The organism is Gloeomargarita sp. (genome assembly GCF_053491055.1).
Genome location: NZ_JBRCEP010000091.1, coordinates 1 through 54,748 on the forward strand (window position 1 = coordinate 1; position 54,748 = coordinate 54,748).

The following is a 54,748-nucleotide window of genomic DNA, read 5'->3' on the forward strand; positions in this document are numbered from 1 at the left end:
AGACCTCAATGCTATTGAGCATGACTTTAGCGCATTAAAAAGATTGTGGATGTATGCTCCTCCTGGCACCACCATTGATGAAATCATTCGTAATTATTGCACAAGTTAGTGTCGCATTCTAAACCGAAATGACTATAAATAGCAATCTCAAAATCTTAAGATTCAACGCCTCTGAGAACCGTGAGGTTAAAAATCAACGTAACTCTGTTTGGGCCTTGTTGCTGTAGTTATGGGGTACAGTTCAAATGCCACCGGCCGCAGGGCAATCGTGCGCAATCTTCAGCGCCTTTTCCGACGGCGGTTAGCCACCTTTTTCTCTTTCGCCAGACCTACAAGAACGAGCGCACACCGGCAACCATCATCCATCGCCGTCCATCGCTGCCGTCAGCAGTGCGCCCAGGCTAAAGGCTCCCACCAATGGCAGCGGACAATGGCTGTACCAACTGCCCAAAAATGCCACCACCGCCGTCACTCCCAGCACAGCAAGGCCCCACCGCTCCTGGGGCGATAACCCATAGGTGGCCTTGAGTTGCCGCAGCACCTCCGGCGGAATGGGAACCGGCATGACCGCCTGCGGCGGAAAGGCCCAGTACGTGCCGCCTGCAACCACCCAGTCGGTCCAACCCTGCTCTTGACACCACCGCGCAATCCAAGCATCCGCCAATCGTTTCACGGCTGACTCTAACCCCCTAACCTCGCCCTTTCAACCTAACAAAGCCATGCCCCCCTTGTCCGGTCTTCCCCAACCACAGCAATAATTTTTATCAACCCCGGCCCAATGCTTAACGTTTTCTGTTTCATTGCCTTACAAAACTTGACAAACAGACGTCACACTTCTGTCTGGGGCATGCCCCCCAAGCCATTTCACTTCCCTAAAAAGAGCAGGTGCAACGAGAGTTTTATCTCCCAGAACCTTCTTTTTGCTTATAGGTGATCACGGCATAAAACGGGTCACCGACCGCAACACCTGCCAAGGCCAACACAGGGTTGACGGATAGATTTTTGTGGGCGATGACTTCGGGGGGGCTAAATCCAGGAACCGCTTGCACATAGCGTTTGACCAGTTGGAGGCGACCGGCTTCGGTGTTGTCGCGCCAGGCTTGAATGGCTTTTTGGTAAAACATACGGTTGGAAAAGCTGACAATCAAAATGCCGCCGGGTTTGAGAATGCGATGAATTTCCTGAAAGACGGCTTCGGGATACTGAAGATATTGGACGGAAACGGTATTTAATACGGCGTCAAAGGTGTTATCGGCTAAGGGGAGTTTTTGGTCTTGGTTGAGATTTTGGGTGAAATAACGGGTAAGTTGGGGATTGTGCGCCAGTTCTTCTGCATTCAAGCCATGCCCGACTACCTCGGCAAAGCTCATTTCGGGGGGGAGATGGGAGACCCAACTGCTCATGAGATCGAGAATGGTTCCTCCCGGCGTGAGGCGCTCCCGATACAGTTGGGTGAGTTTTGCAATAAAACCGTCGTCCACATGGGTGACAAAGCGGGGAAAACGGTAAAAAATTTCGTCGTCGCTGGCATCGAGTTTCTGCCGCTGGTGGGGAGCAAGAACCGGCGTCACCATAAATAGCCCTTTAGATAACTTTACATTTCGCAGTGTAACGCATGGCCCGCCGGTGGGGCGGTCATAATGGGTAGGGAGAATGCTGGAGGTGGATGCGGGACGACGATGCGGGCGGTGGTGTTGGCAGGAGGTGCAGGAACGCGGTTGCGGCCTTTGACCTGCGATGTGCCCAAGCCGTTGATGCCGGTGTTGAATCGTCCGATTGCCGAGCATACCCTGGCCTGGTTGCGGGGGCATGGGGTGACGGAAGTGATCATGACGCTGCACTATTTGCCGGATGCGGTGCAGGCCTATTTCCAGGATGGGCGGGAGTTTGGGGTGCAATTGTCCTATGCGGTGGAAGAGTTGCGGCCTTTGGGGACGGCCGGCTGTGTGCGTCATGTGGCGGCCTGGTTGCCGGAGACGTTTGTGGTGGTCAGTGGCGATGTGATTACGGATGTGAATTTGCAGGCGGCGATACGGTTTCACCGGGAACGGGGGGCGAAGGTGACGGTGATTTTGACCCAGGTGCCGGACCCGGCGGAGTTTGGGGTGGTGATCACCGATGAGGCGGGGCGGATTCTGCGGCTGTTGGAAAAGCCCACGCCGGGGGAGGTGTTTTCGGATCGGGTGAATATGGGGGCTTATGTGGTGGAGCCGGAGGTTTTGGCCTATCTCCCGGCGGCGGAACCGGCGGATTTTGCCCGGGATTTGTTGCCCCGGTTGTTGGCGGCGGGGGAGCCGGTGTATGGCTTTTTGGCGACGGGGTACTGGTGTGATGTGGGCAATTTGGAACGGTATCGCCAGGTGCAGTGGGATGCGTTGACGGGGCGGGTGCGGTTGGCTTCCCCCTATCGGCAGGTGCAAGCGGGGGTGTGGCTGGGGGAACAGGTACGGCTGGACCCGTCGGTGGTCTGGGAACCGCCGGTGTTGATCGGCCATCACTGCCGGATTGGGCCGGGGGTGCGTTTGGGGGCGGGCACGGTGATTGGGGATTATGTGACGGTGGGGGCGCAGGCGGATTTGAAACGCCCGGTGGTGTTCAACGGGGTGATGGTGGGGGAGGAAAGCCATCTGCGCGGCTGTGTGGTGGGGCGGGGCAGTCGCCTCGGTCGGCGGGTGCAAATTTTCGAGGGGGCGGTGCTGGGGCATTTGTGCACGGTGGAGGAGGAGGCGCAGGTGCAGGGGGGCTGTCGCATTTGGCCGGGGAAATATATTGAACCGGGGGCGACGGTGACCACCAATCTGATTTGGGGAACGGGGGCGCGGCGGCACTTGTTTGGGGCGCGGGGGGTGGCGGGGCTGGCGAATGTGGACATTACCCCAGAATTGGCGATGCGGCTGGGGGCGGCTTTTGGGTCCTGTTTACCGCCGGGGGCGCAGGTGCAGGTTTCCAGGGACCAGCGCAAAGTCTCCCGCATGATTTCCCGGTCGGTCATTGCCGGGCTGATGTCGGTGGGGGTGCAGGTTCACAATTTGGAGGCGCGGGCCATTCCCATCAGTCGGCTGGTGGCGCGGGTGTTGGGGGTCGATGGCGGCGTACATGTGCGGCTTGACCCGGATCGGGCAGGCCATGTGTTGATTGAATTTTTGGACGCCCAAGGGATTAACATTCCGTCCACCTTGGAGAAAAAAATCGAAGCGACCCTGGTGCGGGAGGAATTTCGGCGGGCGGCCTTGGCCGATATCGGCGATATGACCGTGCCGGGGCGGGTGACGGAAATTTATCGGGAGGCGTTTCAGCAGCAGTTGCAGGTCGAGGCCATCCGCCAGTCCCATGCCAAGGTGGTGGTGGACTACGCCTACGGGGTGTCGGGGGCCGTGTTGCCGGAGTTGTTGGTGGAATACGGCTGTGAACCGCTGGTGTTGAATGCCAGTTTGCGGCAAACCCCCCTCAGCCCGGAAGAAAAAGAACATTTGTTGCGACAACTGGGGCGGGTTGTCGAGGCAGTGCGGGCGCATCTGGGGGTGCAGGTGGATGCCAACGGGGAACGGTTGGTCCTGGTGGATGAAACCGGGACGGCAATCAAAGGTTCGCTGCTGACGGCGGTGGTGATGGAACTCATCTTGGCAGGGCAACCCCGGGGCACGGTGGCCGTACCCGTAACCGCCAGCAGTTTGGTCGATCAAGTCGCCCGTTACCACGAAGGGCGGGTGCTCCGTACCAAAGCCAATGCCACGGCCCTCATGCGGATTGCACAGGAACAACCCCAGATTTTGTGCGCCGGCAGTGGGGAATTGGGCTTTATTTTTCCCCAACTGCACCCCGGTTTTGATGCCATGTTTACAACGGCCAAAATTTTGGAACTGTTAACGGTGCAGGAACGTTCCCTGGCACAAATTCGCACCCATTTACCGCGTGTCGCCTGGAAAAATCAGGTCATCCATTGTCCCTGGCGGCTCAAGGGCGCGTGGATGCGGCATTTGGTCGAAACCCATCCCCCGCAGACCCTAGATTTGACCGATGGGGTGCGCCTGTTTCCCGAAGGCTACGACCCGGACCATTGGGTATTGTTTTTGCCGGATGCAACCGAACCCCTGATCCACATGGTGGTCAACGGTTTGGAACGGGAATGGGTCAATCACTGGGCAAGCGAATACCGCCAACGCCTGGAACAGTTTATGCAACATGCAGAGCGCTGAACGCCCCCCTGTTGCAAGCGCTAAGCCATACCGGCGATTGCTTTACCGGCAGAGTAGATTTCTCTATCTAAGTTCGAGAACGACAGGGGCATGGTCGCTCGGTTGCGGCCAAGTGCGCGGTTCCCGGTCAATCCAGCAATGTTTGGCCGCGGACTGCAAGTTGGAACTCACGAGAATATGGTCAATCCGCCAACCCTGGTTGCGCCGAAATGCACCTGCCCGGTAATCCCACCAGGTAAACTGCCCTCCCGTCTGGGAAAAGAGCCGGAAACTGTCACAAAAACTCAGGCTTAAAACATCAGCAAATGCCTGACGTTCTGGGGGAGAAGCCATAATGTGTTCACTTTTGCCCTGGGGGTCATAAATATCTAAATCGGTCGGGGCAATGTTCCAGTCCCCACACACACACACGGGCAATGACGCCTGGGAAAAGTGACCTAAATACCGATATAGCGCCCGTAACCAACGGAGTTTATATTCATATTTTTCACTGCCTACACTTTGACCGTTGGGAACATAAACATTCACAATGTGTAACCCCTGCACTTGGATATGGAGTAACCGTTTTTGTTCATCTAAATCACCCGTCGCTTCCACCCCCAAAACAGGCGCAAAACCAATCGCGGTCAGTTGAGGTGGAATCTTGCTGAGAATGGCAACGCCGTTGTAGGATTTTTGCCCGGCAATGGTGCAGGTATAGCCCGGAAAACTGGCGTGGGGAAATTGCTCATCCACCACTTTGGTTTCCTGCAAACATAAAATGTCCACCGGATTTTTGCTGAGCCACTCTTGAATATGCGCTAAACGGCTGCGAATGGAATTGACATTCCAGGTGGCAATGCGCATTGTCGCTGGGTCACAAAACCAGTTGTAGTATAGCACTTGGTTCCAGTGCCTTCCCCCCAATCATCCGGTCATCACCATCTCTTAGCAATCACAGATTGGCCACCCAAACAAATGAGCTTGCACCTGTAGCAAGGGACCCCGAACCTTCTAGCCGTACCAGGAACAAGATAGTAAAGCCTGTCATTTCTTAGCTTTCTTAATTTTGTTATTAAATTTTGTTATTAATTTAATTTTTTGCTTAATTAAGCCCACGCCGTCACCGACAAAACAGGGAGGTTGTCCCACCGACAACCCCCCGCATGCAAAACATGAATCCCCTAACGAGACACCGGCAGGTTCCTCAGCGTGGACTTCCCACCAAATTGGCCGGGGTTGCGCCGTTCTAAATCCGTTCCCCGCAGGTTGGCCCCTTCCAAATTGGCTCCCCGCAGGTCGGCATCATCCAACTTGGCATAGCTGAGGTTTGCCCCCCGCAAATTCGCATGGCGCAAATCCGTATTACTTAAATCGGCGCCCATTAAGTCCGCCCCTTGCAGATTCGCCCGCGTCAAATCCGCCCCGCGCAAATTGGCATTGCTCAGCTTCGCCCCCCGCAGGTCCGCCCCGCGCAGGTCACAGTTGGCGCAGGCTTTGGTATTCAACAACTGCCGCACCTGGGACGCATTTTCTGCCACCGCCGGCAACGCCACCAGCCCCGTCGCCGCCACCGCGACGCAAAGATTGAGGAACTTCATTGCACTACTCCCAAAACACTACCCAAGCCATCGCCCCTATTATGGCAAAGGTTGCTCTTGGTGGCTGTGATCTCCGTCGCTTTTTAATTTTTAACTTTTAATTAATAATCAACGCCCCGTTTCAAATCCACTCCCCGCTCCGCGTAGTGCTTGTGGTTGACCATCTCGGAGTGGATGCTGGCCAGGTCAAAATAGCGGGGCAATTGCCGACACCGCCCGGTAATAATCACCTCCGTATGTTGGGGTTTGCGCAAGAGGGTCTGAATGATCGGGTCCTGGGGCAACAATTCCAAATCCACCGTGGGATTCAGTTCATCCAAAATAATCGTTTTGTACAGCCCGGAGAGGATGGCTGCCTGGGCAATTTCCCAACCCCGTTCCGCCTCCACGTAGTCCAATTCCTGCCGGTCATGCCACCAGACAATCGCATCCCGGCCACAGCGCTGATGGTCCACCAAATTGGGATAACTATGCTGCAAGGCTTGAATGGCCGCATCCTCTGTGTAGCCGGAACCCCCTTTTAACCACTGCAAAATCAACACCCGATGGGACAAGTCCAAGCGAATCCCCCGCCCAATCGCCTGCAACGCCTTGCCCAGGGCGCTGGTGGATTTGCCTTTACCCGCCCCTGTATAGATTTCAATCCCCGTAATCCCGTACTTTTGAGCCGTGGGATGGTGGTGGGGACGCATTTCCGAATGCAAATCCGCAATTTCAATCAATTCCTTGGGCGCCGCCCTTCCTGTAGCAATAATCTCTAGAGATTCCGGTTTTTCCTGCAAAACCTTGACCACCTCCTGCACCGGCAACAGCCCCAAATCCAGTACCGGATTGATTTCATCCAGCACAATGACCGAGTAGAGTTCCGACAAAATGGCACCCTTGGCAATGTGCCAACCCCGTTCCGCCTCCAAACGGTCGTAGGCCGTGATTTCGTCTGGGCCAAAAAACTCTGCCCGCCCGGTGCGTACCTGGTCAATTAAATGGGGAAACGCCTGCTCGAGGGCTTCAATCGCCCCATCCTCGTCATACACCCGCCCCGGCCCTTTGAGAAACCGCAACAACAACACCCGGTTCTGCTTGCCGGTATTGATGCCCAGCCCAATCGAGCGCAACACCACCCCCAAAGCCGCCTGGGATTTCCCCTTGCCCAACCCGTCGTACACATGGATTTGCCCGACCGGACGCTCCTGCCGCCGTTGCGCCGTGACGATGCCCATGCCTGTCCGTCCCATAGCCGCACATCCCCCCCCTAGGGTGATTGTAGGCGATCCCCGCAACCTAATCCTCGTGGTCCTCAAACGGGTCATCCAAAAGGCGCGACGGTGGCCCAAACGCCATATAAATGGCATAGCCCGTCAGCGCCAAAACGAGGGCGGTTAAGGAAATGATAAAAACTGTTGCAGATTCCATCCGGGGAACCTTACGGCGGTGATGGTACACTTATAATGTTACAGGAAGTTAATGGCAACGGGTGACCTATGGCGATGCGAACTTGGTTGGGGGACTTGCTGCGCCCTCTGAATTCCGAATACGGCAAGGTGGCGCCAGGCTGGGGGACGACCCCGCTGATGGCGGTGTTTATGCTGTTGTTTTTCTTGTTTTTGCTCATCATCCTCCAGATTTACAATTCTTCCATCCTTTTAGAAAGTTTCACGGTGGATTGGCGGGGGTAACGGGATAGGGGGGTTGACCGCTGACCCCCGTTAGGAGGCAGGAACCATGAATCTTTTTGGCATGGGGCTACCGGAATTGGGGGTGATTGCGGTAGTGGCGCTGTTGATTTTTGGCCCCCGCAAGCTCCCGGAAATTGGCCGCAGTTTGGGGAAAACGGTCAAAAGTTTTCAGCAGGCGGCGCGCGAATTTGAGGAGGAGTTTAAGCGGGAAGCCAACGCCCTGGAAACGGCACCCCCGGAGGAACTGCCGGAGAAACGCTAGGTTGGGTCGGCAGACTGCTGGCGGGCAGACGTTGCTCCCCGACGAGGGGGTGGCACTATCTTTGTAATGCTCAAGCAATGGCGATAGGGATGCTCCGTCAGGTCGGTGGCTTTGCTGTTTTCGGGAGAAGCATCAGGGGTAAATGATGGTGGATGAACCATTGCGCAAATACGTGTAAGAGGGGGCTTGGCGCGAATGAACAACCGAGAACTTAAAGCGCCTAGCGTCGGGAATGGCATCTATTCCTTGGGGAAGGCACGGCGCTAGTTGTCATAAAACTGTAATAATAAACAATTACTTGGATAGCACTACCCACTGCGGGCTGACAGGGTTACACTGGAGCTAGGGGGACAGGGCTTCTGCCTGGATGAGCGATGACGGTTTCCCGGATTGTGTTTAACCCGGAAACACCCACCGCTACTGACCTGTGTATTGTCTGTGGGTTGGGGAGTCTGGGGCAGTATTGTGTGGTTAATTTGAAGGATTTTGGTATTCGGGTAAGGGGAATTGACCTGCAGCACCCCAAGCATTGGGAAGTAGGGCAGTTGGATAGTTTGTTGGATGAATTGATTGAGGATGATGCCCGCAAGACGGAGGTGTTGCAACGGGCGGGGGTGGCCCAGGCGCGGGCGGTGTTGGCGGTGACGGAAAATGAGCGGGTGAATATCCAAATTGCTTTGGCCGCCCGGTTGCTCAACCCCCAGGTGCGGTTGGTGGTGCGTTCGGCCAAGCAAAATTTGACGGAATTGTTGGGGCGAGAATTGCACAATTTTGTGGCCTATGAACCGACGCAACTTTCTTCTGTGCCGTTTACCTTGGCGGCCTTGGGGGAAGAAATTATTGGGTTTTTTCGGGTAGAAGAACATCTTTTTCAGGTGCATCGGCGTGTGGTTTCGCCGCAGGACCCCTGGGCCAATTCCCGCCGGTTGCATGAACTCTACAGCCGCAGTCGCAAGGTGTTGGCTTACCAGTCCACCACCCGCCCCTTTAGCGCCGAGGAACTGTATCTTTTTCGCTGGGACCCGGAAATTCTCGCCTATCCGGGCGATACGCTGGTGACGGTGGAATTGCAGTCTTCTAGCACCTTCCAGCCGGTGGTGACGCCTGTGGCTGTGACGCCCAAGCGGCAGGGGTGGGAATGGCATCGATGGTTGCGTTGGGGGCACTGGCGGGAACGGCTTGCCGCCTGGTGGGAAAAAGGGGGAACCCATCGGGTGGCGGTGGTGGTAGCGGGGTTGATGGTGTTTCTGCTGGGGCTTGGCACTTTGTTGTACGACCTGTATTACCCGGAATTGCGCTTCCCGGACACCTTTTACACGACGATGATTTTGCTTTTGGGGGGCTATGGGGATGTGTTTGGCGGGTTGGAGCGGTTTGAATTGCCCGTGCCCTGGTGGTTGCGGCTGTTGAGTTTGGGGTTGACCTTGACGGGGATTGCCTTTACCGGGGTGATTTATGCTTTGTTGACGGAAAAGTTGCTGGCGACCCAGTTTGAATTTCTGCAACGTCGTCCGCCGGTGCCTGCCCAGGGCCATGTGGTGCTGGTGGGGTTGGGCCGGGTGGGGCGTCAAATTGCCAATTTGTTGCAAGAGTTTCGCCAGCCTCTGGCGGTGATTACCTCTTTGGAAGTTGGCAATGATGTGTTGCCCCAGGTGCCGATTTTGAGTGGGACGACGGCGGCGCTGTTGCCCAAGGTGAATTTGGAAACGGCCAAAAGTATTGTCACGGTCACGGATGATGAGTTGGAAAATTTGGAAATTGCCCTGATGACGCGGGGCGTCAATCCCCAAAGCCATGTGGTGATTCGCACCTTTGACCCCACCTTTAGCGAGCATGTGCGCCGGTTATTTCCTTTTGCCCAAGTGTTATGTGCCAATGAAATTGCTGCGGAAGCCTTTGCCGCTGCTGCTTTTGGGGAAAACATTTTGGGGGTGTTTCGCTTGGACGGGCGCACGATCCTGGTGGTGGAGTACGTGGTTGAGGCGGGGGACACGCTCAACGGCTTAATTTTGGCGCAGGTGAGCTACGGCTACGGGGTGGTACCGGTGTATTACTATTCCGCCGCCGAGCAGACGAGCAAAACCATGCCCTCGGACGATTTGCGCTTGCATCCGGGGGATAAGTTGGTGGTGTTGGCGACCAGTCGGGCCTTGCAACGGGTGGAACTGGGGGAACGGTTACCGCCCCGCTACCAGGTGCAGGTGCAAAAAGCGCTCAACAAAGAGGCCCTCTTCTATGGCGGGAATGTGATTGCCCAGGTGACGGGGTTGGATTTGAAACTCTGCCGCCAACTGATGGAAAACTTGCCCAGCACCCTGCCGGAACCGATTTACCGGCATCAGGCACAACGGTTGGTGCGGGAATTGGCCAAAGTACAAGTGACCAGCCGGTTGATTCCCCCCCGCCCGGCCAATTAAACGCTTTGGGTGTAACCGCGCTGCCGCAGTTGTTGCACGAAAAATTCTTCCAGGGATTGGCGTGCCAAGCTGAGATGGAGCAATTCGGCGCCGCTTTCGGCCAAATGCTGGACAAATTCCGGCAAACTGACCCGCAATTGCCCCTGCCAAAATCCCCCCTGATATTCCAGGGGATCGACCCACTGGGCGAGGGTCTCTGCCGTGCCGCCCCGTCCCTGCACCTGATAGGTTTGCCCCAGACCCAACAACTCATCCAACGTGCCCACCGCCAGCAATTCTCCCCGCGCCAGGATCGCCACCCGGTCGCAGAGGTGTTCCACGTCTGAGAGAATGTGACTGTTAAAAAAAATAGTTTTTCCTTGGGCTTTCAACTGCAAAATAATTTCCCGCACTTGATAGCGTCCCAGGGGGTCGAGTCCCGACATGGGTTCATCGAGCAGGACTAAATCCGGGTCGTTGACCAAAGCCTGGGCCAGCCCAATCCGCTGGAGCATCCCTTTGGAGTAGCGGCGCAAAGTTTTTTTACGGGCAGCCTGTTGCGCCAATCCCACTAACTCTAGGAGTTGGGGCAAGCGCTGCTTTTGCACAGAACGCGGGATTTGATGCAGGGTAGCCATCAATTCCAAACATTCCCAACCTGTGAGCGATTCATATAAATAGGGATTTTCCGGTAGATAACCAATGCGGGCTTTGACCAAGCGGTCGCCAAGTGGTCGCCCCAACACCAATCCCCCACCCGCCGTTGGCCGAATAATCCCCAACACTAATTTCATAAACGTCGTTTTGCCGGCGCCATTGGGGCCAAGTAACCCAAAGGTTTCCCCGCCATAAACGTTCAAAGAAACTTGGTTTAAGGAAGTAATTTTTTGCCGCAACCAAAAGCCGGTGCGGTAGGTCTTGGTCAGGTTTTCCGTTTGGAGCGCCAGACTCGCAGGTGCCATCGGCAAACAAATACAGGGTGCAAGGGATCACAGGGATTACGATAGACGAAGGCGGTGGCGTTTGGCAAAGGGGAAAAGCTATGTTTTGACTGGTGAGGCGATAGAGGTGCGTACCGGCGTTGCATCACTCACAACCAAAGATTCTCGCTCCGAGTAGTCAATGCACCCCTTGCATATCCATGAATGCAAATAGCTAATCATACAAATACAAAGGTTGACATGACATAGGTCGCTGGGCGTAACCCCACAATGGCGTAGCCGTGAATCTTCAGGCGACAACCTTAACCTCTAGCTATAGCATGTGCGGTATGGTTCTGGGAGATAAGACCAGGGCGCACCAGATGCAAGCAACTGTTTACAGCTCGTTTCTTACGATTTTCTGTCTATGAAAAGGCTTAACCTCCGCCGCCGCTTGTTTTTATCTTAGTGCTAATACACATTGAACGGGATTGAAACAGGCGGATTCAACGATCACCAAATTACAGCACGCCCGCCTGGGGCATCAGGGTCAGGGTTTCAATGCTGGCCTCTGCAGGCAGTTCGATCACCTGCCGAATGGCCTGCGCCACCGTCTGCGCCGACATCATCCCGGACCGGTCAAAGTTCACCGGCAAGCCATCCCAGATTGGCGTGTCCACCGCCCCCGGACACAGGGCACACACCCGAATCCCATAGGGACGTTCCTCCTGGGCTAGGGTGTGGGACAAAGCCAGCAAACCGTACTTACTCACGCAGTACGCTCCCCACTGGGGAAATACCTGTTGACCGGCAATGGATACCACGTTGATAATCGTGCCTTTTTGGGCAGCGCGCATGGTGGGCAAAATCCCTTGGATGCACTGGAAGGCTGCTGTGAGGTTCACCGCCAAAATCCGCTGCCATTCGGCAAGGGGGGTGTCGGCCAGGTTGGCCAAATGGGCAACTCCGGCATTGTTCACCAGCACCTCGCAGCCCCCCAACTCCTGGGTAATCCGCTGCATCAGGGGCACCAACGCCGTCACCTCGCTCATGTCCTGGGGATACACATACGCCCGTTGTCCCAAGGCTTGAATTTCTGCAGCCAGGGCGTGCAACTCCTGTGCCGAGCGGGCAAGCAACGCCACATCCCAACCATGCCTGGCCAATTCCAAAGCGGTGGCTCGCCCAATCCCCCGCGACGCCCCCGTAATCACCGCACGTTTAGCCGCCATCGGCAAAGACCCCCATGCGCCGGAACTTTTCGTAACGCTGGCGGATTAGGGTCGCCCCGTCCAATTCCCGCAGCCGCGCCAGATTGTCAAGCAGAGCCTGCTTGAGGGTTTCGGTCGCCTGCACCGGGTCGGCATGGGCCGCCCCCAAAGGTTCGGGCAAGATTTGGTCAATCACCCCCAACTCCAACAAATCGGGAGCCGTCAGTTTCAAAGCCTGCGCCGCTTTGCCCGCCTGAGTGCTGTCTTTCCACAAAATCGCCGCACAGCCTTCGGGGGAAATCACCGAATAAATGGCGTGTTCAAACATTAAAATCCGGTCGCCGACGCCGATGCCCAGGGCGCCCCCGGAACCCCCCTCGCCAATCACTACGCAGATAATCGGCACGGCCAGGGTGAACATGGCCTGCAAATTCACCGCAATCGCTTCCCCTTGCCCTAGGCGTTCGGCTTCCACCCCCGGATAGGCCCCCGGCGTATCAATCAGGGTAATAATCGGCAACCCGAAGCGGTGGGCATGTTGCATCAACCGCAGGGCTTTGCGGTAGCCCCCTGGGGAGGCCATGCCAAAATTACGGGCCACATTTTCCTTGGTGTCTCGCCCCTTTTGATGCCCCAAAATCATCACCGGCTGTCCCCCCAGGCGGGCCAAGCCCCCCACCAACGCCGGGTCATCGCTGCCGCATCGGTCGCCGTGCAGTTCCAGCCATTCATCGGTCATGGCCTGGATGTAGTCCAAGGTGGTGGGACGCCGCGGATGGCGCGCCACTTTCACCCGTTGCTCCGGCGTTAGACGGCTAAAAATTTCCTGGCGCAACTGGCGGTAATTATTCACCAATTGATTGACCCGGTCGGACACATCCACCCCGCTTTCTTGCGCCATTTGTTCAATCTGGCGAATCCGCTGTTCCATTTCCACCAGTGGGCGTTCAAAGTCCAAAATGACGGCTTTTCGTTCCGAGGTCATAGGGTGAAGGCAAACGCTAGGATGATTGTGCCATTTTTTGTTGCCAAAAATTCCAGACCGTTGTTGCCATGGTCACGACGCCGGTGAGAATGGCCGTTTCATCCACCGTGAATTTGGGATGGTGCAGGCTGTAGTAGGGCTGCCCCGGCATCGCCGTCCCCAGGCGGAACATCGTCCCCGGCACCTGCTCTAGATACAGGGAAAAGTCCTCTGCGCCCAAGGAGGGTTCGGTAAGCATCTGCACCCGTTCTGCCCCCCAGACCGCCCGGGCCGACTGCTCCACCAACTGGGTCAACTGCGGGTCGTTGTACACCCCCGGCACACCGGTTTTGTACTGCAAGGCATAACGGGCGCGGTACATCGCGCAGGTATGCTGCACAATCCCCTCAATCCACTGGGGCAATTGGGCGCGGGTTTCCGGGTGGAGCGACCGCACGGTTCCCCACAGCCGCACCTGGTCGGCAATCACATTCGGCGCCCGTCCCCCCTGAATTTTGCCAATGGTGAGCACCACCGGGCGCAAGGGATTCTGGGTGCGGCTGATGGCCTGCTGCAAATTGGCAATCACCTGGGCGGCAATCCACACCGCATCAATCGCCTCGTGGGGACGCGCCCCATGCCCCGATTCCCCCAAAATGGTCAGGTCTAGTTCATCGGCGGCGGCGGTCAAGGCCCCGTAGCGAATGCCAATCGTGCCCCCCGGCAAGGCAGGCCAAACATGGACCCCCAGCACCGCCACCACCTGCTCCAACGCCCCATCCTCGATCATCCAGCGGGCCCCCTGGGCCGTTTCTTCCGCCGGTTGGAATAAAAACCGCACCCGCCCCGGCAACGACTCCGGTAGGGCTGCCAAGACCATCGCCGTCCCCAGGGCAATGGTGGTGTGGACATCGTGGCCGCAGGCGTGCATCACCCCCGGAATGCGGGAACGGTATTCCACCTCGGCGGCCTCCTGAATCGGCAGGGCATCCAAATCCGCCCGCACGGCCAAAAAGGGAGTATCTGCCGTGCCCCAATCCGCCACCACCCCCGTTTTGCCCACCGCTTCCCGCACCGTTAACCCACAGGAAGACAAAACCCCGGCCACATAGGCCGATGTCTGCCACTCCTGACCGCTCAATTCCGGGAAGGCGTGAATATGGCGACGAATCTCAATCAACCGGGGCGCCAAGGTGGTGGCGATGCCCCGGATGGTTTCGGCAACCGATTCAAGCGGCGGACTCACCGATGGGATAGACGCTGACTTTTTGGCGGGTTTTCCCCTTGCGTTCAAAGCGTACCACCCCATCCACCAGGGCAAACAGGGTGTAGTCTTTGCCTAAACCCACATTCACCCCCGGATGGAACTTCGTACCCCGCTGCCGCACCAAGATGTTGCCTGCCCGTACCACCTGGCCGCCGTAGCGTTTGACCCCCAGGCGCTGGGCATTGGAATCCCGACCGTTGCGGGTACTCCCACTTCCTTTTTTGTGTGCCATCGTTACACCTCTCCTACGCCCACGCTAAGCCCTAAACCTCTAGGCCGCCACTGCCTCCTCGCGCGCCGGCGCGGTAAATTCCTGGTCGCCGACAATGATTTTTTCCACCATCACCCGTGTCAATTCCTGGCGATGCCCGGTTTTTTTGCGGGTTTTTTTCTTGGGGCGCATTTTGTAAACGATGATTTTGGGCCCCCGCCGCGCGGCCAACACCCTTCCTTCAATGCGGGCCTCTGGCACCGTAGGCCGCCCGATGCGCACCTGCCCGCCGCAATGTACCAACAACACCTGCTCCCAGGTGACCGTCGCCCCCGCTTCTAACCCCAGGGAATTCACGTCGTAAAACCGCCCCGGTTCGACCCAAAACTGTTTGCCGCCGACGGCCACAATGGCATAGTTGGTGTCCATTTCTGCACGAATGTCGCTGGCATCTTAACAACGCAGATTTTAATTTTATCCTTTGGCTTGCCTACAGGTCAAGATGGAGGCAGTCAGGATTACCTTGCAGACCGATGGTGGAACCCCGTCCTGCCCGTGACCGGATTGTGCCTGTGTCCCTGGAGGGGGAATTGCGCCAATCCTACCTGGCCTATGCCCTGAGCGTGCTGGTGGGACGGGCGTTGCCGGATGCCCGCGATGGTCTCAAACCGGTGCAGCGGCGGATTCTCTACGCCCTGTGGCAGATGGGGTTGACGGCGCAGCGGCCCCACCGCAAAAGCGCCCGGGTGGTGGGCGAGGTGCTGGGGAAATACCATCCGCACGGGGACCAATCGGTGTATGGGGCGCTGGTGCGGTTGGCGCAGGATTTTCACTGCCGGTATCCCCTGGTGGAGGGGCAGGGGAATTTCGGTTCCCTGGATAACGACCCGCCAGCGGCCATGCGCTACACGGAAGCCCGCTTGTCCCCCTTGGCCACCCAGATTTTATTTGCGGATTTGCACCCGGCGGTGGTGGATTTTCAGCCCAATTTTGACGGCACCGAAGCGGAACCCCAGGTACTGCCGGCGCAGTTGCCCCTGCTGTTGCTCAATGGCTGTAGCGGCATTGCCGTGGGGATGGCCACCCAAATTCCCCCCCACCACGCCGGGGAAATTATCGAGGCGTTGATTCATCTGATTGACTACCCGCACCTGAGCGATGAACGGCTGTATCGCCTCGTGCCGGGGCCGGATTTTCCCACCGGCGGCGAACTGGTGCACCCCCACACCATTCCCCAGGTGTACCGCACGGGGCGGGGCGCGATGACCTTGCGGGGGGGCTGGCACCGGGAAACCCTGGGAACGGGCAAACGGGCCAAAGAAGCCATTGTGATTACGGAATTCCCCTACCCGGTGGTGAAGGCAGAATGGCTCAGCCGCACGGCGGAGTTGCTGCACCAGGGGCGCCTAGAAGGGATTGCCGATTTGCGCGACGAAAGCGACCGGGAGGGGATACGGGTGGTGGTGACGCTCAAACCAGGGCATGCGGTCACCGAAGTCATCCAGCAGTTGTATGAACAGACCCCCTTACAAACGCAATTCCATGTCAGTTTTTTGGCTCTGATTGACGGGCGACCCCAGCATTGCTCGTTGCGGCGGCTTTTACAGGAATTTTTGACCTTTCGGGAACAGACGCTCCAACGGGTTTATGCCCACCAATGGCAGGAGGTAACCCGGCAAATCCAGCATTTACAGGCGTTGCACCAGGCCATCACCCATTTGGACGTTGTCTTTACCATTCTCAGAGAATGTACGGCCATAGACCAGACAAAAACCGAGTTGATGCGCCGCCTTAATCTCACGGCAGACCAGGCGGAAACGGTTTTATCTACGCCTTTGCGGCGGTTGACCCGTTTGGAGGCAAAGGCGGTGACCGAGGAATTGGCCCATTTGCACCAGCGCCAAGCCCGGTTCGCGCAGTTGCAACAGGACCGGCAAGCACGCCTGCGGGAATTGAAAAAGCAATTGCGGCAATTACAAAAGCAGTATGGGGATGCCCGGCGCACGCGGATTTGCTGCGAAACTCTAGCGCCGGCAATGACCCCGATGCGGTTGGAATTGACCTTGGCCGGGCAATGGCGGGTCGGCAAGCAGCAGCCCGCAGAGCAATTGTGTCTGGATGTGCAGGCGGGTGTGTTGGGCGATGCGATTCTCTGGCAGGGGGAATGGCAGCCGGGAGCGCAGGTGGTGCTGTTTGGCCGCCGGGGGGGCGTGCAGACCTGGAGCGGGCAGGTAGGGGAGTTGGCGGCGTTGGTTTGGGATGGGGGGGTCTTGCCCCTGGTGGTGACCGCGCAAACGGCGGGGGTGTGGCTGGTGAGTCGGGGCGGCTATGGCACGGTGATGGATGTGCAGGACCTCTGGCAAGGGGCATGGGGTTTTCCGGCGGGGGATGAGGTGCTGGCGGCGGGGGTGTGGCAACCAGGGCAAAGGCTCCTTTGGGCGAGTAACCAGGGGCGGTTGGGGTGGTGGAAGCCTGCTCGCCGGAGCTATGGGAAAGCCCTGCTGGCTTTGGCAGACGGGGAATGCCTGGTGGGGGCAGTAGCCGATGCCGGGGCCGTACAGGTGGTGACGGCGGCGGGGACGTTGCAGGCATTGCCGACGGTGCTGGGGGCGGAGCCTTGGGTGGGGTTGGTGGCGGGGGCAGCCCCGGTGTATGGTTACACCAACCGGCAGCGGTGGGTACGGTTGGGAACCGCTTTGGCTGCAGGGGAACGGTGGGTGCGGGTGGTTCAGGCTAAAATGGGCGGGGAATAAAACCGTCGTTTTGCCTATGGGTTATCGTTCTGCCTGGTGGCGTCCCTGGCACGACATTGACGTGACTTTGTTGGGGGCGGTCGTGACCCTGACGGTGATGGGGGTGACGGCCATTCGCAGTGCAGGGTTGGCGCAAAATCGCTGGGATTGGTGGCACCAAACGTTGATTGCCCTGCTGGGTCTGGGGGTGGCGTTGGTGTTGGCGCGGTGTCCTTACCGGTGGTTGCGGCGGTGGCATTGGGCGGTGTATGGGTTGGCCAATGCCCTGTTGGTGGCGGTGATGTTGGTGGGGACGTCGGCGCTGGGGGCGGAACGGTGGATCAACATTGGGGGGTTCCATTTGCAGCCGTCGGAGTTTGCCAAGGTGGCGGTGATAGTGACTTTGGCAGCGGTGTTGGAGCAGGCCCGGGCGCCGGCACTGTGGACGATTGGGCAGGCGGTGTTGGTGATCGCTTTGCCTTGGGTGTTGGTGTTTGTGCAGCCGAATTTGGGCACGGCGTTGATTTTTGTGGCGATTACCCTGGGGATGCTCTACTGGGCAAATATTCCCCTGACGTGGATTGTGTTGTTGCTCTCGCCTTTGGTGTCGGCCATTTTGCTGTCTTTGTCGGTGCCGGTGTGGGGGGTCTGGGTGGGGGCGATGGCGCTGGTGGGTTGGGTTTCCTTGCCCTGGCCGCGGGTGGGGGGGTTGGCCGCCCTGGTGGTGAATTTGATTTCCGGGCAGTTGGGGCAGGTGTTTTGGGGGTTGCTCAAGGATTACCAACGGGAGCGGTTGATTTTATTTCTCGACCCGAATCAGGACCCGTTGGGGGGTGGCTACCACTTGATCCAGTCCCGCATTGCCATTGGTTCGGGGGGGTTGTGGGGGCAAGGGTTATTTCAGGGCAGTCAAACCCAATTGAGTTTTATCCCGGAACAAAATACGGATTTTATTTTTTCGGTGATCGGGGAAGAATTGGGCTTTATTGGCTCGATGATTGTGCTATTTCTCTTCTGGCTCATTTCTTTGCGGTTAATTTTGATTGCCCGCAGTGCCCGGGATGGGTTTGGCTCCCTGATAGCGATTGGGGTGTTGAGTATGTTGATTTTTCAGGCAGTGATTAATATCGGGATGACGGTGGGATTGGCTCCGATCACAGGGATTCCCTTGCCTTTTTTGAGCTATGGGCGTTCGGCCATGTTGGCAAATTTTATTGCCCTGGGGCTGGTTGAATCGGTGGCCAATCACCGGCGTCAGGCGTTTTATTGAGGCAATAGCGGGTTTTCTGACGCCAGCGGGTGCGGTAAAATCCAAAAGCTGATTTGGTCGTTTCCCAGGTGCATCCGATGGCGGCCCTGCAACAAGGATTGACGTTATTTTTCAGTTTGTTGGTGGAGGCGATGCCCTTTTTGGTGTTGGGGGTGTTGTTTTCCAGTATTTTGTGGCTGTGGGTAGAACCGGAGCAATTGCTCAAACGTTTGCCGCGTCATCCTTTGGGGGGGGCGGTGGCAGGGGCGGTGTTGGGCTGTCTGCTGCCGGTGTGTGAGTGCGGCAATGTGCCGGTGGCGCGGCGGTTGTTGACCCAGGGGATACCGGCTTCGGTGGCGGTGGGGTTTTTGTTGGGGGCGCCGACGATTAACCCGGTCGTGATTTGGTCCACTTGGGTGGCGTTTCGGGACCAGCCGCTGCTGGTGTGGGGGCGAGTGGGGTTGACCCTGCTGGTGGCGGTGATGGTGGGGTGGGTGTTTTCGGTGCAAAAGGATTTGCGGCCTTTTTTGCAACCGGCGGTGGCGCAGATGCTGCCTCTGCCCCGGAGTCAACCGTTGCGGGAACCGGCGCTGGCGGGGGTGCCGACGGGGAACTTTTTGGCGCTGGCGGGGGGAAAAACCCTGCCTTTGGAAACCTTGGGGTGGCATACGTCCCGGTTGCTGTCGCGGCGGGGGCGGTGGCAGATGGTGTGGGTGAATGTGCTGTCGGAATTGCGGGAACTAACAGGGGTGTTGATCCTGGGAACGGCGGTGGCAGCGGCAATTCAGGTGTTGACGCCGCGGGAGGTGATCCTGGGCTTGGGGCAGGGGCCGGTGACGTCGGTGGTGGCGATGCTGTTGCTGGGTGTGGTGGTGTCCATTTGCTCGACGGTGGATGCATTTTTTGCCCTGTCGTTTGCCGGGAGTTTTACAACGGGGGCGTTGCTGGCATTTTTGGTGTTTGGGCCGATGGTGGATTTGAAGGGGGTGAGTTTGCTGCTTACCGTATTTCGCCCCAGAGCCGTGTTGTATTTGTTTTTATTGGCAGGGTTATTCACCTTTGTTTTGACTTTAGCCATGAATTTATATCTATGAAAATCAGGAAATTCTCTCGCAAACATCTGGGAAATTTTATGTCGCTCACACACCCATTTGTCCCCCATCACATCCCATGAATGGTCTGGACTTGCTGGCGATTGGGGCCTGGGGCCTGTTGCTCCTCAAGTATTGGGTCACGGGGCAGTTGGCGGTGTTGGTCCATCCCAACTACTTCCCCTTGACGGTTGGGGCGGGTTTGTTGCTGGTGGGGTTAACGGCTTGGCAGGGGTGGGTACGCTGGCGAGAACCGGGACAGCCGCAGACGGTGGCAGGCGGGCAACTGTTACCGCGGGCTTGGGGGCGCTTGCTCCTGTTGAGTACGGCGGTGGTGGGGTTGGTGGTTGCCCCTCGCCCCTTCAACAGCCATCTGGCTTGGGAGAGTGGCGAATTGCTGAACATGACCCGCACGCTGCCCCAGCCATTTCGCCCCGCTAGTCGCCCGGAGGAACGTTCGTTGGTGGATTGGGTGCGTTTGTTGCATGCCTACCCCGAACCGGATGCCTACCAAGGGCAAAAGGCCAAGGTGCAAGGGTTTGTGGTGCATCCGCCCCAGAGTCCGGCCAATCGGTTTTTTATCGCCCGGTTTGTGGTCACCTGTTGTGCTGCCGACGCCTACCCGGTGGGGCTACCGGTGGTGTTGACGGCGGGAGAAGCCAAGACCTATCCGGCAGACACCTGGTTAGAAATTCAAGGGCGGATGATCACCGGGGAAATCCAAGGCCAGCGGCGGCTCATTCTCCAAGCAGAGAAAATCACGCCTATCCCACCCCCGGCCAATCCCTATCTATATTGATCGCTTACTGCTTAGTACAACTTAATGACTTCATCAATGGTGGTGCTACCGTACATCTGTAATTTTTTTTGATGTGCTAAAGTCATGCTCAATGTCATTGAAGTCTGGGGAATAAGTTGGCAAAAATAATATAGCTATGCATACAAAGGTTGACATGCTATGGGTCGCTGGGCGTAGCCCCACAATGGCGTAGCCATGAATCTTCAGGCGACAACCTTAACCTACCTAGCTATACGATATGCCCCGCCGCTTCTACTACAGCTAAGCGGCTGGTTTTGAGTCACTTAATTATTTTTGGGTTATTTATATGGGGCGGATATGTGTACACAGTATTGGTTGCAACCTTAACAGATTCTACTCCTCAATTTGCCAAGGTTCCGTGAGGTGTTGTGGGTCGAATAGGTGGGGGGGACGCAAAGCGAGAATTAATCGCCCCAGCAGGGGAATCGTCGGCGGTTCCGGCCACCATTGCAGTGTGATGTGCCCCTGTTCGGCGACCACAAAATAATGTTCGGCTTGCCAGGTGGTGTCCTGGCGGTCCACAACCAGCAGGATGGGTTCGTTCAGGTCCGCTTGGCCGGGCAATTGGCGCGTAAGGAGGGCTAAGGGGGCTTGCGCTGCCCGTACAATCGGCCACCCCGGTAAGGCCACCGCCTGCGCCAGGTTGCTCACAATCCCAAAAGGTGGTTGGGGCAGGGCCAAGGGGGTCTGGTGCCAGAGCGATTCGGGCAGGGGAAGGGTGCCTACCAGGGGGATAATGATGGGTTGCTCTAGGGCGGATTCCAACCGATACCAGGGCAAACGGGGGGGGGTGGGCAGGGGAGTCGCCTGGGCCGGGTCGAGGAGGTGTTCCAAAGCGGTGCGTGCGGCTTCGCTGTGGGCAAAACGCAACCCCCGGGACAATAAACGCACTCGCTCGGGACTGTTGGGGTTTTGGCGCAGGAGTCGCCAGCACTGAAAGGCAACGGCATCACCGGGATGGTCGCTAAATTCGGGCGGGACACGGTATTGGCTGAGTTCTTTGATGGCCTTGACCACATCCCGGGTGGCGCTGGCATCCAGGTTTTTGTCGCGGACAAATTGGGCGCAGGTGAGGCGCTGGTGTTGCGACAAAAGCCGGAGTTCGTACAGCACATCGCTGCCAGCGGTGCGAAAGTAGTTCTGCACTTGGGGGTCCCCCAGGGAGTCAAAGACCTGGCTGGCGACGATGAGTTGGTTTTGGGTGCTGGGTTCTAGGCCGGTTTCATCAAAAATTTGCTCGGACTGCCACCCGGCTTTGTGCAATTGCTGGCAGAGGTGTCCCCAGTCTACCCAGGTGCCTTCCCGTCGCCGCAGTTGTTGGAGCCATTCTTGGTAGGGGGCAGGGGATAGGTCACTCATCGGCAGGGGTCAGCTCCTCGTCAAAATCTTCGGCACTCGGCGGGCTGGTGGGGGCAACGATGGCGCCGGTTTCGAGTTGCTGCCGCACCTGTTGCTCAATTGCATCCCGCAGGCTGGGGTGTTCCTCAAGGTACTGGAGGGCATTTTCCCGGCCTTGGGCCAGATTTTCTCCCTGGTAGCTGTACCAGGCGCCCTTGCGCTTGACGATGCCTACCTGCTCGGCAATGTCCAGGATGCAGCCTGCTTGGGAAATGCCTTTGCCAAAGATAATGTCAAATTCCGCCAGGCGGAAGGGGGGCGCCACCTTGTTTTTGGCGACTTTGGCCTTGACCCGGATGCCGAATTCTTCCGTGCCGCGTTTGAGGGTCTGGGTGCGGCGCACGTCCAGGCGCACCGAAGCGTAGAATTTCAGGGCGTTGCCGCCGGTGGTGGTTTCCGGGTTGCCGTAGGTGACGCCGATTTTTTGCCGCAGTTGGTTGAGAAAGATCACAATACAGCCGGTTTTGCCGATGTTGCCGGTGATTTTCCGCAGGGCTTGGCTCATCAAGCGGGCTTGCAACCCCATGTGGGCATCGCCCATTTCCCCTTCAATTTCCGCTTTGGGAACGAGCGCCGCCACCGAGTCCACCACAATAATATCCACTGCTGCCGAGCGCACTAGGGAGTCCACAATTTCCAGGGCGGCTTCCCCGTAATCTGGCTGGGAGACCAACAGGTTTTGCACATCCACCCCCAAAGCGGCGGCATAGGCGGGGTCAAGGGCGTGTTCGGCATCCACAAACGCCGCAATCCCCCCCCGTTTTTGCACCTCGGCGATGGCATGCAAAGCGACGGTGGTTTTCCCGGAACTTTCGGGGCCGTAAATTTCCACCACCCGGCCCTTGGGCAGTCCGCCGCCTAGGGCCAAATCCAAGGTCAAAGCGCCGCTGGGCACGGTTTCGACTTTGATGCGGGAGCCGTCCCCCAAACGCATGATCGCCCCTTTACCAAAACTTTTTTCGATCTGTTGCAGGGCCAGGCTCAGGGCCTTTTGCTTGTCTTTTTGGCTATCTTCCGGGGGGGCTGCGGGCATAGGCGGTATTCCCAAAGCAACGTTCTTTTATTGTACGTCGGGGGTCAGGCGGCCTGGGGCACACAAATTTCGTTCGCCAGCGCCAGTTCTTGGGTGTACATGGTGTGAATGGCCTGTTGCAACACGGTGGGGATGTCCTGCCCGGCTTGGGTGGCGGCCAGCCAGCGTTGGGCTTCGTTGCCCTGGGCGAGGATGGTGTGCAGGGGGGAGAGAAAACAGCCAAACCCCTGTTGCTGGGCGGTGGGGGTGACCTGTTCGAGCAATTCGGCAATCCAGTCGCGGGCACGGATGGGTTGGCCGGTCGGCCAGTGGGTAAGCAGACTGTCCAAACTCTGCTGGGCGGCTTTTTGGGCGTTCTGGTCGCTTTCGACGCGCAGTTCCTCGCTCCGCAAACGGGGGTAGGGGTGGCCGTAGAGGGGGTCGAGGCGGGGGTTGCTCAGAAGTTGGTACAGCCGGGCTTCCAACAGGGCGGTAATCGCCAGCAGATGCAGCGGGTTGCTCACCAGGTCGCAAATTCGCAGTTCGAGGCGGTTGAGGTCATAGGGGCGGCGGTTGCCGTTGGGCCGGACGCTGGTCCACAAATGGCGCACGTTTTGCATGGTGCCCGCCTGTAGTTGGGTTTCGGTCCAGCGAATAAAGTGCCGGTGGCTCAAAAATAGGGGCACGTGGGGGGGGGTGTGGGGAAATTGGTGCCAGCGGGTGCTGTGCCAGCCCGTGCTGCGCCCGTCCAACCAGGGGGACGACGCACTCAATGCCAGGTATAAGGGGGCTTCTACCCGCACCAGCCGGCAGGCGCGCAGCAGCGTCTCCGGGTCGTCAATGCCGATGTTGATATGCACACTGGCGGTGACCACCCGCGTGCCGTAGGTGGCCTCAATGTAACTGTGGTAGGGGTTGCTGGGGTCGGAGCGGTAAAACACCGTACTATCCCCCAGCGCCAGGGTGCTGCCAGGGATCAGGGTGTAATCGCCCAGCGTGCGCAGGTATTGGCGCAACTGTTGCCGGGGTTGGAGCAGATCGCATAACAGCCGTTCGTAGCGTTGGCGGGGCGGGGTGGTGTATTCCACATTGCGCCGGTCCGGTTCCCACACAAACCCCGGCAGAGCGCGGACAATCCGGTCGGCCAGCCCCACCACTTCGCCCTGGGGGGTACCGGTGTAGAGTTCAATTTCAAAGCCTTTACACAACATCCCCAACCCAATTTGGTTGACCCCGGCGCAAACCTTTTAAGATCAAAACGCAGGTGGCATGGCCCCCAAGTCATCTTTTGATTATAGGAGGAAAGGGTGCATGGGCTGGGGTAAATTGGCCGGTGGCGGGTTGAGCGGCTGGGGCATTTACTCGGTTTGGCGGCGGCATGCCAAAGTTTATCAAAATACCTGGTTGGTGAATAGTTTGCCTCCCTTGTCGGAACCGTTGGTGTACCTGATGGCCTTCGGGTTTGGCCTGGGTCCTTTGATCCCCCACCTGAACTATCAGGGCCAGGAAGTAGGTTATTTGCCCTTTGTTGGCTCTGGGATGATGGCCGTGGGCGTGTTATTTCAGAGTTTTTTTGAGGGGGCGTATGGCAGTTTTGTCCGCCTGCACCTACAGAAAACCTGGCACGCCCTCCTGACGGCGCCGTTAACCTTTAACGAAGTCTTTTTGGGGGATTGGCTGTGGGCGGCTACCCGCGGGCTGCTGGCTGGAGTGACAACGGGGGTGGTGGTCGTAGGGCTGGGGTTGTATCCCCTTGGGGCGTTCCTGGCGTGCTTGCCGCTGTTGCTGTTGGGCGCGCTGTTGTTCGGGGGGATTGGCCTGTTGACTGCCGGGCTGGTTCGCACGGTGGATCAGATCAATGTCCCGATTTTCCTGGTGGTGATTCCCATGTTTGCCCTGTGCGGCGTGTATTTTCCCAGAGACCATCTGCCGCCCTTGCTGTGGGGGATTGCCCGCGTTTTGCCCCTATCGGCGCTGCTGGATTTGCTCCGTTGGCCGTTGGCCTGGCCGCCGGGTGCTCCCTTGCTGTTGGCGTGGCTGGTGCTGTGGGTGGTGGGGCTGGGGTGGCTGGCCTGGCGGGTCATTCACCCTCAAGTGTATCGCTAAGGGGTTTTTGCATCGCCACCTGCAACGCATAGGGAAACACCGGTTGTCCCGCCCGGTTGATGTACCCCCACTCCTTGGCAAACTTCACCGGCGCTTTTCCCTCACTAAAAGACTCGGCATTGTCAAACTGGCAGGGAATCACCAGGGCGCCCGTACTGTCAATGTATCCCCATTTGTTTCCCTGCCGCACCAAGGCCAATCCCTCGCGAAAATACCAGGCTTCCTCGTAGGTGTAGGGAATGACCAACACCCCCTGGCGGTTGATGTACCCCCAGCGGGATTGCCACATCACCGGTGCTAAACCTTCGGTAAACTTGAGGGCCTGGTGAAATTGGGCACCGATTTCCCACTGCCCGCTGGTGTTGATATAGCCCCAAAAGCCGTCTTTGCTGGCCGCGGCCAAACCCTCATGAAATGGCTGCGCCCAGGTGAAAAATTCCCCGATCTGCACCCGCCCTTTGTCATCAATAAAACTCCAGGAATTGCCCTGTTTTACCCGTGCCAAACCATCGGAAAAACTATAAACATTATCAAACTTGCAGGGAATCACCAGGCGACCGGCGCGATTCACATAGCCCCACTTACTCCCCCGCTTGACTGCCGCCAAACCCTCTTTGAAATTCAACACATGGTCAAACTGACAGGGAATCACCACCTGCCCCGCTTTGTTGATAAAGCCCCAACCCTGGCCGTTGTGAACCGCCGCCAACCCTTCGCTAAAATCCAGCGCCCGCGCAAACTGAAAGGGAATGACCGTCTTGCCCTGTTTATCTATATATCCCCATTTCTCCCCCCATTCCACCGCCGCCAACCCCTCACGAAAAGGGCGGGCATCCTGATATTTCAAAGGAATAACCAAATTCCCCGCATGGTCAATATACCCATGCCATGCCCCCTGTTTCACCCCGGCCCGCCCATTTGCAAAAGGCTGCGTGCCATCAAAGTGCAACGCCAAAGGTGGCCGACTCCGCTCCACATAGCCCCGCCCCGGCAACCACGCCCCCAACACCCACAGGCAGGCGAGCAACAGAACCAAGCAAAACCGACGGTAGGCACGACGGCTGAGCATGGGAGCAACGGTGACCCGCAAGCTGGCGGCTGCAGCATGGCCGTTCCTTAGGAGTTTTTTATTATTTCCCCAGACCACCCCAGCCGTCCAGTTTTATGACGAAGTTTTTACATTGGGCAGACAAGGGAGCAACGGCGCTTCCAGGATGGCTGCCGTCACCGCCAGACTTTCTTGAAAGAGGATGCTTTGCTGTCCCCACCGCTGGATTTGCTGTCCCAAGAGGGTTTCCGCCGGAATGTCCCGCAGGGTGCTGACCTGTTCAACCCGACAAAACTGGGCTTTGCCGCCCCCCTCCAGGCGCATACAGCCAGTGGTTTCTGCACAGAGCACCGTACAGCAATTGGCATGCGGTTGTGCCGAATCCAGCCGTAGGCCGACCAAATCCCCCACCACTGTCCCCACATCCGGCAGGGGTAACCCGGCCAATTCCGCTTTGATTTCCTGGCCTTCGGGGGAATGGCAGAGAATCCGGTGAATGTCGTAGTCGCCGTGTTCGATGGTATGGGCCTGGGGCACCCAACCCAACCGACTGGCCAACCAGCCAAAAAACAGCAGGGCCTGGGCGGGATTGCCCTTTTCGTAATCAATCACCACCTGGTCAATTTTGGGCAAATCGGCGCGCCGGTCCGGGGGGTCAAAAGCGGCCGCCGTCAGTTCCAGCCACACCCCCAAACGACCCCAGTTCAAATCCGCCAAGGGGACATCCATCTGAAGCAACCGCTGCAAATCCAGCAATCCCCGTTCCGGTTGGCAAAAGGTGGCCGAATCCACCAACACCCGCAACCCGCCCCGCTCCCGCAGGTGAATCAACCCCTGCAACAGCACATCCTCCGGGTCCGGGTGGGCTTGCCACCAAAGATAGGTGGGCAAATCGCCGATAAGCAGGGCGTTGATCAACCCCAAGGAACGTTCCAGGGTCGCCCGCGCACCCGTCAGGGTGATGTATTCACAGCAAATCAAATTACTCTGTCCCCGTTTTTGCATGGGGCAATAGGCCGCCACCTGGGCCGTCAAGGGCTGTTCCTCCAGGTCGTGGCGGGGACGCAGGTGGATCACACGGCAGGGATTTTGCACCGCCAGACCTTCTACAGAGGGGGCAATGTGCGCCGCCCCATCTGCCGCTTCGTACACCACCAGGGTAAAGGTGGTCGCCCGGACCGCGCGGGGGCCTGCCTCTCCATCTCCATCTACCCCCAGCCAAATCTGGCTCAAGGCAGATTCAATTTCCCCCAGGGACACATCCTTGGGGGCTTGGAGCGCTACCACTGCGTCGGTTGTCACCATAGCCATTCCCCTCCCAGGCGATGTGCTTCTATGGTAGAAAAGCCAGGGTGGTACCGGAAAAGAATTTAAGATCAGCTATAGATCAGCGATAGGTTCGCCCTAGCCAGTCGCTCCATCCGTCCCTGGGATTGCCGGGTAAGGATGGGAAATGAGCCAAAAGCAAGGCTTTGGGCAGTTAACACCTTTTTTGCCGACATTGCCACCCCAACCATTGCGCAAAGGGGCAGGCGGAAATTCGCAAACTTTTGCCCCAACCATTCCCCCGCTTCTGTGGCTTGCACACCCTAACCATGCACCTTTTACCCAGCCCGCTGGCTGCCTGGCCGGGGACGGCAACGCCGCCTGACCCCCGCTGGCAGGCCCTGTACACCGCCATATTGCAGGGCAACGCCCGGATGAATCTCACCCGCATCACCACCCCGGCAGACTTTTGGGAAAAGCACCTTTGGGACAGTGCCCAGGGGATTCGACCGTACCTGGGGCATCCTGAACCCTGGCGGGTGCTCGATGTGGGCACCGGGGCGGGGTTTCCGGGGTTGGTCGTCGGCATGCTGCACCCCCATTGGCAGGTGACGCTGTTGGATGCCCGCCAGAAAAAAACCCGCTTTTTGGCCCAGGTGATTGCGGATTTGGGTCTGGCCAATGTCACGACCTTGACAGGACGGGCAGAGGTTTTGGGTGTCACTGCGCCCTATCATCACGCCTACGATTTGGTGCTTTTGCGGGCGGTGGCTCCGGCGGCCCAGGCTTTGGCGTATGGGGCGCCCTTTCTCAAACCCGGCGGCGCTTTGGTGCTGTACCAGGGGCATTGGACACCGGCGCAAACGGCGGCGTTGCGGCCACACCTACAGGGGTTACACCTGCATCAGATTGATGCCCAAACGACACCCTTGACGCGCGCGGTACGCCATTATCTCCACTTCAGGCGGAACTTCCCGCCGTCGGCTGCTTCATAATAGGAGTACATACCGGGAGGTCACGATGCGTCCTTGGCTGTTGGGAATTGGGTTGCTGCTGGCGAGTGTGCCCGTCTTACCTACCTTGCCCACCCTGGCACAGGAAAACCGCTTCCAAACCATTGCCAACCTGAAGCGCGCCCAAAATCAGGCCCGTTTTGCGGGGGAACGGGTAAATGGGGGCATTGCCGTCTATCGCACGGAACCGGCCATGCACCAAACCGTAGGTACGAAGGGGGAAGCCCGTTACGAAGACGTGGGAGACGCCTGGATTTTTACCTTCCGGGGTGGTTCTCCTGAAGAAACCGCAGCCGGTCGTTACTCGATCCGCACGGTCGTCCGGGTGGAAAAAGGCACGTTCAAGACCACCGTACTCAGCAATGAACGGATTTAACGCGGTGGCAAGGGGTGCCAAGGGGGGGTTGGCGTTGTGGGCGGCGTTGACCCTCTGGCTGGCGCCGGTGCAGGCGGGTGACCCTTTTCGGCGTAAACCCCCCCGCCCCATTGACAGTCAGACCGAGCAACTGTTTGAGCAGGTGTTTGTCTATGGGAATTACCCGCAGGCGCGCGCCATTCTCGCGCAACTGTTGCCCCAAAACCCCACAGAACCCCTGGTGTATGCCCTGCAAGCAGCCATTGCCTACCTGGATGAGGACATGACGACGATGGCCCAGGCCGCCGCCCAGACGATGCAGGCCGCCCAAGCCCTCCAGGCCAGCGACCCCCTGCGCGGGCATCTGTACGTGGGGGTGGCGCATTTTCTGCAAGGGGGCGTCATCGCTACGGAACACCGCAAAAATTTGTGGCCGGTGGTGCCGCAGTTGTTGGACAAGGTGCGGCTGGCTTTTGCCGCCTTTGACCAAGCGGCCCTGGTCAACCCCAACGACCCGGAATTGAATGTGATTCGCGGGTTTGCGGATGTGCTGTTGGCGGTCAATCTCCCCTTTAGCAACCTGCAGGATGCGGTCGGTCGCCTGGAACGTTCGGGGGCGCCGCCTTACCTGGTGTATCGTGGTTTGGCCTTGGTCTACCGGGATTTGCAGCGGTTTCCTGAGGCCCTGGCCGCTGTGGACAGAGCCTTGAGCGCTGCCCCCAACCACCCGGAATTGCACTACCTTAAGGCGCAGATTTTGGCAGGGCAGCAAAACTACAGTGCCGCGGTGCAGTGGTTTGACCAGTCCCTGGCGATGGCCGCGCAATTGCCCCCAACCTTGGTGCAGCAAATTCGCCGCGAACGGGAACGGGCGCAACGACGGTTGGTGGCGACGCCCCCATGAAGATTCAATTTCGGGAAGTGGATGTGTTTAATTTGTGGGTGTGGGTGGAATTTCCCCAGCCGCCAACCCAGGAGCACAAGCATTATTTGGAAGAAATTTTCAGTTCCTGGTTTTTGTTGGGGAAATTGGGGGGATTTAATGCGGAAAATCTCCAGGTGCATGACCAGGGCTACGACCTCAATTTTTTCCCCTACGATGTGGAAAGGGGGGAGGCTGTGTTCTTGGCGGTGATGCATAATATGGGGGATGTGGAATATAAGGATTGTTGGGCGCGCTGTTGGTTTGATTTGGGCACCAGCGATGGCATTGCGCTGGATATTTTGCTCAATGCGTTGCGCCAATTTGCCCGGGAATACGTGCCCTTGAAAACGGTGATTATTGGTGGGGTCAATCCCGATTGGCCGGTGGAGCGTTTTGAGCCGGAATCTCCCCTAGGTGGTCATTTTTGAACCCCAAATGGCGCAACAAACGCACCAAGGGTTCCGGTAAGGGGGCCGTGACGGTGAGCCATGCCCCGGAGACCGGATGTTGGCAGCGCAACCGCCAGGCGTGCAGGGCTTGCCCCGGTAATTGGGTGACCCCCTTGCGACTGTACAGCGGGTCGCCGACCAAAGGATGTCCCAAATGGCTAAGATGCACCCGGATTTGGTGGGTACGTCCCGTTTCCAACCGCAAATACACCCAACTGTAGTTCCCCTGGGTTGCCAATACCTGCCAATGGGTCACCGCCGGTCGCCCGTTGGGAACCACGGCCATTTTCTGCCGCTGCTGGGGATGCCGTCCAATGGGCGCGTTGATCGTGCCGGTTGGCTGGGGCAATCGCCCGTGCACCAAACCCAGATATTCCCGCCCCAGACGCCGACTTTGGATTTGCTGTTGCAGATGCTGTTGCGCCAGCGCGGTTTTGGCCACCACCATTACCCCGGTGGTGTCCTTATCCAAACGATGCACAATGCCGGGCCGTTGTTTGTCCGCCATCGCCAACAAATTCGGGCAATGGGCCAACAGCGCATTCACCAACGTACCGTCCCAATGGCCGGGCGCCGGATGCACCACCAGCCCCGCCGGTTTGTTGAGCATCAGCAGGTGGTCATCTTCATAGAGAATGTCCAAGGCCATCGGTTGCGCGGGCGTGTCCAAAGGTTGCGGGTCGGGAATCGCAAGATGCACCCAATCCCCCGGACGCAGGGGATAATTTTTGTCCGTTTGTACCTGCTGGTTGACCCGCACATAGCCCTGCTGGATCAGCTTTTGCAGCCGACTGCGAGAAAATTCCGGCCACTGCTGCACCAACCCCTGGTCCAGGCGGGATACGGCCTGAACCACCTGAAATGCCCGCACTTCCATGGCCCTAGTGCCGATAACTCCAATCCGGGCGCAGCCGTTTGGCTCCCCGCAAATAGGGATGAACCAGCCGCTGGTGCGCCGGCAGATGGGCATGGGCCAACAGGCGAATGCAGCGGGGAACCTCCTGACTCACCCGCATATGCTGCACATCCAACATCGCCACCTCATCCCAATGGGGACGCTCGCGGGCAATCGTGGCCGGGTAAATCGCATCCAAATCCGCCGTCACACTAAACGTCACACTCAACAACTGCCGCGGGTCAAGCTGGTTTTCCCGCTCCAGGGCATCCAACAACTCCAACACCGCCTCCCGGATCGCCGGAATCGTATTGGCTTCCGCCGTCGTCGCCCCCCGCAGTGCCCGCCAGGTCCAGCCATCGCTCATATCAGGTTTGACTGGTGACCACCGGTGTCGGTTGCTGGTGCATGGCATTGTACAGCCGGTTGAGGGCGTTCATGTACGCCTGCGCCGCCGCCACGATAATGTCTGTATTGGCGGCATGACCGCTGTAGGTGCGCTGGTTATACTCCAGGCGAATCGTCACCTCCCCAATCGCATCAATCCCCTCCGTCACCGACTGCACGGAAAATTCCACCAACCGATTGGGCACCGCCACCACCCGGTTAATCGCCTTATAGACCGCATCCACCGGCCCGGTTCCCGTCGCCGCATCCGTCCGCTCCTCCCCATTGGGCAACCGCACCGTCACCGTCGCCGTAGGAATTTCGTGATCCCCACAAGACACCTGCACCCGCTCCAGACGGAAATTCACCACCAGCGGCGTTTGCATCTCATCGCTGGCGATTGCCTCCAAATCCCGGTCCGTAATCTCCTTTTTCTTATCCGCCAACTCCTTAAACCGCAAAAACGCCCGGTTCAACTCCTGCTCGTTCAGGTCAAACCCCAACTCCCGCAACCGCGTCCGAAACGCGTGGCGACCGGAATGTTTCCCCAACACAATCTGATTCGCCTGCCAGCCAATCGTGCGGGCATCCATAATTTCATAGGTCTGCCGATGCTTGAGCACCCCGTCCTGGTGAATCCCCGACTCATGGGCAAAAGCATTCGCCCCCACAATCGCCTTATTGGGCTGCACCACCATCCCCGTCAAGCTCGACACCAGGCGCGACGTCTTGTAAATCTGGGTCGTATCAATGCGGGTCAAAGGTTCGGTAGATTCCGGCGGTCGCCCCAAAAACGGGTTAAAGTAACTGCGCCGCACATGCAACGCCATCACCACCTCTTCTAGCGCCGTATTCCCTGCCCGTTCCCCGATGCCATTAATCGTCACCTCCACCTGCCGAGCGCCCTGCTTAATTGCCTCCAAAAAATTCGCCGTTGCCACCCCCAAATCGTTGTGCCCATGCACCGAAATCACCGCCCGGTCAATGTTGGGCACATGTTCGCGGATGCCTTTAATCAACAACCCAAACTCCTCCGGCATCAGATAGCCCACCGTATCCGGGATATTGACCGTCGTCGCCCCCGCTTCGATGACCGCCGTCAGGACTTGGTACAGATATTCCGGGTCAGAGCGCGCCGCATCCATCGGCGAAAATTCCACATCATCCACATAACGTTTCGCCTTTTGCACCATCGCCACCGCAATATCCAACACCTCGTTGCGGCTTTTGCGCAATTGATGCTTCAGATGGATATCCGACGTGGAAATAAACGTATGAATGCGGGGACGGGCTGCCGGTTCCAGGGCCTTAGCCGCCGCCTCAATATCCGCCGGTACTGCCCGCGCCAACGAACAGATCACCGGTTCGCGCACCTCTCGCGCAATCGTCTGCACCGCCTCAAAATCCCCCGGACTGGCGTAGGCAAACCCCGCCTCAATAATGTCCACCCCCAAACGCGCCAACTGGCGGGCAATCACCAACTTTTCTTCCGTATTCAAACTTGCACCGGGGCACTGCTCCCCATCCCGCAAGGTGGTGTCAAAAATCAAAATCCGGTCGCAGGTCATGGCAGACAGGGCAAAAATTCATCCTTTTATCATAGAACAACCGGCGGGGACCTGGGAATAGCAGCGAAGGCAAGCATGCCCAAGGCGACGAATGCCGGTAGGGCATCGCGGCCATAGAGGGCGGGTTTTGTCTCCAAAAGGAACAATCCCTTGACGCCCAAGGGAAAAAGAATTAATACAGGAATCAAAAGCAAACCCAAGATTAAGGAATCATTATGGCTAAACAGTGGGTACAAATCAGTCCTTATCAGGCTAAAGTCTTTGTGGAACGTAACATCACAATATCTACTCTTTACCTTGGTATTGTTGCCCTTCTTTCGTCTGCACTTGTGGGTCTTATTATTTTGTTTATAGCTCTGCGATTTTCTTTAGTTGACCCACTCATTCAAGTTATTGAATCCAAGTTATTGAACGGTGAGCCTATATCTGGAAAAGTAATAGTGAGTTTACAGATTGTATTCTTTTGCATTATTTACATTGCTATGTTTGTGTTGTGTTGCCAAACGAATGTAGTTGAGGATGTGTTATTTTTTGATTTAAGTCAAGGGAATTTAATCCATATCCAACGATCTCTTCTTGCCAAACTATTAAAACGCCCAGTCTCTATTAAAAAAAGATTGCATCTATCTAATTATTCTCAAATTTCTTTGCGAGTCGAATCCGACGTGGATAGTGATAATGATCGGTACTATTTCTATTCCCTGGTGATGGTTGGTAATTCACCAAATCATTGTTTCCAAATAGACTGCTCAGACTACCGTTATTATTCACTAGACAGACTAAACAACGGACCAGACAGGACTGAATTTGAACATTTAGGTCGCAATCTGGCAAGTTTTCTAGGGATTCCTATGGTTTTAGATATTGATGCGAATGAAGCGGTCAAAACTAATAGAAGGTCAGGGTCTAAAGATGAGATTGAAACTGCTGTCGAAAAAATCTATAAAACCCTGAAATCTTGCTTTGGTAATACCCATGAATACCGCGTTGTCAACTCAGAAGAATTCCGGGGTTATGTTGATCTAGCCTATTACCATCGCCTGCAATCTGCCCTCATAGAACAAGGATATACTTGGGCAGGAGACATTGAGGATATGACTGTTGCCGAAGAATTACAAGAATATAACAGTCGAACCTTTATTCGCATCATGATCAACCCCACCCATAACACAAGCATCGGTTTTTATCATGTGAATCCCAAAATACCCCTGGGATTTCTAGCGCAAATAAAAGCCATAGATTGCGAAACGGAATTTAGTCCAGAGAAGTATTTGGTGACCACCAATGCGAGCAGAACGCCTTTTGATTATCCGCCGGGTTTTGATGCGGTACATCTCCCCCATAGCACAAGCTATAAAAATGTCCTGAAAACCCATTACCAAAGATTGCAAAGAGCCATGTCAAATTGGGGGCTTTTCCCGACAGCTTTACATAGCTTAGAAGATGTCTTAGCGATGCAAAAACGGATGCAACAAGCAAAAGTCACCTATAGAAAATCAATTGGTTACATCACCCAAGCAGAGCTGAATCGCTTCGATGTCGGTCCCGAAATTGCCAGAGAAGTAGGTCGCCGCCTTCGGGAACGATTTGGCGCTGATTCCTAAAAATTTCTGGAGCACAGGAACAAAGGCTGGGATTTGCGATTCTTCATCGGTGAGGCGACGGTAGGGGATGGGCTGGGGAATGACGCCGGGGCGTTGGCTGCTGGGTTTGGGGTTGTGGGGTTGGATGCTGACGATGACGCCCGCAACCCTGATTGTCCCTTGGCTTGTTGCCCAGGCCGGGTTCCAGACCTACCGCAATGCCCGTTTTGGTTACCGCATTGCCTATCCGCGCGACTTGATGCCCCAGGGGGAATCCGCCAATGGGGATGGACAGGTCTTTATCGGCAAAGATGGCACGACATTGCGGGTCTGGGGTGGGTACAATGTCTTAGGCGAAACCCTAACCGGCGCATTCCAGGCAGAACTGCACCGTTGCCGGGAACATCGCCGCCAGGTCACTTACCGCACCCTGGGGCCAGGGTTTTTTGTCGTATCGGGCTACGAAGCAGATGGTGCCCGGATTTTCTACCTGAAAAAAATCGTGCGTCCCGAACGGCAAGTTGGTTTTGAGTTGGTTTATCCGGCCAAGCAGCGGCGCCGCTATGACCGGGAAGTGACCGCGATGGCCAACTCCCTGCGCCTGCTGGAGCGCTAAATCGGGGTTTGCCTTGAGAAATTTCCCCCCCCTTGCGCGCCGGGGCTTTACACTGTAAAAAAAGCAAGTGCGAGGGGCACCTATGGCCAACCGTCTGATTCACGCCCAGAGTCTGTACCTGCGTAAACACGGCCACAATCCCATTGACTGGTGGCCTTGGGGGGAAGCGGCCATTGCCCAAGCACGCCAGGATAATAAACCCATTTTTCTCTCGATTGGCTACTCCAGTTGCCACTGGTGTACGGTCATGGAGGGGGAAGCCTTTTCCGATGCGGCGGTGGCCGAATACATGAATCGCTATTTTTTGCCAATCAAAGTGGACCGGGAAGAACGGCCCGATTTGGACCACATTTATATTCAGGCGGTGCAGTTGATGATTGGGCAGGCGGGTTGGCCGCTCAATGTGTTCCTGGACCCCTACGACCTGACGCCGTTTTACGGCGGCACCTATTTCCCGCTGACGCCCCGCTATGGCCGTCCCGGTTTTTTGGACCTCCTGCGGGCAGTACGCCAGCGGTACGACGAGGGCAAGGACCAGGTGGAATTGGTCAAGGCACAAATTCGGGAATATCTGGAATCCACCAACAAACTGCTTGCGGTCAGTACGTTGGACCAACCAACGCTAGCGCATGGCTATCACAAAATCACCAGCATTTTGCGCTACCAGGGGCCGGGGAATTCGTTTCCCATGATCCCCTACGCCCAGGCGGCTTTGCAGGCAAGTCGGGGGGCAGTTGAGGGGGAACATCCGGCGGTGCAACGGGGGCTGCATCTGGCGCTGGGGGGTATTTTTGACCATGTGGCGGGGGGCTGGCATCGCTATACGGTGGACCCCACCTGGACCGTGCCCCATTTTGAAAAGATGTTGTATGACAATGGCCTGATTTTGGAATACCTCAGCAACCTGTGGAGCGCCGGGGTGCAGGAGGAATCCCTCCGGCGGGCGGTGGTCAAGACGGTAGCCTGGTTAGAGCGGGAAATGCGGGCGGAAGCGGGGTATTTCTACGCGGCGCAGGATGCGGATAGTTTTGTGCGCCCAGAGGATGCGGAACCGGAAGAGGGACGATTTTATGTGTGGGGGTATCAGGAGTTGCAGGAATTGCTCGATGCGGCGGAATTCCAGGCGCTGCAGACGGCGTTTGACGTGCAACCGGGGGGCAATTTTGAGGGGTTGATTGTGTTGCAACGGGTGCAGGGGGGGGCGCTGGCACCGCCGGTGGAAGCGGCGTTGGCCAAATTGTTTGCCCGTCGCTATGGGGCGCCGCCGGCAGCCTGTGCGTTTGTTCCCCCGGCGCGGGATGCCCAAGCGGCGAAAACCATGACTTGGCCGGGACGGATTCCGCCGGTGACGGATACGAAGATGATTGTGGCCTGGAATAGTCTGGTGATTTCTGGGCTGGCGCGGGCGGCGGTGGTGTTTCAAGTCCCCCATTACGCCGAACTGGCAACCCGCTGTGCGGCATTTATCCGGGAATCCCAGTGGGTCAATGGGGAGTTTTACCGGCTGAATTACGATGGCCAGGTGGCGGTGGTGGCGCAGGCGGAAGATTATGCGCTGTGGATCAAGGCGCTGATTGACCTGCACCAGATGGCACTGGCTTTGGGGAACGACCAGGAGGCGGCAGGGTGGCTCACGCAGGCCCAGATGTTTCAGGCGCGGTTTGACGCCCATTACTGGAGCGAGACGTCCCAGGGGTACTATGCAACGGCAGCGGCAGCCAGTGGGGATTTGTTGGTGCGGGAACGTCCCTGCGAGGACAATGCCATTCCCTCGGCTAATGGGGTGGCGCTGGCGAATTTGGTGCGGTTGGCGCTGCTGACGGGGGATATGCGCTATCTGGACCGGGCCGAACAGGGGTTGCGGGCGTTTGGGCAGATTATCCAGGAAGCGCCCCAAAGTTGTCCCAGTTTGCTGATGGCGCTGGATGCTTGGTTGCATCCGGTGCAGGTGAAGGCCCAGCCGGAACTGGTGGCAGCCATTGCCCAGCGCTTTTTCCCGACGACGGTCTGGCAAACGGCGACCGACCTGCCGGGGGTGGCCTTGGTGTGTCGGGGGTTGACCTGCCAGGAACCGGCGACTTCTTTGGACATGGCACTGGCGCAACTTCGTCAGGCTCAGACCTAACCTTGGCCCATGTGTCGTTTGGTGGCTTACCTAGGAGAACCCATACCGCTTCAGGATGTGATTCTCACGCCGCCCCATTCCTTGTTGGTGCAGGGGTATGCGCCCCGGGAGATGACCGCCGGACAGCTCAACGGGGATGGGTTTGGCCTGGGCTGGTATGACCGCCGCCGGCGTCCTGAACCATTTACCTACAAAAACATCCTGCCCATTTGGAATGACCTGAACCTGCCCAGTCTGTGCGCGTACATCACCAGCGGCTGTCTGCTGGGCTATGTGCGCAGTGCCACGCCTGGGTTGGCGGTGGACTACAGCAATTGCCAGCCCTTTGTGCAAAACCACCTGAGCGCCGTGCACAATGGCCGGGTAGCCCATTTCCGCCAGACCTTGTACCGCCCCTTGCGCCGCCAACTGACGGACGAGGATTACCTGAATATCCAAGGGCTGACGGATTCAGAGCATTTATTCGCCTGGATTCTGCACCATTACAGAGGCACAGGCGATTTGGCCCAAGCCCTGTACGACAGTTTTGTCAGTCTGCTGGCTTTGGCGCCCGACCTGGAGGTGACGTTTAATTTCATCCTCAGCGATGGGGAACGGTTGATTGCCTGCCGCCTGGCGCACGGGGGCACGGCCCCCAGTCTGTACTATTTGCAGGGGCATCCCGACTATCCGGGCGTGGTGCTGGCCTCAGAACCGCTGTTTACGGATGCGCGGTGGGTGTGTTGTCCCCAGGGGACGGTGTTGGTGGTGACGCCACCGGGTCAGGTGCAGTGGTGGCAGCCACCTGGAGCCAAGACTGCAGGCGTTGCAACTCATGCCGTTGTGCCGTGATCTCAAGGGCATGGTCCTGCACTTGGACAATCACCTGCGTTACCCGCCCGGCCCCCCGCCAATAAAAAAGACCCGCCACCGGCGCCAGCAAAGCCAACGCCAGGGGTTTACCGCCCCATGTCGGCACCACACTGGCCATCACCAGACCGACGCACAACCCACTGACCCCCACCAACAGAGAGAGCAACAGAGCCAACGGCCAACTGGGCGCCACCCGTCCCTGCCAGACCAGTTGGGGAATCCCTGGCTCCCCGGCCACCAGGTGATACCCCCGCTGTTGCAAAAACAGGCGCAGTTGGTTCATCGTCGTCCCCACCGCCCCTTGCAAGGGAATCCGCTGGGTCTGGGTACGGTCTTGCACCGCCGCCCGCACAAAAAACACCAACCCCACCGCCAGCAACGCCGTCAATAGCCCCGTCGAGACCAGCGCCACCGCATCCCAAGGCATGGCCATCCCCATCAACCTCAGCGGTCAGGCAACTGTTCCAGATACCGCAACAGGTCGGCCATCGCCTGGGGACTGGGTTGAAACTGGGGCATCGGCGGCGTGCGCCCCTCGATGACCTGGCGAATCACCCCCACCGGCGAGCGCCGTTTGACCACCCCGTGCAACGACGGCCCCACGTGACCCGCACCCGCCGCCCCGTGACAACTGGCGCAATTTTGTAAAAAAATATCGCGTCCCCGCTTGGCATCCCCGACAGTTTTTAACACTTCTTTAATGTAGGGGTCCGGTGGAGGCCAATGGCTCCAGCCCCACCACAGGCAAACCACGGCAAGCAACACCCCCAGCCACCGCCAGACCAGCGGCCACCAGGAACTCCCACCAGGCTGTAGCGGCTTTGGTTGAACCGTCTCCACAACGCACCTACGCTTAGAAAAACAGTCCCGCAAAAATGAGAAATCCTCGTTAGGATTCAACATATACTGTAACAATAAGCGGCTGCTGCTGGCGCAAAGGGGCAATTACTTGTTTTCATCCAACCCATCTGGTATTTTTATAGATTGCACTTTTGGTTGGCAAACCCATATGGCAAAGCGGGTGCAGGTGGTATTGACGACGCCGGTAGCCAAGTTGGGCCAAGCGGGGGAATTGGTGGAGGTTGCTCCTGGTTATGCCCGCAACTATTTGATTCCCCAAGGCAAGGCGGTGATGGCGACCCCCAGCGTCCTGCGGCAGCTAGAACGGCGGCAGGAACTGGAACGGCAGCGGAAGATTCAGGAAAAAGAGGCGGCGCTGGCCCGCAAAACCGCACTGGAGGTGATTGGGGAATTGACCCTGCCGATGGTCGCCGGCGAGCAAGGGCAGTTGTTTGGCAGCGTCACGGAAAAAGACGTGGCCGAGATGATCCAGGCAGGCACGGGGCAGGTGGTGGACCGGCGCGACATTACCATCCCGGATATCCGCAAGTTGGGGACCTACGAAGCCCAGGTGCGTTTGCACCCGGAGGTCACGGCCACCGTTCGCTTCAAGGTGGTTCCGGCAAAGGGAACGTCCTAGCCAGGCGGTTGAGGGGTGCTCCCGTTTGCACCGCCTGCGCTGCCAGTTTGCCCAGATAAGCGCCCGTGCAGACCTTGCGCTCCTCGATGCGTCCGACGGTGGCTGCCAAACCCGGAAAGCCCGCCGCCCCGCCGATGACTGCAAAATTCTCCAAGCGTGTGAGCGAGCTGCCCACCCCATAGCGAAAGGTGACGGTGGGGGGCAAAGGGTACGGCCAACCGGGAATCCCCCCCCGCGCATCAAACGCATAGCGAAATTCCCCAATTGCCTCCCCTGGCGGCACCCCCCCGGCCAAAATTTGCGCCACATCCAAAGGGGCCAGCACTTCGGTAATGGTGATCAAATGCCGCACATACACTTCCAAGGGCGGGAACACCTCTACCCGCTGCGCCTCCGGGAACCGCCGCAGCCAGGTTTGCAGATGGCGCAACTCCTGGAGCATCTGGGGTGTGGGCTGGCGCTGGTGGCGGATCAACTGTTCGACATCGCGGGTGGGTAGTTGGAATAACAGGCCATTGAAGGACAGACGATCCGGGGCAATGGCCGCCACATTGCCCCGATCCAAAAAAACCGGCGCCCCCCGCCGCAAGGGGATTCCCCGAAACCGGTGGTAGGCTGCCCCCAGCGCCATGCTGTAGATGTCCGCATAATCTCCCTGCACCCGCATCGGCACGTGGAAATGGCAAAGTAAAGCGTCCGCCGCCGCTGGGGTATTCTCCCGCCGGATACGCTGGCGTAATTCCTGCATCAGCAGGGGGTTGCGCAAAATCCGGGCTTCGATGGCCGCCAACTGCTTCAAGCTCAGGGGCGCCAGTTCAAACACCGGCGAGACCGCCAAGGTCACCTGCGGCAACCCCACCCCGGCAAACCCCTTTTCGTAGCGCAACCCTGCCTGTTGCGCCAGTTCCGCCTCTGGGCTGGCATCAATGACCACCGCCGCCTGGAACTGCCCCCGCGCATGGGTCAACCGCACCACCCGGGAACCTTGCACCTGGGGCGTTAACTGGGTTTGGTGCAGTAATTCCACCCCCGCCTCCCGCAGCAAGGTGCGCATCGCCCAATCCATCGCCCCCGGATTGGCAGCGATGCGTTCCACCTGGGAAGCCGCCAACAACTCCTGATAAAACCCACAGGCCGGGGGATGGCCCCGCATCTGGTTCCGGTCCAGGTAGGCCAACCCACCCCGGGTCCACACCCCGCCCACCCAGGCCCATTCCGGTTGGGGACGCACCAACAGCACCGCGCCCTGGCCCTGCAACTCCCGTCCCGCCTGGATCGCCGCCGCCACCCCCGCCGGTTCATCCCCATAGACCAGCACCGCCACCGGGGTCATGGGTAGCTCCGGGTGGGCACGGGGTTGTTGTTGCCACAGCCACCCCAGCAACCCCAACCACAACCCCAACGCGACGGTTCTAATCCCCGCCGATGACCACATCCCGAATCAGCAAACTGGGACCGCCACACCCTACGGGCAGGCCGTTTTGCCCCCCCTTGCCACAGCCGCCCGACTCATCCCAGACCAAATCATTGCCAATGCCCTCAATCTGCGCCAGGGTGTGAAACACATTTCCCGTCAGGGTGACATCCCGCACCGGCTCTGCCAACTCGCCCCGCCGCACCCGCCAGGCCTCCCCCGCCGTAAACGTAAACATTTCCCCGTTGGTCATCCCCCCCAGCCAATTGCGGGCATAAATCCCGTCTTCCAAACCCGCCAGCAAATCCGCCACCGTAGCCGTCCCTGGGGCAATCCAGGTATTGGTCATCCGCACCAGCGGCGGGTGATGGTAATTCAAACAGCGGGCATTGCCCGTCGGTGGTTCCCCCAACTTCCCGGCCGTCTCCCGCGAATGCAACCGCCCCGTCAACACCCCGTCGGTGACCAATTGCGTCATCCCCGCCGGCACCCCTTCGTCGTCGTAGGCATAGCTCCCCCGATGCCCCGGCAGCGCCGCCCCATCCCAAATCTGCAATTCCGGTGGCCCAAACCGTCGTCCCAGGGTCATCACCGCCAACATATCGGGATTTTCATAAAGCATATCCGCTTCCGAGAGATGGCCGAACGCCTCATGCACAAACAGCCCGGTCAAAATCGGGTCAATCACCACCCGGTACACCCCCCCTTTGACCTTGGGCAAGGACAAGGCCCGCACCGCCCGTTCCGCCGCCCCGCGTACCTGGGCATCCAACCCCAGCAAATCCCCATAATCCCGGCGCGAACCCGTCGTCTCCCGCCCCACCTGCACCATCCCCTCCCCCGTCGCCGTCGCGCTAAACCGCATTTCCATATCCACCCAGGACTGGTCAATCCAGGTCCCCTCCGAGGTGGCCAGCAGCACCCGATGCGCCGCATCCCCATAGCGCACCGTCGTGCTGGTAATTTTATCCGACACCGAATGCAAAACCTCTTGGTAATGGGCACAGAGGGCTTTTTTCTCCGCCAGCGGCACCGTTTGCGGGTCAATGCCGGTTATCTCCATGCGGCAGGTCGCCTGCACAGGGGCCACCGGCGCCAATTGCGTATGCTCGTGACCCACCGTCTTAGCTGCCGTAATTGCGTATTGCACTTGTTCTGCTAAGTCATCCAGGCCATCAAAACTCACAAAACCCCAGCCGCCCCGGTGACAGGCCCGCACCTGCCCGCCAATTGCCAGCCGTTCCCCCAGGGCCTCAACGCGCCGGTTGCGCAGGACAATATCCGTACTTTGGATGGTTTCGATACGAATACTCAAAAAATCCACCTGCCCCTGGTACTGCGCCAGGGTGTCAGCAAGCAGGGAGCGATAGTCCGGCAGATGGGTCATCGAGGGAATATCATTGACTTATTTGTTAAATTAACATGAATGGGAACGAAAAGGGCCGAGAAATTGCGCCAATCCAAAGCACAATCACCCCAGAAACAACCACATGGCGGGCCAACCCCAGCGTGTCTTGAGAAAGTTAATATAGTCATTTTTAATATAGCTAGGTAGGTTAAGGTTGTCGCCTTAGGATTCATGGCTACGCCATTGTGGGGCTACGCCCAGCGACTCATATCATGTCAACCTTTGTATGCTTAGCTATAAAAACGAAACATTATGATTGCGCAAGTTCGTGTGGCATTCTCAACCGAAATGACGATAATTGCTCCACGATAATCACCTAGTTCGTCTTTATCAGCGCCTCGATAGAAATAGACCCGAGCATTGTTAGGATTCAGTCTAATAGCATGGTTGTAATCATTTATGGCACCTTTGTAATTACCAGCACGATACTTTTCAGCACCAACTTTTAGTCATTTCAAACAAGTTTGCGACATGCGCCTTTACCTGAAAACCCTGTCCTGGAAGGGGATACAGTGATGACCAGTGCCTCAAAGTGTTGCATTTTCCTGTGAAACGACTATATTTTACTAACCGCGAGCCTCTGGGCTGGTTTACCGCAACCCCAATTAATGGTTACCCGTGCCTTATCAAAACGCATAGCAACTGAACTTGCTGAAGGGACTTCCGGCCTTACCCAATGTGAAGAAAAATGGCTCAACTAATTCCCAGGAAACACCCATGCGGACGCAGAGACTCGAACTCTGACCCGTAAGGACTGGAACCTAAATCCAGCGCGTCTACCAATTCCGCCACGTCCGCAAGCACTCTCCATTATTATAGGGCGAACAAACGTAGGTTAAATTCACAGGTCTGTTGCGTTTGCAAGCGCTCCAAAAGTGCCTGCCCTTGGCGTATCAATCCCGCAAAGTCCCAGCCAGGTGGCCATTCCTGACAACGGCGCAAGCGGCTCAACCCTTCCCCCAACAGCAACATGGCGCCCCGCCGATTGCCATTGTTGAGGTGATAACCGGCCACAGCAATTTGCAGCAAACCTTGATAAAGCGTGCGTTTGGGTTCCGTCGCCTCCATCCACAGGGCTTCGAGCGTGTCATGGCAGGCGTAGTACTCCCCTTGGTTAAACAGGGCAATGGCGTGTAAGAATTCGGGTGGGTCGGCACTCATGGCGTTTTGGGCAATTCCGAGCGCACATGGAGTTCTTGCAATTGTTCGGGCGTCACTTCCGCCGGGGCATCGGTGAGTAAGTCCCGCGCCTGTTGGGTTTTGGGAAAAGCCATCACTTCCCGAATCGAATCTTCCCCCGCTAATAACATCACCCACCGGTCCAAACCATAGGCAATACCCCCGTGGGGTGGCGCACCGTAATCTAAAGCATCCAACAGAAAACCAAATTTCTCTTCGTACTCAGCAGGGTCTAAACCGATCAAATGAAAGATTTTTTCCTGGGTAGAACGCTGGTAATTGCGCAAACTGCCACCGCCAATTTCCGTACCATTCCACACCAAATCATAGGCCAAGGCTCTAGCGGTTTCCAAATGGTCGATGTCGTCCGGGTGCGGGGCCGTAAACGGATGGTGCAATGGTTCATAACGCTGTTGTTCCGGGTTCCATTCCACCAGGGGAAAATCCAGCACCCAAACAAGAGAAACCGCTTGGGGATCAATTAGACCCAATTCTCGACCCAGATGTTGCCGCAATTGGTCCAGGGATTTGTTGACCAGAGAGGCAGGGCCAGCCCCAAAGAGCAATAAATCTCCCGGTTGCGCCTGCGTGCGTTCTAAAATGGCCTGCTTTTGCGCGTCGGTTAAATGTTCTTTGATCGCCCCAATCGTGTCAAATTCCAATCCCTCGCGCACCCGTATATAGGCCAAGCCTTTCCCTCCCGCTTCTGTAACCAATTTGAATAAATCACCGCCCGGTTTAATGCGCACATTGGAAATTTTTTCGTTGCCGCCTGGAACCGGTAAAATTTTCACCAGGCCCCCCTGCTGAATCGCCTCCCGAAACACCCGAAATCCCGAATCGGCCAACACATCCGAAACATTTACCAATTGCAGACCAAAACGGGTATCTGGGCGGTCGGTGCCGTACCGCTCCAGGGCTTGGTGGTAGCTAAGACGCGCAAAAGGCCTGTTTAGAGTTATCCCCTTCGTCTTATAGAAGACATGGCAGACCAATTCTTCGTTGATTTGGAGCATTTCCTCTAGAGAAACAAAGCTCAATTCCATGTCCAGTTGGGTAAATTCCGGCTGTCGGTCGGCCCGTAAATCCTCATCGCGAAAACAGCGGGCAATCTGATAGTAACGGTCACAGCCGCCTACCATCAGCAGTTGCTTAAATAGCTGGGGCGATTGGGGCAGGGCATACCATTGCCCCGGATACATCCGCGACGGCACCAGGTAGTCCCGCGCCCCTTCGGGGGTAGAACGGGTGAGCATGGGGGTTTCCACTTCCAAAAAACCCAACTGGTCCTCCAAATAACGGCGAATACATTGCACCACCCGATGGCGCAGACGGAGATTCTGCTGCAAGCGGTCCCCGCGAATCGTGAGATAGCGATATTTCAGCCGCAATTCCTCGCGCACCGGGTCGCCCCCGGAAGGCAAAAACGGCAGGGGACGGGTCACCGGGTTCAAGACCACCAACTCGCTGGCATAGATTTCCAAAGCACCGGTGCGCAAGCGGGGATTTTCCGAACCGGCAGGCCGCTGACTTACCACCCCACGCACCTGCACCACCGATTCCAGCCGCAATTGCTGCGCCAGCGGGTAGGACTTAGGCGTGCGCTCTGGGTCGCTGACAATCTGCACCCGCCCGGTGTAGTCCCGCAGGTCGAAAAAAATTACCCCACCGTGGTCCCGGTAATGTTCCACCCAGCCGCACAGTTGCACCGCTTGCCCTACCTCGTTGGCGGTGAGTTGCCCGCACAAATGACTACGCACCCAAACCCCACCTTGTGTTTTTGCTTTCCTATGGTAACCTGCCCTGGCCCCGCCAACCCCCTGCCGGACTTGTTACAATTTTTAATACTTGTTTACCCTCTATCCGACGTCGGGATGGCCCCTATGCAGACTGCGCCCCTGGTTGCGACGGCCCCGGCTGCGTCCCTGGCACCGCCGGTGGTGGCGATTGAACATTTGGAGCACGCCTACGGCACAGGCGACCTGTACAAGCAGATTCTGTTTGACATCAATCTCACCCTGCGGGCGGGGGAAATCGTGATTTTGACCGGGCCTTCCGGTTCGGGGAAAACCACCTTGTTGACGCTCATTGGCTGTCTGCGGTCGGTGCAAAAAGGGAGTTTGCGGGTGTTGGGACACGAGTTAAACGGCGCCAGCAAAAAACTGCAAACCCAACTGCGGCGGCAGATCGGTTACATTTTCCAAGCGCACAATCTGCTGGAATTTCTCACCGCCCGGCAAAACGTGCAAATGGCCCTGGAACTGCATCCCCACATCCCGCCCCAGGAAGCCAAAAAGCTGGCAGAAGCCATGCTGGCGGCGGTGGGGCTGGCGGAAAAATGCAACAGTTATCCCCATGACCTCTCTGGGGGGCAAAAACAACGGATTGCCATCGCCCGCGCCCTGGTTAGCCATCCCCGCTTGATTTTGGCGGATGAACCGACGGCTGCCTTGGACGGGAAAACCGGGCGGGAAGTGGTGGCCTTGCTCCAGCGCTTGGCCAAGGAACAGGGGGCGACGATTCTGCTGGTCACCCACGACCACCGGATTTTAGATATTGCTGACCGGATTGTGCATCTGGAGGATGGCTGTCTGGTACAGGACCGGCTGTTGTGAGGCGGGCCCAGAGTTGGGCGTAAATTTCCGGGGGAACAGGGGCTTTGAGCGCCTTGCCCAGCCGGTTTTTCTGCTGCGCCTGGCGGAGGCATTCGGCGCGGGGACAGAGGTAGGCCGAACGCCCCATGCCCCGGTCCAATACCACCTGGTGCGAGGGAAATAGCCGCACCACCCGCCAGAGCTGCTCGCGGGGGGCGAGGGTGCGACAACTGAGACAACGGCGGACGCCAGGGGGCATTTATGTCTCGTCGGCATTAGCAGCCTGTTGCCGCTCCCGCTCGGCAATCAGGGCCTGGATGCGGGCATCCTCAGCGGCAGCGTCGTATTTGCTTTTATCTTTGATGTCAATTTTCCAGCCGGTGAGCCGGGCGGCCAGACGGACATTTTGCCCCTCTTTGCCAATCGCCAGGCTCAATTGGTTCTCATGCACCAGCACATGGGCTTGGCGGCCTTCCGGGTCCACCAGCCGCACCGCTTCAATCTGGGCCGGACTCAGGGCGTTGGCGATGTAGGTCGCCGGGTCTGGGGACCAGCGGATCACATCAATTTTTTCGCCCCGCAATTCGTTGACCACCGCCTGAATCCGGGAACCGCGGGCGCCAATGCAAGCTCCCACCGGGTCCACATCCCGGTCCAGCGTATCCACCGCAATTTTGGTGCGGGGGCCAACCTTGGGCGTCGGGGGATTGGCTTCCCGGGCAACAGCCACGATGCGGACAATTTCATCCTCCATCTCCGGCACCTCGTTGGCAAATAGATACACCACCAACCCGGCATCGGCGCGCGACACCACCAACTGGGGACCCTTGTGGGGGCCATCGTACACGTGCTTGAGAAAGAACTTGTAAATCTGGTTGGGCCGGTAGTTGTCGTTGGGGAGTTGTTCCTTGCGGGGCAATTCCGCCTCCACCTCGGTTTGGTTGTAGCCGCTGGTGACCCCGACAATCCAGGAACCCCGTTCAAACCGCAGGATGCGCCCTTGCAACACCGTGCCTTCGAGGTCCTGAAATTCCTCCTGGATCAACCGCCGCTTCATCTCCCGCAGGAGTTGGTTGAACACCTGTTTGGTCTGCATGGCGGCCATGCGCCCCAATTCCCGGCGGTCTTCGGGGGAGACATCCAGCACCACCGTTCCCCCCAACTGGGCCTCTGGGATAAACGGTTGCACCGCCTGCAGCGCCACCTCGTGGTCCGGGTCCTTGACCTCCGCCACGATGGTTTTTTCCGCCAGCACCCGGAAGCCCCCCTCTTCCAGGTCCAGTTCCACATCAAAATTGCGGAAATAATCCTCGGTAAAGGCCGGGTTGTTCAATTCCCGCGCCCGCCGGTGCTTTTCGTACCCCTTGAGCAGCGCCTCCCGCAGGGCCTCCTGCAAATCCGCTTTGGGGAGATTGTGGGTACGGCTAATTTCGTCGATCAGTTCTTTGAGATTGGGCAATTGGATCAGGGACATAGGTGTAGCGATTCAGATATTCAGTTGATGGGGTGAACAAGACCATGAACGCTGGACCTCATCCTGCCGCCTCCTCCGTGGTCAGCACCACCCGCGCCACCCAGGCGTGCAACAGCCGGACCGTGCGCCCCCGCCGGTTGAGCACCACCGCCTCCGCATCCCGACGCAACAGCCGCCCCTGCCATTCCCGCCGTCCCCGATAGGGCTGGTGCAACTCCACCCGCACAGGAAACCCCTGAAAGGTCGTGAAGTCCCGCTCGCTGACCAGTTCCTCCCCCAAACCGGGACTGGAAACCTCCAGCACATAGGCACCGGGAAACCAATCCACCGCATCTAGGGCAGGCGCTAAGGCTTCGGTCATGCGTTCACAGTCCACTAACCCCGTGTCCTGATGGGGATGCCGAATGTCAATCCGTAGAACCGGCGGCACCTGATCCGTCTGAAAGGTGGCTCCGACGACCTCTAGCCCCAAGGATGCCCCAATGGGTCGCGCCAAAGCCAATACCTGCGGCACAATCGGATGGGTCATCGTCCACGTTCATCTATCATAGCGCTGCACCGACCCCAAGGGCGGGACAATTTTTCTTCACCCCACCCCGAAGACAGGTGGGCACCTTGCCGACCCCCCAAACACCAGTATAAACCACACTTCCCACCCCAAACCAGCCCGTCAGCCCCCTTCCCCCCACAGCGGCATCTCGCCGATGGGGCAGGAAAACGGCTGGGGCTGATACCCCACCGCCAACAGGGTCAACCCCCGCGCCGGCGCCGCATAGGTCACCTCCTGTCGCCGTTCCTCTTGCCAGAGCGCCGTAAACTCCGCCACCGACCGCCAGCCCCGCCCCACCTCCACCAACATCCCCACCAACAACCGCATCATGCCGTACAAAAAGGCATTCGCCTGCACCTCGATATACACCCAAGCACCCTGCCGCCAACAGGCCACCCCCTGCACCTCCACCCAGGAATGCTCCCGCCCCGAATTGCTGCGGTGAAACGCCCCCAGATGGTGCCGCCCCACCAAAGGCGTCAACGCCGCCTGCATCAACTCCACATCCAACGGCGCATAGTAGTAGTGCCAGCAAAACGGCGCTGTAAACAAATTATTCCGGCGGTCATTGTAGATACAATAGCGGTACTTGCGCCAGGTCGCCGAAAAGCGCGCATGCCAGGTCTCCGGCACGGCCACACTCTCATGCACCAACACATCCGGGGGCAAGCGTCCATTCAAAATCACCGCCCAGCGTTCCGGGGGAATGGCCGCCGGCGCATCAAAATGGGCCACCTGTCCGGCCGCATGCACCCCTGTATCCGTCCGCCCTGCCCCCGTCACCGTCACCGGCTGCCCAACCACCGAGGCAATTGCCGCCTCCAACACCCCCTGCACCGTGCGCTGCCCCGGCTGGTATTGCCACCCGTGGAACCCCGTCCCCACGTACTGCAATAACAGGGCAACCCGTGGCAACCCTAAACCAACTCAATAATCGCCATTTCCGCCCTATCCCCCCGCCGGGAGACCGTGCGGATGATGCGGGTGTAGCCCCCAGGCCGTTCTCCATAGCGCGCCGGTGCTTCCGCAAACAGGGCATGCACCAACTTTTTGTCGTAGATGTACCCCAACGCCTGCCGCCGCGCCGCCAGGGAACCCTCCTTGGCCAGGCCAATCATCCGGTCCACCTGCGCCCGCACCGCTTTCGCCCGCGCCTTGGTCGTGGTAATCCGGCCATACCGCAACAACGCCGTCGTCAACGCCCGCAACAGCGCTTTGCGTTGGTCAGCCGGTTTGCTCAACTGGGGAATTCGCCGCCCGTGCCGCATCCGTTTGCCTCCTTGACCTCCCTAGGCCCGCTCCTTGGGTAACACAATCCCCAAGCGGGTCTGCAACGCCTCGATCACCTCTTCCGCCGACTTTTGCCCAAAATTCTTGATCTCCAACAGGTCCTCCTGCGTGTAGTTGAGCAAATCGGCCACGCTGTGAATCTGCGCCCGCTTCAGACAGTTATAGGCCCGCACCGACAACTGCAACTCCTCAATCGGCACCTGACCAATCTTATCCTCCTCGGAAACCTGGCCGTTGTCCGTCGGCTCCAGCCCCCCAATACTCCGCAACGGCGAAAACAGATCCACCAGAATATGGGACGCTTGACTCACCGCCTCCTTCGGGGTAATACTCCCGTCCGTGGTCACCTCCAAAATCAACCGGTCCTGCAACACCCCCTCTTCGCTGCGCACCTCCTCCACCTGCCAACTCACCTGCCGCACCGGCATAAAGACCGCATCAATCTGCAGAAAATCGACCGAGGTGCCATCCTGCTTGCTCCCATCCAGAAGCCGATACCCCCGCCCCCGCTCCACATAAAACTCAAACTCCAGCGTGTACCCCTCGCTCAAGGTGGCAATGTACTGGGTCGGATGCACCACCTCCACCTCCGGAGGCAGCTTCAAATGCCCGGCCGTCACAATCAGCGGGCCTTGCACCCGCTCCAACCGCCCCAACTGCCGTTCCGGGCTGTGGCTGCGCAGGACAATCTCCTTCAAATTCAACATCAACTCCAGGACATCCTCCCGCACCCCCGGCACGGTGGTAAATTCATGGGTCACCCCCTCGATGTGGACGGCCGTAATCGCCGCCCCCTCCAAATCCCCCAACATCACCCGCCGCAGGGCATTGCCCACCGTGATCCCCTGACCTTGGTGCAACGGCTCCAGGACAAACCGCCCATACTGCTGTTGCCCCTGGGTTTCCATCGCCTCAACCTTAAACTGCGCCATAGCACCTCCCATACAACCACCACGTTAGACCCGCCGCCGCTTGGGGGGACGACACCCATTGTGGGGAATCGGGGTCACATCCCGAATCAGCGTGATTTCCAACCCCGCCGCCTGCAACGCCCGAATCGCCGTCTCCCGCCCCGAACCCGGCCCGGACACCATCACTTCCACCTGACGCATCCCCTGCTCCATCGCCTGCTTGGCCGCATTCTCACTCGCCATCTGGGCCGCAAACGGCGTCCCCTTTTTGGCCCCCTTAAACCCACTGGCCCCCGCCGAGGACCAGGCAATCACGTCCCCCTTGGGGTCCGTAATCGTCACAATCGTGTTGTTAAACGTGGATTGAATGTGCGCCACTCCGTTAGGCACATTCTTTTTCTGCTTGCGGGAACCTCCCTTTTTCTGCGGTGCCATCCGTAACCCTCCCCCAAATACCAACCACTACTTCTTCGCCGTTGCCTTTTTCTTCCCGGCCACCGTCTTGCGCACCCCCTTGCGGGTGCGGGCATTGGTGCGCGTCCGCTGCCCCCGTACCGGTAAACCCGCCCGATGCCGCCGCCCCCGATAACAGCCGATGTCCATCAGCCGTTTGATGTTCATCGCCTCGATGCGGCGCAGGTCCCCCTCCACCTGGTAATTCCGCTCAATATACTCCCGCAGGGCGGCCACCTCCTGGTCGGTCAAATTCCGCACCCGCGTATCCGGGTTGACCCCTGTCGCCGCCAGGATTTCCCGCGAACGGGTCAGCCCAATCCCATAAATGTACGTCAGCGCCACCTCTACCCGTTTTTCACGGGGTAAATCCACCCCTGCAATCCGCGCCAAAGCACACCTCGCAAACGCTTCAACCGCTTAACCCTGCCGTTGCTTATGTTTGGGGTTCACGCAGATGACCATTACCCGCCCCCTGCGACGGATAACGCGGCACTTCTCGCACATCCGGCGAACCGAAGCCCGTACCTTCATGACCCCCTACCTACAAGTCACAGCAAAAATATAATAATACCGGCAGGCCGCATCCCTGTCAAGGCCTATTTTTTCTTCAACCGGAAGGTAATCCGCCCCTTGGTCAGGTCGTAGGGGGTCAGTTCCACCTTGACGCGGTCCCCCGGCAGAATCTTAATGTAGTTGCGGCGGATTTTCCCCGAAATGTGGGCCAGGACATTAAACCCATTGTCCAGGTCCACCCGGAACATCGCGTTGGGCAGGGAATCCACCACCGTACCTTCCATCTCGATCAGGTCTTGCTTAGACAAGCGCTGCCTCCTTACGCCTCATTTAGACTCGCCAAAATACCTACCTCTAGCTTAGCACGAGTTGTGCGCGTTGCTGGGGCAGAGGGCTTGCTGGATGTGGGCCGTCACCTGGGGAATGGGTTGCGTGCCGTCAATGCGAATCACCCGCGCCCCGTAAAAATCCAGTAGGGGTTGGGTTTTGCGGTAGTACTCCTGCAGGCGGTTGTGGATCACCGCCGGGGTGTCATCGGCTCGCTGTTGCTCCTGCGCCCGGCGTAGCAAACGCGCCATCAACACCTCCTCCGGCACATCCAGATGGATAATCGCATCACAGGGTTGGTGCTGTTGGGCCAGCAGGGCATCGAGCGCTTCCGCCTGAGGCACCGTGCGGGGAAACCCGTCCAAAATCCAACCCGCTTGGGCATCCGCCGCTGCCAACCGTTCGGCCATTACCTGAATCACCACCGCATCGGGAACCAATTGGCCCGCCTCGCTGTAGCTTTTGACCGCCAACCCCAAAGGCGTCCCCCGGCGGATGTGGTCTCGAAACATATCCCCCGGCGCCAAACGGGGCACGGACCAGGCCTGCGCCAAGACTTCCCCCTGGGTGCCCTTGCCGGAACCCGGCGGCCCCATCAAAATTACCCGCGGCATCCCCTGCCTCCTTCCCGAAACCCTAACTGTCCATGCTACTACTGCTTGACCATCCCTTCGTAGCGTTGGGAAATCACGAAGGTCTGCACCTGCTTGGCCGTGTCAATGGCCACCCCCACGATGATCAGCAGGGACGTCGCCCCAAACCCCTGGAAGGTGGTCACCCGCGTCGCACTCTCGACCGCTGTCGGCAGAATCGCCACCAACCCCAGGAAAATCGCCCCCAAAAAGGTCAGCCGATTGAGTACCTTTTCCAGATACTCACTGGTGGCTTTACCGGGGCGAATGCCGGGAATACTCGAACCCATTTTTTTCAGATTTTGCGCCACATCCACCGGGTTCACAACCAGGCTTGTGTAAAAGTAGCTAAACATCAAAATCAAAGCCAAATAAAACAGAACATACAACGCAGGTAAGGGCCCGGTTGGTGACAGATAGGTGGCAATCTGAATCAGCACCGGATTGGCCGTAAATTGCGCCAAAGAAGCAGGTAACACCAACATCGCCGAAGCAAAAATAATCGGCATCACATTTCCCTGGTTCAACCGCAGGGGTAAATAGCTCTGTTGTTCCCGATAAAATTTGCGTCCCACTTGGCGACGGGCCGAAATAATGGGAATGCGCCGCACCCCCTCTTGCACAAAGACAATGCCGACAATCATCGCCAAAAAAGCCAACACCAAAACCACCACACTGCCCACATTGCCGCCGCTTTTAACCCAAGCCACCGTGCGGTTAATTGACACCGGCAACCCCGACACGATCCCCACAAAAATCAGCAGCGATGCCCCGTTGCCAATGCCCCGCTCCGTAATCAACTCCGCCAACCAGAGGACAAACATGGAACCAGCGGTCAATACCAGCGCGGTTTTCACCACAAAGAGCGGACCGAAATTATAGGCGTAGGGGCGCACCCAGGTACTTGCCAACAGCGTACTTTGCAAAATGGCCCACCCCAGCGCCACATAGCGGGTGATTTGGGAAATTTTGCGGCGACCGGCTTCCCCTTCCTCTTTTTGCAAACGCTCCAAAGCGGGAATGGCCGCGGTCAAAATTTGCAGAATGATGGACGCATTAATGTAGGGCAAAATCCCCAGGGCAAAAATTCCCAAGGTGGACAAACCCCCACCGGCAAAAATGTCCAAAAAACCAATCACCGGGTTGCGGGCAATGCTTTCGGCAAAGGCCGCCCGGTCAATCCCCGGTACTGGGATAAAAATGCCCAAACGGGCCAACACCAAAATTCCCAACGTGACCAAAAGCCGCCCCCGCAGACCTGCCGCCTGGGCCATTTGGGCAAAGGTTTCCTGAGCGGTGGGTGTCCGACCCCGTGTTATATCCATAGATTTTTTTGATAATTGCCGTAGAGTGACTCAAGGTAAAATTTTAGATGAAAACGGTCAAGGTCGTAGTGGCTCATGGTGGTATCTCCTGCCGACTCCCTGGCCGGTTTGCCCTGGTTTTTGCTGGATGACCTGCTCAAATCTTGGCTGGTTGAGGATTTGGGGCGGGGGGATCAGACGACCCTGGGGTTAGATGTGGCGCGGCCAGGGCGGGGGGTGTGGTATGCCAAGGCGGCGGGGGTGATTGCCGGGTTGCCGGTAGCGGCGCGTCTGTTTCACTGGTTGGATGCTCAGGTGACGTTTCGGGCGCAGGTGGCCGAAGGGACGCCGGTGACGCCGGGGCAGGTGGTGGCGCAGGTGGAGGGGGCAACGCCGGTGCTGTTGATGGGGGAGCGGGTGGCGCTAAATATCGTCATGCGTTTAAGCGGCATTGCCAGCTTGACCCGCCAGTACGTCGAGCGGCTCCGGGGCACAGGGGTCCAGGTGGTGGACACCCGCAAAACCACGCCGGGGTTGCGTTTGTTGGAAAAATATGCGATTCGGGTGGGGGGGGGTGTCAACCATCGGTTGGGGCTAGATGATGCGGTGCTGGTCAAGGAAAACCATATTGCGGCGGCGGGGGGGATTCAGGCGGCAGTGCAGGCGATTCGCCAGCGCATGCCCCATCCGTTGGGGTTAGAAATTGAAGTGGAACATATCGAGCAAATTCCTGAGGCTTTGGCCTGCGACCCCCAACGTATTTTGCTGGACAATATGACCCCGGAAGTACTCACGCAAGCGGTGCGGCTGATCCGCCAGAGCCATCCCCACGTGAAAATTGAAGCTTCGGGAAACATCACGTTGGAGAATTTATTAACGGTGGCGGCTACCGGTGTGGATTACATTGCCACCAGTGCGCCCATTACCCAGGCACGTTGGCTGGATTTAAGTATGCGGATTGAAAATGGCTTTTTGGCTTGAACGGCTGTTGCTTTTGGGGGTGGTGGTCTGGCTGGTGCTGGGGCTATGGCAACGGCTGACCT

General features: G+C 58.0%; 58 protein-coding genes, 1 tRNA gene and 4 pseudogenes (1 of these 63 cut by a window edge). 22 read left to right on the forward strand and 41 right to left on the reverse strand.

All coding sequences use genetic code 11. The features are described from left to right. A pseudogene (locus ACWISF_RS10025) lies at positions 1-109 on the forward strand (IS630 family transposase); the annotation flags it as partial. Between the two features lie 249 nt (positions 110-358). On the opposite strand, the gene ACWISF_RS10030 reads toward ACWISF_RS10025, so the two are convergent. Both ACWISF_RS10030 and ACWISF_RS10035 read right to left on the reverse strand, forming a co-directional pair. Then, positions 359-673 (reverse strand): slr1957 family protein, encoded by a 315-nt coding sequence (locus ACWISF_RS10030; protein ID WP_448381449.1) that lies wholly within the window; start codon positions 671-673, stop codon positions 359-361. A 226-nt stretch (positions 674-899) separates the two neighbouring features. Next, the gene (locus ACWISF_RS10035) at positions 900-1,574 is read right to left on the reverse strand and encodes a methyltransferase domain-containing protein (RefSeq protein ID WP_448381450.1); all 675 of its coding nucleotides are present in this window, start codon (positions 1,572-1,574) and stop codon (positions 900-902) included. Between the two features lie 105 nt (positions 1,575-1,679). Here ACWISF_RS10035 and ACWISF_RS10040 point away from each other — a divergent pair, with 105 nt between their 5' ends. Continuing rightward, the gene (locus ACWISF_RS10040; protein ID WP_448381451.1) at positions 1,680-4,196 is read left to right on the forward strand and encodes a sugar phosphate nucleotidyltransferase; all 2,517 of its coding nucleotides are present in this window, start codon (positions 1,680-1,682) and stop codon (positions 4,194-4,196) included. A 63-nt stretch (positions 4,197-4,259) separates the two neighbouring features. Here the strand turns inward: ACWISF_RS10040 and xth are convergent, their stop codons facing one another. From xth to psbN, 4 genes are all read right to left on the reverse strand, one after another. After that, positions 4,260-5,042 carry an exodeoxyribonuclease III gene (gene xth / locus ACWISF_RS10045; RefSeq protein ID WP_448381452.1) on the reverse strand — a complete coding sequence of 261 codons (783 nt, stop codon included), beginning with the start codon at positions 5,040-5,042 and terminating at the stop codon, positions 4,260-4,262. Between the two features lie 317 nt (positions 5,043-5,359). Next, positions 5,360-5,776 (reverse strand): pentapeptide repeat-containing protein, encoded by a 417-nt coding sequence (locus ACWISF_RS10050; protein WP_448381453.1) that lies wholly within the window; start codon positions 5,774-5,776, stop codon positions 5,360-5,362. A 101-nt stretch (positions 5,777-5,877) separates the two neighbouring features. Next, positions 5,878-7,011, reverse strand: a complete 1,134-nt coding sequence (locus tag ACWISF_RS10055) for a cob(I)yrinic acid a,c-diamide adenosyltransferase (protein ID WP_448381454.1) — start codon at positions 7,009-7,011, stop codon at positions 5,878-5,880. 46 nt (positions 7,012-7,057) lie between these two features. Beyond that, the gene (gene psbN / locus ACWISF_RS10060; protein WP_448381455.1) at positions 7,058-7,189 is read right to left on the reverse strand and encodes a photosystem II reaction center protein PsbN; all 132 of its coding nucleotides are present in this window, start codon (positions 7,187-7,189) and stop codon (positions 7,058-7,060) included. Between the two features lie 68 nt (positions 7,190-7,257). Between psbN and psbH the strand changes: the two genes are divergently transcribed. The 3 genes from psbH to ACWISF_RS10075 all read left to right on the forward strand — a co-directional run bounded on the left by psbH (position 7,258) and on the right by ACWISF_RS10075 (position 10,131). Further along, positions 7,258-7,452, forward strand: coding sequence for a photosystem II reaction center phosphoprotein PsbH (gene psbH, locus ACWISF_RS10065; RefSeq protein ID WP_448381456.1), 195 nt, complete (start codon positions 7,258-7,260; stop codon positions 7,450-7,452). Positions 7,453-7,498: 46 nt separating this feature from the next. Continuing rightward, positions 7,499-7,714: a TatA/E family twin arginine-targeting protein translocase gene (locus ACWISF_RS10070; RefSeq protein ID WP_448381457.1), complete on the forward strand. Its 216-nt coding sequence runs from the start codon at positions 7,499-7,501 to the stop codon at positions 7,712-7,714. 374 nt (positions 7,715-8,088) lie between these two features. Further along, entirely contained in the window at positions 8,089-10,131 is a 2,043-nt protein-coding gene (locus ACWISF_RS10075) for a potassium channel family protein (RefSeq protein ID WP_448381458.1), read from the forward strand. On the opposite strand, the gene ACWISF_RS10080 is transcribed toward ACWISF_RS10075, so the two are convergent. The 6 genes from ACWISF_RS10080 to rplU form a co-directional block, all read right to left on the reverse strand. Beyond that, positions 10,128-11,072, reverse strand: a complete 945-nt coding sequence (locus ACWISF_RS10080) for an ABC transporter ATP-binding protein (RefSeq protein WP_448381459.1) — start codon at positions 11,070-11,072, stop codon at positions 10,128-10,130. The two genes, ACWISF_RS10075 and ACWISF_RS10080, sit on opposite strands and share 4 nt — an antisense overlap. 479 nt (positions 11,073-11,551) lie before the next feature. Next, positions 11,552-12,262: an SDR family oxidoreductase gene (locus ACWISF_RS10085; RefSeq protein ID WP_448381460.1), complete on the reverse strand. Its 711-nt coding sequence runs from the start codon at positions 12,260-12,262 to the stop codon at positions 11,552-11,554. Next, complete coding sequence (locus tag ACWISF_RS10090; protein WP_448381461.1) at positions 12,252-13,226, reverse strand: acetyl-CoA carboxylase carboxyltransferase subunit alpha; 975 nt, start codon at positions 13,224-13,226, stop codon at positions 12,252-12,254. Before ACWISF_RS10090 ends, ACWISF_RS10085 begins: the two co-directional genes overlap by 11 nt. Positions 13,227-13,242: 16 nt before the next feature. Continuing rightward, the gene (locus ACWISF_RS10095; RefSeq protein WP_448381462.1) at positions 13,243-14,451 is read right to left on the reverse strand and encodes a M20 family metallopeptidase; all 1,209 of its coding nucleotides are present in this window, start codon (positions 14,449-14,451) and stop codon (positions 13,243-13,245) included. Next, a complete protein-coding gene (gene rpmA / locus ACWISF_RS10100) occupies positions 14,435-14,704 on the reverse strand; it encodes a 50S ribosomal protein L27 (RefSeq protein WP_448381463.1) in 270 nt (89 codons plus the stop codon). The genes ACWISF_RS10095 and rpmA overlap by 17 nt, the downstream gene beginning before the upstream one ends. Before the next feature lie 39 nt (positions 14,705-14,743). Beyond that, positions 14,744-15,112: a 50S ribosomal protein L21 gene (rplU, locus tag ACWISF_RS10105; RefSeq protein WP_448381464.1), complete on the reverse strand. Its 369-nt coding sequence runs from the start codon at positions 15,110-15,112 to the stop codon at positions 14,744-14,746. Between the two features lie 104 nt (positions 15,113-15,216). Here rplU and ACWISF_RS10110 point away from each other — a divergent pair, with 104 nt between their 5' ends. From ACWISF_RS10110 to ACWISF_RS10125, 4 genes are all read left to right on the forward strand, one after another. Then, positions 15,217-17,436, forward strand: a complete 2,220-nt coding sequence (locus tag ACWISF_RS10110; RefSeq protein WP_448381465.1) for a DNA gyrase subunit A — start codon at positions 15,217-15,219, stop codon at positions 17,434-17,436. A 16-nt stretch (positions 17,437-17,452) separates the two neighbouring features. Beyond that, positions 17,453-18,685, forward strand: a complete 1,233-nt coding sequence (gene rodA, locus ACWISF_RS10115) for a rod shape-determining protein RodA (RefSeq protein WP_448381466.1) — start codon at positions 17,453-17,455, stop codon at positions 18,683-18,685. Positions 18,686-18,762: 77 nt separating this feature from the next. Continuing rightward, complete coding sequence (locus ACWISF_RS10120) at positions 18,763-19,758, forward strand: permease (protein ID WP_448381467.1); 996 nt, start codon at positions 18,763-18,765, stop codon at positions 19,756-19,758. Positions 19,759-19,834: 76 nt separating this feature from the next. Then, a complete protein-coding gene (locus ACWISF_RS10125; protein WP_448381468.1) occupies positions 19,835-20,554 on the forward strand; it encodes a TIGR03943 family putative permease subunit in 720 nt (239 codons plus the stop codon). Between the two features lie 11 nt (positions 20,555-20,565). Here the strand turns inward: ACWISF_RS10125 and ACWISF_RS10130 are convergent. The 4 genes and pseudogenes from ACWISF_RS10130 to gshA all read right to left on the reverse strand — a co-directional run. Next, a pseudogene (locus tag ACWISF_RS10130) lies at positions 20,566-20,686 on the reverse strand (IS630 family transposase); the annotation flags it as partial. A 222-nt stretch (positions 20,687-20,908) separates the two neighbouring features. Then, positions 20,909-21,934, reverse strand: a complete 1,026-nt coding sequence (gene raf1 / locus ACWISF_RS10135) for a RuBisCO accumulation factor 1 (RefSeq protein WP_448381469.1) — start codon at positions 21,932-21,934, stop codon at positions 20,909-20,911. Further along, complete coding sequence (gene recA / locus ACWISF_RS10140) at positions 21,927-23,006, reverse strand: recombinase RecA (protein WP_448381470.1); 1,080 nt, start codon at positions 23,004-23,006, stop codon at positions 21,927-21,929. The genes raf1 and recA overlap by 8 nt, the downstream gene beginning before the upstream one ends. A 44-nt stretch (positions 23,007-23,050) precedes the next feature. After that, positions 23,051-24,196, reverse strand: coding sequence for a glutamate--cysteine ligase (gshA, locus tag ACWISF_RS10145; RefSeq protein ID WP_448381471.1), 1,146 nt, complete (start codon positions 24,194-24,196; stop codon positions 23,051-23,053). A 100-nt stretch (positions 24,197-24,296) separates the two neighbouring features. On the opposite strand from gshA, the gene ACWISF_RS10150 reads away from it, so the two are divergent. Further along, positions 24,297-25,091 carry an ABC transporter permease gene (locus ACWISF_RS10150; protein ID WP_448381472.1) on the forward strand — a complete coding sequence of 265 codons (795 nt, stop codon included), beginning with the start codon at positions 24,297-24,299 and terminating at the stop codon, positions 25,089-25,091. On the opposite strand, the gene ACWISF_RS10155 is transcribed toward ACWISF_RS10150, so the two are convergent. Together ACWISF_RS10155 and ACWISF_RS10160 are read right to left on the reverse strand one after the other, a co-directional pair. Beyond that, positions 25,066-26,238, reverse strand: coding sequence for a WG repeat-containing protein (locus ACWISF_RS10155; protein ID WP_448381473.1), 1,173 nt, complete (start codon positions 26,236-26,238; stop codon positions 25,066-25,068). The two genes, ACWISF_RS10150 and ACWISF_RS10155, sit on opposite strands and share 26 nt — an antisense overlap. Before the next feature lie 15 nt (positions 26,239-26,253). Next, positions 26,254-27,444 (reverse strand): glucose-6-phosphate dehydrogenase assembly protein OpcA, encoded by a 1,191-nt coding sequence (locus tag ACWISF_RS10160; protein WP_448381474.1) that lies wholly within the window; start codon positions 27,442-27,444, stop codon positions 26,254-26,256. A 290-nt stretch (positions 27,445-27,734) separates the two neighbouring features. Here ACWISF_RS10160 and rsmG point away from each other — a divergent pair, with 290 nt between their 5' ends. Genes rsmG through ACWISF_RS10180 form a run of 4 tightly spaced genes read left to right on the forward strand, consistent with a single transcriptional unit; the run spans position 27,735 to position 30,126 of the window. Continuing rightward, positions 27,735-28,400 carry a 16S rRNA (guanine(527)-N(7))-methyltransferase RsmG gene (gene rsmG, locus ACWISF_RS10165; RefSeq protein WP_448381475.1) on the forward strand — a complete coding sequence of 222 codons (666 nt, stop codon included), beginning with the start codon at positions 27,735-27,737 and terminating at the stop codon, positions 28,398-28,400. A 25-nt stretch (positions 28,401-28,425) separates the two neighbouring features. Further along, positions 28,426-28,794, forward strand: a complete 369-nt coding sequence (locus tag ACWISF_RS10170) for a hypothetical protein (RefSeq protein ID WP_448381476.1) — start codon at positions 28,426-28,428, stop codon at positions 28,792-28,794. Further along, complete coding sequence (locus tag ACWISF_RS10175; RefSeq protein ID WP_448381477.1) at positions 28,781-29,677, forward strand: Sll0314/Alr1548 family TPR repeat-containing protein; 897 nt, start codon at positions 28,781-28,783, stop codon at positions 29,675-29,677. Before ACWISF_RS10170 ends, ACWISF_RS10175 begins: the two co-directional genes overlap by 14 nt. Further along, positions 29,674-30,126: a DUF3531 family protein gene (locus ACWISF_RS10180; protein ID WP_448381478.1), complete on the forward strand. Its 453-nt coding sequence runs from the start codon at positions 29,674-29,676 to the stop codon at positions 30,124-30,126. The genes ACWISF_RS10175 and ACWISF_RS10180 overlap by 4 nt, the downstream gene beginning before the upstream one ends. Here ACWISF_RS10180 and ACWISF_RS10185 read toward each other — a convergent pair. From ACWISF_RS10185 to ACWISF_RS10195, 3 genes are read right to left on the reverse strand one after another with little or no spacing between them, the layout of a single operon-like run. Further along, entirely contained in the window at positions 30,065-31,024 is a 960-nt protein-coding gene (locus tag ACWISF_RS10185; RefSeq protein WP_448381479.1) for an RluA family pseudouridine synthase, read from the reverse strand. The genes ACWISF_RS10180 and ACWISF_RS10185 overlap by 62 nt on opposite strands. A gap of 4 nt (positions 31,025-31,028) precedes the next feature. Then, positions 31,029-31,409: a chorismate mutase gene (aroH, locus tag ACWISF_RS10190; RefSeq protein ID WP_448381480.1), complete on the reverse strand. Its 381-nt coding sequence runs from the start codon at positions 31,407-31,409 to the stop codon at positions 31,029-31,031. 1 nt (position 31,410) lies between these two features. Further along, positions 31,411-32,997 carry a 2-isopropylmalate synthase gene (locus tag ACWISF_RS10195; RefSeq protein ID WP_448381481.1) on the reverse strand — a complete coding sequence of 529 codons (1,587 nt, stop codon included), beginning with the start codon at positions 32,995-32,997 and terminating at the stop codon, positions 31,411-31,413. A gap of 215 nt (positions 32,998-33,212) precedes the next feature. Between ACWISF_RS10195 and ACWISF_RS10200 the strand changes: the two genes are divergently transcribed. From ACWISF_RS10200 to egtC, 4 genes are all read left to right on the forward strand, one after another. After that, positions 33,213-34,601 (forward strand): hypothetical protein, encoded by a 1,389-nt coding sequence (locus ACWISF_RS10200; RefSeq protein ID WP_448381482.1) that lies wholly within the window; start codon positions 33,213-33,215, stop codon positions 34,599-34,601. 67 nt (positions 34,602-34,668) lie between these two features. Further along, positions 34,669-35,196, forward strand: coding sequence for a hypothetical protein (locus ACWISF_RS10205; protein WP_448381483.1), 528 nt, complete (start codon positions 34,669-34,671; stop codon positions 35,194-35,196). Between the two features lie 82 nt (positions 35,197-35,278). Beyond that, entirely contained in the window at positions 35,279-37,321 is a 2,043-nt protein-coding gene (locus ACWISF_RS10210) for a thioredoxin domain-containing protein (RefSeq protein ID WP_448381484.1), read from the forward strand. A 9-nt stretch (positions 37,322-37,330) separates the two neighbouring features. Beyond that, positions 37,331-38,152, forward strand: coding sequence for an ergothioneine biosynthesis protein EgtC (gene egtC / locus ACWISF_RS10215; RefSeq protein WP_448381485.1), 822 nt, complete (start codon positions 37,331-37,333; stop codon positions 38,150-38,152). A 13-nt stretch (positions 38,153-38,165) separates the two neighbouring features. Here egtC and ACWISF_RS10220 read toward each other — a convergent pair. Both ACWISF_RS10220 and ACWISF_RS10225 read right to left on the reverse strand, forming a co-directional pair. After that, positions 38,166-38,612, reverse strand: a pseudogene (locus tag ACWISF_RS10220) (cofactor assembly of complex C subunit B); the annotation flags it as partial. 5 nt (positions 38,613-38,617) lie between these two features. After that, positions 38,618-39,013, reverse strand: coding sequence for a c-type cytochrome (locus ACWISF_RS10225; protein ID WP_448381486.1), 396 nt, complete (start codon positions 39,011-39,013; stop codon positions 38,618-38,620). 169 nt (positions 39,014-39,182) lie between these two features. Here ACWISF_RS10225 and rplI point away from each other — a divergent pair, with 169 nt between their 5' ends. Then, on the forward strand, positions 39,183-39,653 hold the full coding sequence (gene rplI, locus ACWISF_RS10230) for a 50S ribosomal protein L9 (RefSeq protein ID WP_448381487.1): 471 nt from the start codon (positions 39,183-39,185) through the stop codon (positions 39,651-39,653). Here rplI and ACWISF_RS10235 read toward each other — a convergent pair. From ACWISF_RS10235 to aspS, 6 genes and pseudogenes are all read right to left on the reverse strand, one after another. Next, positions 39,622-41,088, reverse strand: a complete 1,467-nt coding sequence (locus tag ACWISF_RS10235; protein WP_448381488.1) for an FAD-dependent oxidoreductase — start codon at positions 41,086-41,088, stop codon at positions 39,622-39,624. The genes rplI and ACWISF_RS10235 overlap by 32 nt on opposite strands. Next, positions 41,066-42,454, reverse strand: coding sequence for a TldD/PmbA family protein (locus tag ACWISF_RS10240; RefSeq protein WP_448381489.1), 1,389 nt, complete (start codon positions 42,452-42,454; stop codon positions 41,066-41,068). The genes ACWISF_RS10235 and ACWISF_RS10240 overlap by 23 nt, the downstream gene beginning before the upstream one ends. Positions 42,455-42,705: 251 nt before the next feature. Further along, positions 42,706-42,897, reverse strand: a pseudogene (locus tag ACWISF_RS10245) (tetratricopeptide repeat protein); the annotation flags it as partial. A 296-nt stretch (positions 42,898-43,193) separates the two neighbouring features. After that, positions 43,194-43,273: transfer RNA gene (locus ACWISF_RS10250), tRNA-Leu, on the reverse strand. Positions 43,274-43,288: 15 nt separating this feature from the next. Next, the gene (locus ACWISF_RS10255; protein ID WP_448381490.1) at positions 43,289-43,636 is read right to left on the reverse strand and encodes a DUF309 domain-containing protein; all 348 of its coding nucleotides are present in this window, start codon (positions 43,634-43,636) and stop codon (positions 43,289-43,291) included. Beyond that, positions 43,633-45,414 (reverse strand): aspartate--tRNA ligase, encoded by a 1,782-nt coding sequence (aspS, locus tag ACWISF_RS10260; protein ID WP_448381491.1) that lies wholly within the window; start codon positions 45,412-45,414, stop codon positions 43,633-43,635. Before aspS ends, ACWISF_RS10255 begins: the two co-directional genes overlap by 4 nt. A 123-nt stretch (positions 45,415-45,537) precedes the next feature. On the opposite strand from aspS, the gene ACWISF_RS10265 reads away from it, so the two are divergent. Next, positions 45,538-46,269 carry a DevA family ABC transporter ATP-binding protein gene (locus ACWISF_RS10265; RefSeq protein WP_448381492.1) on the forward strand — a complete coding sequence of 244 codons (732 nt, stop codon included), beginning with the start codon at positions 45,538-45,540 and terminating at the stop codon, positions 46,267-46,269. Here the strand turns inward: ACWISF_RS10265 and ACWISF_RS10270 are convergent. From ACWISF_RS10270 to secY, 12 genes are all read right to left on the reverse strand, one after another. Further along, a complete protein-coding gene (locus ACWISF_RS10270) occupies positions 46,184-46,507 on the reverse strand; it encodes a YlxR family protein (RefSeq protein ID WP_448381493.1) in 324 nt (107 codons plus the stop codon). The two genes, ACWISF_RS10265 and ACWISF_RS10270, sit on opposite strands and share 86 nt — an antisense overlap. After that, positions 46,508-47,722: a transcription termination factor NusA gene (nusA, locus tag ACWISF_RS10275; protein WP_448381494.1), complete on the reverse strand. Its 1,215-nt coding sequence runs from the start codon at positions 47,720-47,722 to the stop codon at positions 46,508-46,510. A gap of 58 nt (positions 47,723-47,780) precedes the next feature. Next, positions 47,781-48,251, reverse strand: coding sequence for a ribosome maturation factor RimP (rimP, locus tag ACWISF_RS10280; RefSeq protein ID WP_448381495.1), 471 nt, complete (start codon positions 48,249-48,251; stop codon positions 47,781-47,783). Positions 48,252-48,392: 141 nt separating this feature from the next. After that, positions 48,393-49,187: a tRNA pseudouridine(38-40) synthase TruA gene (gene truA / locus ACWISF_RS10285; protein ID WP_448381496.1), complete on the reverse strand. Its 795-nt coding sequence runs from the start codon at positions 49,185-49,187 to the stop codon at positions 48,393-48,395. A gap of 2 nt (positions 49,188-49,189) precedes the next feature. Further along, a complete protein-coding gene (gene rplQ / locus ACWISF_RS10290) occupies positions 49,190-49,540 on the reverse strand; it encodes a 50S ribosomal protein L17 (protein WP_448381497.1) in 351 nt (116 codons plus the stop codon). Between the two features lie 21 nt (positions 49,541-49,561). Next, positions 49,562-50,494 carry a DNA-directed RNA polymerase subunit alpha gene (locus tag ACWISF_RS10295; RefSeq protein WP_448381498.1) on the reverse strand — a complete coding sequence of 311 codons (933 nt, stop codon included), beginning with the start codon at positions 50,492-50,494 and terminating at the stop codon, positions 49,562-49,564. A gap of 24 nt (positions 50,495-50,518) precedes the next feature. Beyond that, positions 50,519-50,908, reverse strand: a complete 390-nt coding sequence (gene rpsK / locus ACWISF_RS10300; RefSeq protein WP_448381499.1) for a 30S ribosomal protein S11 — start codon at positions 50,906-50,908, stop codon at positions 50,519-50,521. A gap of 27 nt (positions 50,909-50,935) precedes the next feature. Further along, positions 50,936-51,319: a 30S ribosomal protein S13 gene (gene rpsM / locus ACWISF_RS10305; RefSeq protein WP_448381500.1), complete on the reverse strand. Its 384-nt coding sequence runs from the start codon at positions 51,317-51,319 to the stop codon at positions 50,936-50,938. Between the two features lie 27 nt (positions 51,320-51,346). Beyond that, complete coding sequence (gene rpmJ / locus ACWISF_RS10310; RefSeq protein WP_088893951.1) at positions 51,347-51,460, reverse strand: 50S ribosomal protein L36; 114 nt, start codon at positions 51,458-51,460, stop codon at positions 51,347-51,349. Between the two features lie 65 nt (positions 51,461-51,525). Beyond that, positions 51,526-51,750 (reverse strand): translation initiation factor IF-1, encoded by a 225-nt coding sequence (gene infA, locus ACWISF_RS10315; RefSeq protein ID WP_448381501.1) that lies wholly within the window; start codon positions 51,748-51,750, stop codon positions 51,526-51,528. A gap of 51 nt (positions 51,751-51,801) precedes the next feature. Continuing rightward, entirely contained in the window at positions 51,802-52,383 is a 582-nt protein-coding gene (locus ACWISF_RS10320; protein WP_448381502.1) for an adenylate kinase, read from the reverse strand. A 38-nt stretch (positions 52,384-52,421) separates the two neighbouring features. Then, entirely contained in the window at positions 52,422-53,726 is a 1,305-nt protein-coding gene (secY, locus tag ACWISF_RS10325; RefSeq protein WP_448381503.1) for a preprotein translocase subunit SecY, read from the reverse strand. 75 nt (positions 53,727-53,801) lie between these two features. On the opposite strand from secY, the gene nadC reads away from it, so the two are divergent. Both nadC and ACWISF_RS10335 read left to right on the forward strand, forming a co-directional pair. After that, on the forward strand, positions 53,802-54,686 hold the full coding sequence (nadC, locus tag ACWISF_RS10330) for a carboxylating nicotinate-nucleotide diphosphorylase (RefSeq protein WP_448381504.1): 885 nt from the start codon (positions 53,802-53,804) through the stop codon (positions 54,684-54,686). Next, positions 54,670-54,748: the 5' end (the start) of a hypothetical protein gene (locus tag ACWISF_RS10335; RefSeq protein ID WP_448381505.1), read on the forward strand. Its footprint extends 209 nt past the window's final position; only the first 79 of its 288 coding nucleotides appear in the window; the start codon lies at positions 54,670-54,672; its stop codon lies off the right edge, out of view. Before nadC ends, ACWISF_RS10335 begins: the two co-directional genes overlap by 17 nt.

Excerpts from the sequence above, each read along its gene's own strand:
- ACWISF_RS10035 (WP_448381450.1), bottom strand. The coding sequence starts at position 1,574 with ATGGTGACGCCGGTTCTTGCTCCCCACCAGCGGCAGAAACTCGATGCC.
- ACWISF_RS10040 (WP_448381451.1), top strand. The coding sequence starts at position 1,680 with ATGCGGGCGGTGGTGTTGGCAGGAGGTGCAGGAACGCGGTTGCGGCCT.
- xth (WP_448381452.1), bottom strand. The coding sequence starts at position 5,042 with ATGCGCATTGCCACCTGGAATGTCAATTCCATTCGCAGCCGTTTAGCG.
- ACWISF_RS10050 (WP_448381453.1), bottom strand. The coding sequence starts at position 5,776 with ATGAAGTTCCTCAATCTTTGCGTCGCGGTGGCGGCGACGGGGCTGGTG.
- ACWISF_RS10055 (WP_448381454.1), bottom strand. The coding sequence starts at position 7,011 with ATGGGACGGACAGGCATGGGCATCGTCACGGCGCAACGGCGGCAGGAG.
- psbN (WP_448381455.1), bottom strand. The coding sequence starts at position 7,189 with ATGGAATCTGCAACAGTTTTTATCATTTCCTTAACCGCCCTCGTTTTG.
- psbH (WP_448381456.1), top strand. The coding sequence starts at position 7,258 with ATGGCGATGCGAACTTGGTTGGGGGACTTGCTGCGCCCTCTGAATTCC.
- ACWISF_RS10070 (WP_448381457.1), top strand. The coding sequence starts at position 7,499 with ATGAATCTTTTTGGCATGGGGCTACCGGAATTGGGGGTGATTGCGGTA.
- ACWISF_RS10075 (WP_448381458.1), top strand. The coding sequence starts at position 8,089 with ATGACGGTTTCCCGGATTGTGTTTAACCCGGAAACACCCACCGCTACT.
- ACWISF_RS10080 (WP_448381459.1), bottom strand. The coding sequence starts at position 11,072 with ATGGCACCTGCGAGTCTGGCGCTCCAAACGGAAAACCTGACCAAGACC.
- ACWISF_RS10085 (WP_448381460.1), bottom strand. The coding sequence starts at position 12,262 with ATGGCGGCTAAACGTGCGGTGATTACGGGGGCGTCGCGGGGGATTGGG.
- ACWISF_RS10090 (WP_448381461.1), bottom strand. The coding sequence starts at position 13,226 with ATGACCTCGGAACGAAAAGCCGTCATTTTGGACTTTGAACGCCCACTG.
- rpmA (WP_448381463.1), bottom strand. The coding sequence starts at position 14,704 with ATGGCACACAAAAAAGGAAGTGGGAGTACCCGCAACGGTCGGGATTCC.
- rplU (WP_448381464.1), bottom strand. The coding sequence starts at position 15,112 with ATGGACACCAACTATGCCATTGTGGCCGTCGGCGGCAAACAGTTTTGG.
- ACWISF_RS10110 (WP_448381465.1), top strand. The coding sequence starts at position 15,217 with ATGGTGGAACCCCGTCCTGCCCGTGACCGGATTGTGCCTGTGTCCCTG.
- rodA (WP_448381466.1), top strand. The coding sequence starts at position 17,453 with ATGGGTTATCGTTCTGCCTGGTGGCGTCCCTGGCACGACATTGACGTG.
- ACWISF_RS10120 (WP_448381467.1), top strand. The coding sequence starts at position 18,763 with ATGGCGGCCCTGCAACAAGGATTGACGTTATTTTTCAGTTTGTTGGTG.
- ACWISF_RS10125 (WP_448381468.1), top strand. The coding sequence starts at position 19,835 with ATGAATGGTCTGGACTTGCTGGCGATTGGGGCCTGGGGCCTGTTGCTC.
- raf1 (WP_448381469.1), bottom strand. The coding sequence starts at position 21,934 with ATGAGTGACCTATCCCCTGCCCCCTACCAAGAATGGCTCCAACAACTG.
- recA (WP_448381470.1), bottom strand. The coding sequence starts at position 23,006 with ATGCCCGCAGCCCCCCCGGAAGATAGCCAAAAAGACAAGCAAAAGGCC.
- gshA (WP_448381471.1), bottom strand. The coding sequence starts at position 24,196 with ATGTTGTGTAAAGGCTTTGAAATTGAACTCTACACCGGTACCCCCCAG.
- ACWISF_RS10150 (WP_448381472.1), top strand. The coding sequence starts at position 24,297 with ATGGGCTGGGGTAAATTGGCCGGTGGCGGGTTGAGCGGCTGGGGCATT.
- ACWISF_RS10160 (WP_448381474.1), bottom strand. The coding sequence starts at position 27,444 with ATGGTGACAACCGACGCAGTGGTAGCGCTCCAAGCCCCCAAGGATGTG.
- rsmG (WP_448381475.1), top strand. The coding sequence starts at position 27,735 with ATGCACCTTTTACCCAGCCCGCTGGCTGCCTGGCCGGGGACGGCAACG.
- ACWISF_RS10170 (WP_448381476.1), top strand. The coding sequence starts at position 28,426 with ATGCGTCCTTGGCTGTTGGGAATTGGGTTGCTGCTGGCGAGTGTGCCC.
- ACWISF_RS10175 (WP_448381477.1), top strand. The coding sequence starts at position 28,781 with ATGAACGGATTTAACGCGGTGGCAAGGGGTGCCAAGGGGGGGTTGGCG.
- ACWISF_RS10180 (WP_448381478.1), top strand. The coding sequence starts at position 29,674 with ATGAAGATTCAATTTCGGGAAGTGGATGTGTTTAATTTGTGGGTGTGG.
- ACWISF_RS10185 (WP_448381479.1), bottom strand. The coding sequence starts at position 31,024 with ATGGAAGTGCGGGCATTTCAGGTGGTTCAGGCCGTATCCCGCCTGGAC.
- aroH (WP_448381480.1), bottom strand. The coding sequence starts at position 31,409 with ATGAGCGATGGCTGGACCTGGCGGGCACTGCGGGGGGCGACGACGGCG.
- ACWISF_RS10195 (WP_448381481.1), bottom strand. The coding sequence starts at position 32,997 with ATGACCTGCGACCGGATTTTGATTTTTGACACCACCTTGCGGGATGGG.
- ACWISF_RS10200 (WP_448381482.1), top strand. The coding sequence starts at position 33,213 with ATGGCTAAACAGTGGGTACAAATCAGTCCTTATCAGGCTAAAGTCTTT.
- ACWISF_RS10205 (WP_448381483.1), top strand. The coding sequence starts at position 34,669 with ATGGGCTGGGGAATGACGCCGGGGCGTTGGCTGCTGGGTTTGGGGTTG.
- ACWISF_RS10210 (WP_448381484.1), top strand. The coding sequence starts at position 35,279 with ATGGCCAACCGTCTGATTCACGCCCAGAGTCTGTACCTGCGTAAACAC.
- egtC (WP_448381485.1), top strand. The coding sequence starts at position 37,331 with ATGTGTCGTTTGGTGGCTTACCTAGGAGAACCCATACCGCTTCAGGAT.
- rplI (WP_448381487.1), top strand. The coding sequence starts at position 39,183 with ATGGCAAAGCGGGTGCAGGTGGTATTGACGACGCCGGTAGCCAAGTTG.
- ACWISF_RS10235 (WP_448381488.1), bottom strand. The coding sequence starts at position 41,088 with ATGTGGTCATCGGCGGGGATTAGAACCGTCGCGTTGGGGTTGTGGTTG.
- ACWISF_RS10240 (WP_448381489.1), bottom strand. The coding sequence starts at position 42,454 with ATGACCCATCTGCCGGACTATCGCTCCCTGCTTGCTGACACCCTGGCG.
- ACWISF_RS10255 (WP_448381490.1), bottom strand. The coding sequence starts at position 43,636 with ATGAGTGCCGACCCACCCGAATTCTTACACGCCATTGCCCTGTTTAAC.
- ACWISF_RS10265 (WP_448381492.1), top strand. The coding sequence starts at position 45,538 with ATGCAGACTGCGCCCCTGGTTGCGACGGCCCCGGCTGCGTCCCTGGCA.
- ACWISF_RS10270 (WP_448381493.1), bottom strand. The coding sequence starts at position 46,507 with ATGCCCCCTGGCGTCCGCCGTTGTCTCAGTTGTCGCACCCTCGCCCCC.
- nusA (WP_448381494.1), bottom strand. The coding sequence starts at position 47,722 with ATGTCCCTGATCCAATTGCCCAATCTCAAAGAACTGATCGACGAAATT.
- rimP (WP_448381495.1), bottom strand. The coding sequence starts at position 48,251 with ATGACCCATCCGATTGTGCCGCAGGTATTGGCTTTGGCGCGACCCATT.
- rplQ (WP_448381497.1), bottom strand. The coding sequence starts at position 49,540 with ATGCGGCACGGGCGGCGAATTCCCCAGTTGAGCAAACCGGCTGACCAA.
- ACWISF_RS10295 (WP_448381498.1), bottom strand. The coding sequence starts at position 50,494 with ATGGCGCAGTTTAAGGTTGAGGCGATGGAAACCCAGGGGCAACAGCAG.
- rpsK (WP_448381499.1), bottom strand. The coding sequence starts at position 50,908 with ATGGCACCGCAGAAAAAGGGAGGTTCCCGCAAGCAGAAAAAGAATGTG.
- rpmJ (WP_088893951.1), bottom strand. The coding sequence starts at position 51,460 with ATGAAGGTACGGGCTTCGGTTCGCCGGATGTGCGAGAAGTGCCGCGTT.
- ACWISF_RS10320 (WP_448381502.1), bottom strand. The coding sequence starts at position 52,383 with ATGCCGCGGGTAATTTTGATGGGGCCGCCGGGTTCCGGCAAGGGCACC.
- secY (WP_448381503.1), bottom strand. The coding sequence starts at position 53,726 with ATGGATATAACACGGGGTCGGACACCCACCGCTCAGGAAACCTTTGCC.
- nadC (WP_448381504.1), top strand. The coding sequence starts at position 53,802 with ATGGTGGTATCTCCTGCCGACTCCCTGGCCGGTTTGCCCTGGTTTTTG.